Genomic DNA, 57,671 nt, shown 5'->3' with positions numbered 1-57,671 from the left:
TGAATTTTCCTCCAAGCGGGTAAGCCAGTGCATGTACAGCTGCTGTTCCAGCCGAGCTTAGAGCCATACCGCCGTACATCGATCCGAGCAGTACGCTCTCTCTTGCTTGAAGATCTGATCCGTGATGGTAGGCCTGCAGTAAATTTCCAGAAATTAAACGGATTGATTCAAGGGCAAACATATCGCTTATAGGATTAGCTTTCTTAGAGATATATGATTCCAATGCATGAGTAAACGCGTCCATACCCGTTGCAGCTGTGATTTTTGGTGGCAGGCTGATGGTCAGCACGGGATCGATAATAACCATCATAGGAAGCAAGTGCCTGCTGATAATGCCTACTTTTAACTCCTGTTCAGGAATCGTCACAATGGCATTCGGTGTTACTTCTGAACCCGTTCCTGAAGTCGTTGGAATTAGCACCGTAGGAATCCCTCGCTTCGATATACGGTCAATGCCAATTAGGCTCATCACATCCACGGGATCCGTCATAAGGACGGACAACACTTTCGCTGCGTCAAGCACGCTTCCACCGCCAATGCCAATGAACAAATCGACAGGTTCAGAGGCGATGCTGCTGAACGCTTGTTGAATGTTATCCACGGTTGGTTCCGGTTTCACATCAGTCAAGCATCTGCTGGTTATTCCCGCTTGCGACAGTTCGGTCACGATTCGATCAATGACCCCCATCGCCTTTATCGAAGGTTGCGTTACGATCACCACATGTTTAAAATCTCCGTACCGTTTTATCCTTGGAACTAGATCAGCTATCGCATGTTGTCCGGCAACAATACTGCCGGCTGTCTCTAACATAAACGGAGTGAAACCGTGATGGTCCTTCACTTGGGGGACCTCCTCTCGGGCTGTGTAGCCTAAATTTCCCCCTCATCCTACGCCCCTGCTATTCATGATGTCAATGCTGCCAGGCCTTGAAGATCGCTTTGACCTATATATCAGGTACAATACCCCACACAACAAGTAAGCGCTTAATTGTAATCTGAATAGGGAGTTGGTCATTGGACTTTTTATTATGAGGAGTGTGTCACGTTGCATATACAGCCTTATCTCACGCCATATAAATGGGGTAGTCCTGTCCTTGCTGGATCGGGGTTGCCTGGGAATTTCGACGAGCGGGCTGTCGATTGTCCGTTTGTCTTTCAACATGGCGGCATGTTCTACATGATGTATGTGGGGTTTGATGGGATCGGTTACCAGACGGCGCTAGCCGTTAGCCATGATCTTATCAACTGGGAGCACTTAAGTGTCATTCTCAAAAGAAATGAAAACTCAGCCTGGGATTCCATTAATGTTGCCGGTACTTGGATTTTGAAAGAAAATCGCCTCGATGCTCCTCCTGTGCTGAAAAAATGGAATAACAAATATTGGTTAGTCTATCACGCTTATCCAAACGAAGGTTATGAAGAAGGCTCCGCCAAAATTGGCATTGCCTGGACCGAAGATGAGCAGCTGCTCGAGTGGCATCGATGCCTAGATCCCATTCTAACCCCTGAGGAGGGCGCAGACTGGGAAAAAGGCGGTCTCTACAAGGAATGCTTGGTCGAACATGAAGGTAAGTTCTATCTGTACTACAATGCCAAAAATACAAATAAAGGGCGATGGATCGAACAAACAGGCGTTGCCTTCTCTACAGACTTAAAAGAGTGGCACCGCTACGAACAGAACCCTGTCCTCCAGGTTACTCCAGACGGATGGGACTCCGGGTTTGTCAGCGATCCTTGCGTACTGCATGATCCAGAACGCGATCAATGGATCATGTATTACTTTGGCTATAACTACAAGCAAGCACAAGAAGGCATTGCTCTTTCCACTGATCTTTTGCATTGGGAAAAATATCCGGAGCCGATCATTCGTGTCGGTGATGAAGGCAGCATTGACGCTATTTTTGCCCATAAGCCTTCTGTCATTCAGCATGACAATGTACTCTACCATTTCTACTGCTCCTGCAGGCGTTATCGAGAAGGCGACCCAACCAAAAATTACGGTAAAGAGTTCCGAACGATCAGCGTCGCAACCTCACAGCCGATTGATACCCATACACGTTGAGCAAGGGGACGAGATCAGATGCAAGTACATGAAATGTTTGTAGAAAGCACGCTTCGCCCACTTGGGATTGATGTTCTCCAGCCGGCATTCGGTTGGAGTTTTGCTGATTCACCAGTACGTATGCAGATGCAAACGGCCTATAGAATCCTTGTTTCTGCTAGCGAAGATAACTTCCGAAGTGAAGTTGTGTGGGACAGCGGTCAACGTCATAGCAAGAAGAACGTTCATATCTTGTACGAAGGGCCGCCGCTTGCGTCCAGGCTTCGCTATTATTGGAAAGTACAGGTTTGGGATGAAAATGGCCAAATGACGGAAAGCCCAGTCACCTGGTGGGAAATGGGCCTACTCCATGACAACGATTGGTCTGCGACTTGGATTGCTCAATTTGAGCAGGAGCCCGCTGAAAGACCCGCCCTTCCCCTCATGCGGCGAGAATTCCATCTGGGCAAACCAGTGGCACAAGCACGCGCCTACCTATGCGGGCTAGGTCAGTTTGAGCTGCGGTTAAACGGGAAGAAAGTCGGCGACCACGTCCTGGAGCCGGGCTGGACAAACTATGACAAAACTTGTCTTTACTGCGTCTACGATGTAACCGACTACCTTCATGAAGGCGACAATGCGATCGGAATGATGCTGGGGGGCGGCTTCTTCCATGTAACAGGCGGCCGTTACAGCAAGTTCAAGCATTCATTCGGCAGCCCGAGATGCCTCGTTCAACTGGAAATCACGTTCACGGATGGTACCCAAACGCAGATTCTTAGTGATCGGAATTGGGATTCCGCCCCGGGACCGATCCTCTTCTCGTGTATGTACGGAGGCGAAGATTACGATGCTAACCACCACCATGCGAATTGGGATCTGCCTGGTTTACTTCCGAGCGAGGTTTGGCAATCAGCGGTAGAAGTTCCGGCACCTGCAGGAAAACTAAAGTCACAAGCGATTTCCCCATTGAAGGTGATGGAAACCTTTCAGCCTGTACAGATGACTGAGCCGCTTCCCGGTGTGTTCGTGGCTGATTTCGGTACAAACTTTTCCGGCTGGATCAGCATCCGTGCCAAAGGCTCTCAAGGAGCCAAAATTACGATGGCCCCTGCCGAATTATTGAAGGAGAACGGCACGATTAATCAGAAATGGACCGGCTCTCCAAACAGGTTCAGTTATATCATGCGCGGAGATGCAGACGAGGAAACTTGGTCGCCGCGATTCAGCTACAGCGGTTTTCGTTATGTGCAGCTCGAAGGTATCGTTCCAGCGGAAGCGGCGGGTGCAGCGAAATTAGCGCTAGGCGATTCCGAAGTTCCCGTACTTCTTCAAATCGAAGGACAGATGATTTACCCAGACGTGAGGGTTTGTGGAAGCTTCGTCAGCTCGAATAAGCTGCTAAACCGCACGCATGAGATTATTAACCAAGCGATTCTGAGCAATATGAAAAGCATTTTCACAGATTGTCCGCATCGGGAAAAGCTGGGCTGGCTCGAGCAAATTCATTTGATGGGCCCTTCCGTAGCCTTTAATTATGATGTCGAGAGGTTGTTCATCAAGACGATGGAGGACATCCGGGACGCCCAGCTGCCAAGCGGGATGGTGCCGACAACTGCGCCTGAATATGTTGTTTTCTCTGAGCAATGGCGCTGCTTTCGTGATTCTGTTTCATGGGGCGCCGCTTATATACTCGCAGGCTGGAATTTGCTGAAACTGTATGGGAACCACCGTATTTTGACCGAGCATTATGAAGGAATGAAAGCCTATATTAACTATTTAAAAGCGGGCTCTGATCAGCTAATTATCCGCAGCGGCCTTGGCGATTGGTACGATGTTGGCGATAATCCACCTGGATTTGTTCAAAATACACCTGTTGCGCACACCGAGACCGCTATGTTTTACCATATCGTTGATGTGTTTGCACAAATTGCAAAGCATCTGGAGCGCAGCGATGACGCTCTCAACTATGCCCAACTGCGTGAGGACATTAAATCTGCGTTTAATCATGCTTTTTTCGATGAACATACGCAGCAATATGCCACTGGCAGTCAAAGCGCCAATGCGATGCCGCTTGTTCTAGGGCTTGTCCGCGAGCCATACAAAGAAATCGTTTTTTCCCATGTAATTGGTGATATCATCTCGCGCGGATATCATACGACAGCAGGTGATGTAGGCCATCGTTATGTGCTGCTTGCCCTTTCCCAGAACGGGCGATCCGATATGATCTATCGGATGAGTCAGAATACCGATCACCCCAGTTACGGCTATCAGATTGAGAACGGCGCGACATCGCTGACAGAAGCTTGGGACGGACCCACTGTCGGCAAATCACAGAACCATTTTATGCTCGGACATTTGGAAGAATGGCTCTATAGCGGTTTGGCGGGCATCCATTATCGGTATTGCCCCGAATTCGAAAGCTACAAGCTGTCTATTAAACCCGCTATACAGGAAGACCTGAACGAAATAAGGGCAGATTATCTGCTGCCGTCCGGTAAACTGCGAGTCGCATGGCAGCAGGATACCGATGACCGCCGACTCCTGCTTCAGATTACCATTCCGGCAAATTGTTTGGCCGATGTCTATCTTCCCTCTGCTTCCTTGCCTACTCTCCTAGAAGGCGGAGTTCCGCTTGCGGATGCAGCGTCTATACAAGAAGTGCTCATTGATAATGCTCATGCCGTCATACGCGTGGGCTCAGGCAACTATCTGTTTGAATGCAAGGTTTAAAAGGAAATCAAATTATCTACATATTCTCGGGTGAGGTGCTGCCATGATCGATCGAAAAGCTTTAGTTAGGCGTCATAATCCGCTTATTACTAGCTTTGATAAATTCTCTTCCCTCTCCGTCGGCAATGGGAACTATGCCTTTACGGTTGACGCAACCGGTTTGCAAACCTTCCCAAGCCTGTATGCTGACGGGGGTGTGCCGCTTGGCCATTTCTCCAACTGGGCGTGGCATACACACCCTAATCCAGAACAGTACCATGTGGATAAGTTCCCACGAACCCTTTTCTCTACCTTTGGCGGAAGAGATATCGGGTTTCCCTATATGGCGCCTGGTCAAATTACCGATGAGTACAAATGGCTGAAGTTTAATCCGCACAAATTGCATCTGGGAAAAGTGAGCTTCCGTCTCACGCTTCCTTCAGGTGAGGAAGCCTCCGCTGACGACTTGAAAGAAATTGAACAAGAGCTACATCTATGGGGCGGAGTCATTGAAAGCCAATTCTCGATCAGCGGAACGAAAACCAATGTGACCACCTGCTGTCATCCCACGCAGGATTTGATTGCCGTTCGCGTTCAATCTAAGTTGATCCGCCAAGGACATCTCCAGATTGCCTTTCATTTCCCTTATGGGACATGGAAGTTCGCAGGCGTGGATTGGGGAAAAGGCGGTCAACACAACACCGCAATCGTAAGCAGCAACAGTCATTCCGTGCAAATTGACCGAAAGTTGGATCAAGACGCGTATACATTTACTGCGGCTTGGTCAAGCGGAAGTCTAGCGCAAGACGAGCAAGACAGCCATTTGCTCCTTCTGACGCCATCACCTGATCAGGATGAGTTCGAGTTCCGTTTCAGATTTACTCCTGAAGCAGTGGATACCGAATTGCCAACGTTTGAAGCTGCACGACACAGCTCCGAGCAGCATTGGCGCAACTTTTGGACTTCCGGTGGCGCAATCGAGTTAGCTGGCAGCCAAGATTCACGCGCGCTCGAGCTTGAGCGCAGAATTGTGCTGTCCCAGTACTTAACTGCTATTCAATCCTCCGGAACCTTGCCACCAGCGGAATCTGGACTTACCCATAACAGCTGGGCCGGCAAATTCCATCTCGAAATGCACTGGTGGCATTCCGTCCACTTCGCACTCTGGCATCGGACGGATGGCCTGACCAACAGCCTGGCGTGGTACATCAGCATTCTGGATCAAGCCCGAAAGCTTGCGGCATCTCAAGGGTACGAAGGGGCAAGATGGCCGAAATGTGTGGCTCCAGATGGGATTAACGGTCCTTGTTACATCGAACCGTTCCTCATTTGGCAGCAGCCGCATCCGATTTATTACGCTGAGTTAATCTATAAAATCAAAGGCACAAGAGATACGTTGGAGAAGTATGCGGATCTCGTCTTCGAAAGTGCGGCATTCATGGCCTCATTCGCAGAATGGGATGCGCAGCAGCAGCGGTATGTCCTAGGTCCGCCAGTTGCCCCAGCGCAAGAAATCTATGATCATGCAACGACAATGAATCCGACTTTTGAATTGTCTTACTGGGCTTTCGGCTTATCAACAGCCCTTGCATGGCAGGATAGACTTGGACTCCCACGGATGGAGAAGTGGGAGCATGTCCTGAAGCATTTGTCCAAGCTCCCTGAGGTGGAAGGTCTGTATGTCGCTGCGGAGACAGCTCCCGATACATTTTCAGGTGGCAGCAGCACGAAGGATCACCCTACCATGTTAGCGCCGCTTGGGATCCTCCCCGGCAACATGGTGGATCATGAAACGATGCTTCGGACACTGCATGAAGTCATCCAGGTATGGGACTGGGATGCGACATGGGGGTGGGACTATCCCTTGGTGGCCATGACAGCAGCAAGACTTGGGGAAGGCCAACTGGCCGTAGACACTCTTATGATTGACAAGGTGACCAACACTTTCCTCCCTAACGGTCACAACTACCAGCGGAAGCCACTAACGGTGTATCTCCCTGGAAACGGCGGTCTGCTGAGTGCAGTTGCCATGATGGCGGCAGGTTGGGAAAACGGACCGGATACGCATGCACCAGGTTTTCCACAAGATGGATCTTGGGAAGTGAGATTCGAAGGTTTGGCTCGAATGTTGTAAATAAAGAAACGGAGCCCGCTTGCCGCGCGGCTCCGTCTTCGATTAATCCAATATCGCTAGTGAGGTATCAATGATACCTGCTAGCTTTTCTTTATCATCTGTCGTTTTCACCAACACGCATAAACCAATGAAAGCATTGTTTAGAAACTCCGAAGTCTTACGTACATCATGATGACTGCCAATCTCTCCCGTTTCCTTGCCGCGCAGAACCAATTCGTATAGCTTGTCCTCTGTTCGAATAAAACTTTCATTCACTTTCGCAGCAGCTTCAGCATCACAAATGGCCAACTCAACAGCTGTATTAACCATTAAGCACCCTTTAGGCCGTTCCTCTGCCGTGATGGCGAATTCGAACATTCGTCTGATTGCTTGTTTCATAGGAGTAGGTTCATCCACTTTCCTATGAACGGAACTTTCCAACAATTCACCATATTTCTCTACGGCCTGCATATATAAACGATGTTTGTCTCCGAAAGTATCGTAGATACTTCTTCGATGTATCCCCATATGAGTCACTAAGTCTTGCATGGAAGTTTTCTCGTAGCCCTGCTCCCAGAATAGGTGCATGGCTTTTCGCAGCACAGTATTCACTTCGAACTCTTTGTTTCTAGCCATATTCAACCTCCTTTGTACAAGTTCTAGTATAACATGATCTTACAGACTTACGCATAGACCTCCCACAATTTTCACATGTTCTGAAATCTAACAGGAATCCCTCTAAGGATTAACTCAGGGAACTGGAGTCCCTTATTTGAAGAAACACGGGCAATTTCCTCACTGTGCGGAACTACGGGGTCTTATTGTTCTTCCATGCAGCGTTACTCAGGCGAAATCGGTCAAATAGCGGAGCGCAGTTCCCTTACATTCGTGATTTGTGCCTTTTTCACAAAAATAGCGGACGCCAGTTCCCTGGATGCTCACATAAATAAAAAAATCCCCACAAAGTGAGGACTTTCGTCAAGAAATATCATGAAAAGATAACTATTCAATGATTACTTTAGTAATATTTAGCATAAATCCAACATTTTTGTTTGTTTTAAGACAGAATATTTCAAAGATTCTTGTTAAACTTGACTTATTATAACAAAAGGCGATGATCATATGGTTCAAGTCATCTGGTTGCTCATATTAATCTTGTTTCTAATCGTAGCCTCAACCCGCAAAAGTTGAACGGCGTAACTTCAATTGCTAGCCATAAATCTGCAGATCATGAATGGACCAGAAGTTCCCAGCCCTCATTGTCTGGACGATCTTGATAAATCTTGCATACGTTGGACTAAAATTAATGTCCAGTATGCTTGTTCCGCTGCCGGTTGCAACCGATTGCGACCAGTTGCTTCCATCTGTAGAAACATAGACTTCATATTTCCTTGGATAGTCCTTCGGCGAACCCTCGCTCAGAAGCCGTATTCGGTTGATCATCGTCGGAGTTTTCATATCCACTTGATAGAATTGCCCAGGAGCTTGAGCAATTCCTGTGTCCCAACGGGTATAGATGTTGCCATCAATTGCCCCTTGAGGTTTACCAGAGCTGCTAGTAACCTCCCAGTCCGATCGATCCAGAACTACGCTATCTGTGGCGATTGCGGCTGCTGGTTGTGAAACTTCGTTTGTACCAGATAGCCTAATCTGATACAAGTATTGGTTCCCTATCTCTGTACTTGTATCTACATACTCGGTACCTTCCACTTGCTCAGCAATCACTTCGTAATTGTCCTCACCTAAGCCTGATTTCCGCAAAACATCGTAAGCTTGTGCTACTTCAGACTCGTTCCAGCTGAGTTCAATCGCATGCTGCTGCGCTGGCTTAGCTTGTATCCACGATGGTGCAACTGGCTTCACCCCATCTGCTCGCGATAAGATATACTGCACAGCTTCACCTGGGCCTAACGTTTCCTTAAAAGCTAGCTCTGGAGCAGCTTCCAAGCCGCTCAGATAGGTTCGAGCGGACTCATAGGTATCACCCGCTCCGAATCTTTCACCTTCGTATATCGCAGACTCCGGCATCGTTACTTTGACCTCTATCGTCTGTGGGGACGATTCAAAATTCACAAAGTTGAGCAAAATCTTATTCGATTTCCCTCCTGATCCAGGAAGTGCAGGCAATGTTGAAGTATCTACACCACGGAAATAAACCAGCTTATCCGATAGCTCCGGCTTATTGGCTATTTCGTAAACCAGCGGCTTGCCATGGGTTGCATACGCTAAATTTAAGCGCCGCATCACTCCGACTCGCGTGTCATTTTCTAACGAATTCTTATGAATCTGCATCTGTGCGGGGTTCTGTGTATTCAAATCAATCCCCGGTTCGAACAGCGCATATTCCGGGTAAAATGCCGCATGCTGCATGAACATATCCGCATATCCGATATGGGCTCTCAGAATGCGATCAAAGACAGCCGCATGAGGTTCTGCCGCGCCATATTCGGTTGGATCTACATGGCTATCTGAAGTGCCATACTCCGTATTCAGCATCTGTTTCTGCAAACCATCCTCTGCTCCGCCGAAGGTACGCATGTTCTCCAGAAAGCTTCCATCTTTATTGTTCACATACGAGGTCCCATACGCATGTCCATTGGTTAAATCTGTCATCTCTTCAAGCTCCATACGCTGATTCGGATCGCCTTCCCATCCGTCAGGATCTCCGCATCTGAACACGCCTGATGTCGTTTGATTTCGGCAAGTCCTCAGGCTGTATTCCGGTGCATACGCCCATCCTGGAGCAACCGTCTTCACATGAGGAGCCATCACAGGCAGGTTGGTTTTGAGCCATTTGGCTATGGCGAGATTCACACTTTTGGATCGATTGAATAAACCAGGTTCATTATCAATCTCATAATATTGGAACATGGAGCCATACTGCTTCACATAGTCCGATAACTTATTTTCTGCATCTGCGGGCAAAGTTCCATCGTCTTTCAGCATAATGTTGCCTGTATGCAAATGAAGAGCTACCGCTTGCGTATTGTAGTCACGCAGCGTTTCATAATAAGACTTGATAGACGAACATCCCTCTTTTACATCGGTTGCACAATCGACTCTCATCACGTTGCCGCTATAAGCAATTCCCAGCCACTTTAAGACATAGGGTAGGTGCTTCACAGCTCCTTGGTCATAGTAAAATGACAAATTGCTAACTTTGGTGCCGGACTCCACGTATCGCCCGTGAATAGGTTCCTCGGCAGGTGCGGTTAGTGCATCGAGCGATAGATAGTCCCATTTCCACCAAAGAAATTTATTCTCATCCGCTCGGCAAGACAAGCACCCTTCGGCCGACAGCTTCAATACGTTATTTCCAAGCTGCAGCTGCTCCTTAGGAATATATAGCTCATATAATTTCTTATACTCATAAGTACTAGACGTTCCTCCGACACCGGCGATCTGAATAATACCCGAAAGCATGTTATTGGAAAATACCGCCATCTGAGGAACCGACTTATGCGCATCTAGAATTTTCACACGGAAATGAACGCCATATTCGGGTATTTCAGCTAAGGAATATTGGATCGTGAAGGTAGAATTCAACGATTTGTTGAGACCTTGCGGCACCGAGTTCCAAGCCTCTGGCTGCTGTTCGTCAGAAGATACGGTATAACTAATCGGTGCTGCGCTTTCTTTTCCAAATTCCAAATCAGAATCATCAGGTTTGCCTAACGTCCAGATCTGATTGCCGATCTGATTGGATTCTGTCATCACCTTTACCAACTCTGTTCTTGCAGATGCACCGTAATTCGTCGAAGCCGAGATCAGGATCAGTAAGATCAACAAGGCCGATGGCACAATCACATATCTCATCATGTTAGATACCTCTCAAACCTCTAAGGTAGTAATAGAACACTTGCTGGTATAATTTCTTTTGTTTGGGAAGGACTCTTCCACATGAGTTTAGCAGCAGCACCATTCTGGTTATCATAATATTCCACTTTCAAATCAACGGGTACGCCAGCTGTAAGGGCAATAGATCCCGTTCGTTCCACCCAACTTTGATTATACCAACTATCTATTACCAACTTATCGTTCACCCAAACCCGAATGCCATCATCGCTTAAGGTCGATATTTGGTATTTTTCCGTATAGGCGGGCAGCAGTTTACCTGTCCATCTCACAGAAAACGTATCGGCTTGCACAGAGGATACAGGAGCCGAAGTCGACCAATTGAAATCAATCTTGGCATCCACCTTTGTTTCTTTTAAATCGGTCAAATCCTTGTTATCATAATATTCCGCTCGCAATCCATTTTTCTTATCCGGCGGCGAAATCGGCTGTATCTGCGGTTGTTTAACTGGCAGAAAGGATTCTCTGCTCAGTATTTTCGAATGCGAGTAGAACGATTTAATCTCTTCTTTTTTATTATTTTCACTCAGCATCTTGCCCCATGTCATGAAATAAGCCCATCGAGGCTGGTCTTTCAAGACCGCAGCACTTGGCAGTTCGCCATTCTCCCCAATCGCCACAGGCTTGCCGCCTGCTAATTGGACAATATTCTTGTAATAATCTTCATTGTAATCATTATCATAGATATCTACGGCAAGAACATCCACCTTACTCGCACCTGGATATGTGGCTGTGTAAGGGTCTGCATGCGCATTCGGTGCATTAGGACTCCACACCCAAAGCAAATTGTCCAGCTTATGCACATGCACATAACGATCGTACATAATATTCCAGAGCGCTGCGAAGTTGTTCTTCTTGCCCCACCAGAACCAGTCCCCATTCATTTCATGATAGGGCCGCCACAAGACAGGAACTCCTGCATCCTTCAATTTTCCCAGATAAACCGCCGTTTTATCCAAATCCGCAATCAATTTCGCATACTGGGGAGTGCCAGGAGTCACGTATTTATCAAATTCCGCTTGGCTCATTTTCTTCTCCACATTCGACCAGCATAGGCAGGTTCCAGGAATGCTTTGATGATAGGAGATGGTGACTAAACCGCCAGCTTGATTCCAAGCGATCGCGCTATTGACTACCTTCTGCCTTTGCTGCGCCAATTGACCATCGTTTTGAGCCAAAATAGCACCGAATTCATAGCCATGAAGTCCAGGAAATTTACCTGTCCAGCCTTTTACTTGATTCGTCCATTCATCTGGGCTTTCTAGGTAATCATGCTGCCCGCTGATCGTGCTAACACCCGAAACGGCATTTAGTTTCTGCAGTACGACCTTTGCTTCAATCGTCGCTTGTGAGTTGACTGGAACTGTACTTGTAGATGCTGTAACTGGCGGTTGGAACAAGAAATTTGGGGCTACTAAAGAGAGTAAGAACAATAAGGAAACCACTTTCTTACGTACACCTGCCTCTCCTAAAATTGGAATCACCATCTTCTCTGTGAGTTAAATGCTTTTAGGGCACACAATGGATATATTTGTAATTTTTATGCCTTCAAACAAGGAATCGCCTTCCATTCCCAAAAATCGAATAGAAGGCGGTTCTTTGTTTCAAAACAAAACTTAAATAAATTGGTGAAGCGGAATGTCCTTCCAGTCCATGCAAATACGAACGATATCTTCTTCCACTAAGTCAGATCCGCTTTGTACCTCAATAAATTCAACATCCGTGATTGCTCGTATGCTATGTCTAGTCCCTTCCGGAATTCGCACAACATCACCTGGTTTCACTTGATAGAGCTTATCATTAATGATGATATCCGCTACGCCGCTCACGATTGTCCATACTTCAGAACGTTTATAATGCAGCTGATAGCTTATATTCTTACCAGAGTGAACGAGAATACGTTTCGTGAGCACCTCATTATCTTCGGCATATTTCACATAATCAATAACACGATAACGCCCCCATCTGCGCTCCTCGTACATCGGACGATGCTCGATTGCATTCATCACTTCTTTAATCCGAGGACTCTCCGACTTGTTCGTCACGAGAATGCCATCCGGGCTCACGGCAATAACGGCGTCATGAATGCCGATTACAGTCACAGGAATGTCGAGTTCGTTAATCAAATGTGTATTCTCGCAATCTGTCGTTACGATTCCCGTTCCGATTTGGGAACGTCCCATTTCCTCAGTCAAGGTATTCCAAGTTCCTAAATCTTTCCAGAAGCCATCATAAGGAACAACGACACAACTTGCTTCCTTCTCAACCACTTCATAGTCAAAGCTAATCTTCGTTAATTTATGGTAATTTCTGAGCATTTCCTCGTATTGAATCGGAATCCCTTTATCCATCATGACTTCAATCAGATAGCCAAGTCGGAAAGCAAAAACACCACAATTCCAAAGCGCCTTTTGATCAATCAAAACAGCTGCTTGTTCACGGCTAGGCTTTTCGAAGAAATACTGAACACTTAGTGCTTCTGTCCCTTCTCGGCGTTCCTCCGATGGAACAATGTAACCATATTTCTCAGACGGAACCGTCGGAACAACACCCATTAGCGCCAAATTAGCGTCTGTTTCGTGTAGAACATCCTCTAATTGTTTAATTTTCTGGAAAAACGCCTCATCAACATACGGGTCTACCGGCAGCACCGTAATTACGGTGTTAAGAGGTAAGCTTTCCACATCGTACATATACGCAGCAGCTAATGCGATGGCAGGAAAAGTGTCTCTACGCTCTGGCTCAATAATGAGAGGTGCCTCTCCACCAAGCTGGCTAACAATCATTTCGACCTGTGAACGGTTCGTCGCTAAGTACGCATCTCCGCCAAGGCCTGTATTCTGCAGCTGTCTCCATACACGTTGCACCATGGATTCATCTTTACCTTTATCATCCTCAAGTACCTTTAAGAATTGCTTGGATCTAGAATCATTGGACAATGGCCAAAGTCGTTTACCGGAACCGCCTGAAAGAAGAACCAATTTCATGAAAACCACGCTCCATTTGATTTATTTGTGATACAAGCAAATTATCTAACCAGCGTTTTCGGCCTGGATACACCAATCAAATCAGGTCGCCCAACCGAATAATACTTGAGCCCAGTTCCTTGAATTTGTTCTTGGCTGTACACATTGCGACCGTCTATGAGAATAGGTTGTTCCATGATGAAAATAAGCTGCGACAAGGAGACTGTTTTGAATTCTTCCCAGTCCGTTAGCAGGCAAACGGCATCAGCGCCTACTGCGGCTTCCATGGCATTCTCGCACCACTGAATGGACGGGTGATCGATACGCTCCCTGAATTTATCCATGGCAATAGGATCGTACAGCTTCAGTGTTGCTCCCGCTCGGATCAGTGTTTCAACAATTTCAATCGATGGCGCATAACGAATATCGTCCGTATTAGGTTTGAAAGATAGCCCCCAAATGCCCACAACCTTGCCACTTAGCTCTCCAAGCGAGGCTTCGAGCTTAGTAATCACCTTGTAGCGCTGTGATTTATTCACTTCAACTACGGATTTAAGCAGTTGAAACTCATAATCGACATTGCCAGCAATTTGAATCAAAGCGTCTGTATCCTTCGGAAAGCAAGAGCCTCCGTAGCCGATTCCGGCACTCAGGAAGGAAGAACCAATACGCTTATCTTTCCCCATCCCTTTGGCAACCTCTGTGACATCGGCGCCTACCTTCTCGCAGATATTAGAGATTTCATTGATAAATGAAATTTTCGTCGCTAGAAAGGCATTCGATGCGTACTTGATCATCTCCGCACTCCGGATACTTGTGATGAATATTTGATCTGTAAATGCACGGTGCAGCTCCGTGAGAGGTTCAGCCAAGCTCTGATTATCAAGCCCAAGTACAATGCGATCCGGATGAAGGGTATCATCGATAGCCGAACCTTCACGAAGAAACTCAGGAATGGATACGATATCGAAAGCCTGCTGCGTATTCATCGCAATAATCATTTGAATATGCTCATTCGTACCTACAGGTACTGTGCTTTTCGTGGCAATAATTTTATAACTGTTCATCGCCTTGCCAATTTCCATAGCCGCTTGTTCAATATAGGACAAGTTAGCCTCGCCATTCGGCAAGGAAGGTGTTCCTACCGCAATGATAATAAGTTCAGATTGGTTAATGGCATCAGCCAAATCCGTAGTAAAAGCTAAGCGTCCAGCATGAATGTTCTTCTCCATAAGTTGTTCAATGCCAGGCTCGTAGATGGGTGAAATCATATTTTGCAGTTTTTCGATTTTCTGTATATCCTGATCCACACAGATAACATTATTACCCACCTCAGCGAAGCACACCCCGGAAACTAATCCCACATAGCCTGTTCCAATTACTGCAATATCCATACGATTAATTCCCCTCTCTGAATTGTTGATAAGCTTTAGCCATGTAGATTTTTAATTTCTCCATAAATGTTTTTTCATCAAATTTCTGGGCGTGCCCAATAATTCGGCTTACATCCCAAGCATGGTTCTCCACTTCCTGAATAGCCATCAGCAGATCCTCTACCTCTTGCCGCTTGAAAAAGACACCATTCACTTGAGGCACGATTGTATCTAGCGCGCCACCGGCCTGATAGGCAACAACGGGTCTTCCAGCCGCATTGGCTTCCAGAGGTGTGATGCCGAAATCCTCCTCACCGGGAAAGATTAACGCTCGGCACTCCGCCATCATTTTAGTTACAGAAGCGTCATCCAATCTTCCCAGAAAACGGACATTTCCTTTGGCCATTCCCTTAAGTCTCATCAGATCGGGCCCTTCCCCAACGATATGCAAAGGCAGCCCATTTCGATTAAAAGCTTCTACAGCCAAATCAATACGTTTATAAGACACAAGTCTCGATACAATCAAATAATAGTTATCAATGTTTGTCGAGCTATGAAAGCGAGTCGTATTAATCGGTGGAAAAATCACATCGGAATCGCGGTGATAATAATTACGGATGCGATTCTTAACGACCGAGGAATTCGCAATAAACTGATTCACATTCGCTGACGTTTTTTGATCCCATTGCTTGAGCTGATCGATATATATTTTCAAAAGTCGTTTCATCACACTCGATTTGGTTTGCCGTTCCATGTAGGTGTCATAATCCCATGCGAAACGCATCGGGGTATGGCAATAACAGAGATGGAAGGTGTTCTTCGGCACCTGAATGCTCTTCATGAACGCGCTGCTTGAGCTGAGCACAATATCAAATTCTCGAAAGTCAAAATCCTTAATCGCAAACGGATAGAGAGGAAGCATTTCTTTAAAATGACTTTTTCCTCCAGGCATTTTTTGTAACCAAGAGGCTCGTATATCCGCATCTCTCAGTTCATCGAGCAGACGATTGTTGCTAAACATGGTCGTATAAATGGGAGCACTCGGGTACATTTGGTGAAAGACTTCAACAACTCTTTCGGCTCCGCCCATTTGAACCAAATAATCATGCGCAATTGCTATTTTCATTTGATCCATCCTTTACTCTCTAAGCGGTCATCACGAATTAGCGATGAAACCTGCATAGTAATGAGTGATTTGGGTAACGGTTCGTTCGATAACAAAGTGTTGCTCTACACGCTTAATGCCATTCTCACTCATTCGGCGTCTCTCCTCAGGATGCTCAAGCAGATAACGAATCGAGTCAGCAAGCACGGCTGGCTTCCCTGGTGTAATGAGAAGTCCTGTTTCACCATGTACGACAGTTTCAGTCGGACCGCCTTCGTTGGAAGCAATAACCGGCAAACCGGCTGCCATGCCCTCTACAATGACTTGACCAAATGGTTCAGGTGTGATGGAAGTATGCACCAGAAGGTCTGCTTTCTGCATTAAACCCTGAATATCTTCAACATGGCCTAGTAAAGTCACATTGTTCAGTTGATTATCGGCAATTTGCTGCAGCAACTGCTTCTTATAGGCATCTTCGCCAAACAGGGCATCCCCGGCTAACCAGAAATGTACCTGATCATCCGGCAGAAAAGATTTGGCCGCTTCGAGTAAAATATGCTGGCCCTTCCACTCAGCCAATCGGCCAACAAGTAAGACGACATAAGGCTTACGCCATGCTTTCTCGACGATCGCCAAGCCTTTGGTTTTGGAATTCGCGAATGCCGAGTACACGACTAATGTTTTCTTGGACTTCGGCAAGTTCAAAGCATTCAACGTAGAGTTCGAATTGGCAATAACGCCATTAGGCAGCAATCGGGACATCAAGCGAATCGCTTGGGCCACGATTGGCTTCAGATACGGAACGCCAATGTGATCCCGGATATGCCAGATAAGTGGAACTCCAGCCCATTTGGCAGCGACAGCTCCATAGAAAGCTGATTTCAATGAATTCGTATGTACACAGGCCACTTTCTCAGCCTTCAGTAGTTTGGCTACCCTTTTCCCGTAGCTTAGAAGTTCAAATGCAGCCGATACCGCTTGAAAGTTCACGGCATTCCGATTGCGATTACGAACCTTATCACTTAAAGGTAAAACGCGAACATCAATCCCTTTAGCTCTTAACCGATCAACAAGCGCTCCTTCTTCAGCCACAATGACTAACGGATCAATCTCATTGCCGAAATTCGTAATCAGATTATAAAGTGCGACTTCCCCCCCACTCCATCTAGCGGTATGATCCAGATAAGCTACCCTCATCTTGTTCACGTCCTCCTCTCTTCCTAGGCACAGCCGATTGCTTGTCGTCGTAAACGTGACTATCAAGATCGATTACGGAATTAAATACATCATTCACCTGCTCGGAGACTCGCTTCCATGTATAATGCTCTAGCACATGATTCCTACACTGCTCACTTGTTGGCCACAGCTCAGGATGCTTCAATATGCGAGTTAATCCTGAAGCTATATCACTACTGCTAGTTCCTGCGAACAGCATATCAGGCCGGTATTTCTCAAGAATCTCACGGTTCCCTCCAATCGGAGTTGCCATGACTGGAACCCCGGCTGCCATTGCTTCTACGGTTATTAATCCGAAACCCTCAAGAGCTTGTGAAGGTACAACGAACAGATCGGCTGCTTGGTAGTAATCAGCAAGGTCACTATCTGGGATGTAACCCAGCATTCTAACACTAGACTGGAGCCCGTATTCAACAATACGGCTCTCCAGTTCAGCTTGCAGCGGACCCCTGCCGCCTATTAAGAGCACAGCATCTGGCTTTGAACGTACAACATCCTTCCAAGCTTCCAGCAGTTGAAGCAAACCCATTCGATTGACCAGCCTTCTCAAAGTCAACACGACGGTTTTCTCTTCCGGCAGATCCAGCTTCTTTCTTATTAATGAGCGATTCGCTGCTGGCTTGAACCGAGCTACGTCCGCCCCGCCAGGTATGATGTGTATCTTGGCAAGCGGGACGCGATACTGGCGATGGAGAATATCACGGAAAGTTTCACTTAACACGATGAAGGCATCTGCCAGCTGGTAAGCTTTCATTTCCCAGTTTCTAGCGATCATTGTTTTAAAGCGATGCTTTAAACCCTTGCCTTCAAGTCTAATCTCTTCACTCCATGGACCGTGAAATGTCATAACAACCGGAATATTTCGAGCTTTTGCCTCCATGGCTACGCCTAGGCTGTAAGGAGCAAAGTGAGAATATACGATATCTACATGCCGTCCGTTCATCATCTCTGCGGCTTGGTCGCGAAATGCATCGCGCCGTTTGCTGAGTTTCAAATCCGTACCGGACACATTAATAACACGAAGACCACTTTTCACTTCTGGTTTATTTGCGCTGCAGACCAAGGCTTCAAGATCATGATGCGGAGCTAAGCTTTCGCATATATGCTTGAAGTAGGTGTTTAATCCACCTGGCTGAGCAGAGGGCCAGCCCATTCCCGTGCACAAGATCCGTAAATCATTGTATCGTTGCATAAGCTTTACCCTCCTTGATTGGCCCATCTTTGGACTGCTTCACACGTTTGTGAGCTAATCCAAGCTCATACTGTTTCATGCAGATCAGGAACTCATAGATGCTCCAGAAAAATGCCACGGCAAGTCCGGGAATTCCCTTTTTATACAAACCATGAACGATATATTTCTGTATGAACCGCAAGGGAGGTCTAACGAGCATCCGCAGTAGGCTAAATCTTTTTCCCATCGCTACTGCGCCTTCTGCCTCCAGATCGGTATATTTATTAAACCGCTGAATGTGGTCATGAATGCTGCGGAAACCATAATGCCATAAGACGCCTGGCACGAAGATGACATCCTCACTCGACACATCCGGTGTTTCATGCACGAGACTGTCCCTATACTGAATTTGTGAACGGTTATACAAGCGGACTAACCGCTCACCCTTCCCCATCCAGCGCCCTAGGAAGTCTCCAATCCGCAGAACGGAATAGGCTTTGCTTGGATCAGACAGCTCACTTTTCAGTTTCAGAATGGACGAAGCTAACTGCTCGTTCACAACCTCATCCGTGTCGATTACGAAAATCCAGTCATAGGCTGCGCGATCACTGCCATAGATACGCTGCTTCGCATAACCAGGCCATGCGTTCACATAGACTTTGCAGTCTAATTGCTCGGAGACTCGAACGGTTCCGTCCTTGCTCCCGCCATCGACTACAACAATTTCGTCTGCAAAAGGCTTGCAGGAGGCGATCGCATTAGCTATTCTCGATTCATCGTCTTGCGCAATGATGACAACAGAAATTCGATTCACTCCCACAGCGTCACGATAGCGACTCATTTCGTTCGCCCCTCCCCCAATGTCCAATTATTTGGCCTTATATGCTGTTATTGCTGAAAGCAACCAACGGATATCCTCTTTATTCAACAGTAATCTAGGAAGTTTCGTTTTCAAGGTGAATTTGACATTGATTAAAATAAAGATAAATCGCAGTATACCCGATGACAAAATGGCCATTCCCGCACCGGCGAGTCCGAATTTAGGAATAAGTACTGTCAGCAATGGGATAACAATTAGCAGCCCGATGCCTTGCAGAATTGTAACAATCTTGGGTTTACCTAGGGCCATGAACGCTTGCGCTAAAACCATTGTGCCGCCTGAAATGGACACCTCAAGAAGCAGCATTCGAAAGACACTAATAGCTTCCTTGAAATCAGGGCCATACAAGAGAGGCATGACGAAAGGAGCAACCAGCATGATCATCATGGAACAAAACAAGGCCACGCATGTGCTGATCCTGTACACACGGAACGTCATCTCAACCACTTTATCCTTGGGCAAACCGGATGCTTTGGGAAACAGCACCACGATAATGGATGTTGAGAAAATATTAACCACACGAGAAAGGCTTACTGCTACCGCATAGAGTCCAAGTTCAGAGGGATTCAGCAGCCCGATAATAACGATCTGATCAATGTAGTAGGAAACATTGCCCATTAAATCGTTTCCGTAGGATCCAATACCATATTTAATTAGTGTCACAAAGGAGCGGTAAATATCCTTGATCACCCATTGATACTGTCTAAGCAATCGAACAGTGGTCCATATGTAAAAGGGAACCGCCGGAGCGAGATAAGCTACTGCTGACGTGTAAGGAGTCATGGTTTTGGTCAGGATTAGCAGAGCAAGGCCGATGAGCGTACTCAGCGGAATAAGAAATCGCAGACGATTGAATAGTTTGTACTCGCCTCTTACCTGCATCATGGCATTATTAATCTGCGACAATACAATCAGAGGTACGATAGCCATGGACCATTGCGAGAATAGCACCACACTGTCGGAATACGAACGGAGCCAATAGGGTAAAACCAATATCCCTAAGCACATCGCAAGCATGCCTGCTGTCAAACCCATGATAACAGCGGTCGAATAAAGCTTGGCGGAATCCTTCATGTTCTTTTTCACGTTGTATATAATGGCGGAAGGCATACCAAAGGTGAAACTAAAGGCTAAGAATTGTGACCATAAAACCATAGCTGCCTGCTCTCCTCGGCCGGATGGCCCAAGAAATCGCGCTGTTAATATTCCTGTCAGCATATTGATCACCAGGATAAGTACACTGAAAAACATCGTTTTAACCGAAGATGACAAATGACTTTTGCTTGAAAAGAATGCTTTAATGAAGCCGAACAGAGGCTTTATGCGGACTAATTTCAAGTTGACTGGCTGCTGCATCCGAAGTTTGCCTCCTCTCTTGAACGATCGTTCGATGCGCCATAATTCCAATACCTACGACCATCCATAATAGAAAACCTTTCAAACCCGTGTACCCATTTTCAAAAACGAGACAAACGATACTTCCTTGCAAAGCGGAGAGTCCCAACTTGCCGTAAGCTGTTATACCGCCTGGTTGGCTTTTCTGAGATAACAGATAACGCGTCACAAGCCACAGAGCCCATAGGAACAACAAGCCGCCAAGTATGCCGAATGTTAGGAAAATAGCAACAAAGCCATTATCGAAAATGCCATATTCCCCTAATGCTCCGCCATTGCTGAGCTTCGTGCCGACACCAATACTCCCAAGCCCTAATCCTTGCGGTTTCGAAAACATCATCGGGAAAACCGTATGAAAGAAATCGAGTCTTTCGTTGTACGAATGATCATCTTGAATGGCCGTCATCGTATCTAAGCGAGCGATAAGACCTTGTGCACCAGGCAGCTTCGGGATGATGAGATACATGGCGCCAATAACAGCTGTTAGTTGAGCGATCAGTTTCCACTTTTGTCTGCCCGCTGATACAGCCGTATAGATGGCGATATCGATGAAAAGCATTACCCAGGCAGAGCGTACCAACGTGACCAGAAGTCCAACCGTTACTAGGATAATACCGATCCAGCCTAACGGTCCTCGCCATCTTTTTTCCAGAATCATCGGGGCAAGCGCAGTTCCCATATACATACCCGCAGGTCCAGGGGAATTCAGTGTTGAGAAGACTCTGATCTCCAAGGGAAAAGGGTGCCCAATCGACGTCATTTCCACATGATTCATCCAGAATGCGTCCCATGGAGGCACGATGATGTATTGAATAATGCCATATACAGCCACTAGGATGGCGGTGTTAGAGAAAGCAACAACTAATCGGTCTAACGCTTTATTGTCGAAATCACTTAATGCGGCATAGGGGATTAACAACAACGGAATCACATAATTCGCCAGATCGTAAAAAGTCCCGCTCCCATTCTTCGTTACACCGATTAGACAGCCGTAGAGCAGCACGATTGCCATATAAATAAGCAGCTTGTAGATTCTAGATTCCATCTGGTGAAACTTAGCCAAAATCGGAATGATAAGCACAGCACTCGTTAACAAAGGTGCAATACTTAAAAGCGAAACCGAATGGTAGGTTCCTTCCATCCAATCCTGTATTCTACGAATCTCCGGGCAGATAACCCAGACCAGCAGGATATATGGAATCAATCGGCGTGAATCGAATAAAGCCAATACAAAGGCAGGAAATAGCAGCATAGACAAGATTGCAATTTGCATACTAAGATCAGGATCCAGCGTTGCACTTGAATAACCAATGATGACAGAGACGGCCAGAGCCATTGCAGCGAATATGATGGTCATGCGACCTGTCTGTGTCATAATCAAAGGTGGTTTAGTCATTTTGCTGAAATCATCCACTATTGATTCCCGTCCCCTCCCGCTTCAGCTTGAATTGCTTAACAACCTCGCGCCATAGCAAAACCGCAAACATGGCATCGTGGACCAAGTAACGTTTCCACAACCGTCGTGGTTCTTGCACAAGCCGCCAAAACCACTCGAACCCTGTTCTCTGCATAATGTTCGGAGCTCGCTTGACGGTGCCCGAAAGGAAATCGAAGGTTGCGCCAACACCAATTGAAATCGGTACTTTATATTGCAGATAGTTTTGATAAATCCATTTCTCTTGCTTCGGTGCGCCGACGCCAACAAACACGATATCTGGCTGCGTATCAATCAGCATTTGAATAATTCGTTCATTCTCATCCTTTTTCTTCTCGAAACCATAAGAAGGTGAGTAGCAGCCCACGATGTTCAAATTTGGAAATACGAGTTTCAGATTCTTAACTGCTTGTTCTGGAATTCCGGCCGCTGACCCTAAGAAGAAAAGCTTATATTGGCGTTCCGCGAAAGCTTCACCTAATTTTGCGAACAAATCAGATCCGGACACCTTCTGCTTGAGCGGTTTACGAAGCATCTTCGATGCCCAGATAATTGGCATGCCATCCGCCACAATCGCACCCGCATCTGAATATACCTTTTGAAACTCAGCATCTTTTCTGAGCTTAATTAGATGATCGACATTGCAGGTTAAAATGTAAGAATGATTATTCTGGCGAATGACCTCATCCATATAAGCAAGCAAGTCCAGAAAGTCATAATTATCAAAATGAACATCGAACATAGTCACTCTACTCATCAGATCAACTCTTCTTTTTTCGAATTTGTCGTCGAGAGAATATACAAACCATTCAAATACCAGCAAAAAGGAATGATGAATTGAATTGTCGATAATGTATTGTCCGACAAGGAATATAGCAAGAATGCAAGTATGAAAGCTGCATAATAAATTTTAATTCGCTGTGGAATGACGCGATAAATCATTCGAAATAAGACAAGTAAGGATAGGAACAACAGGATGCAACCAATATAACCCGAGTCATAATAAAAGCGGATATATTCGTTGTGCGGAACCACAAAGCCGACATATAAACTGCCGTCATTCGCTACCGTTACGGCACCAAGGCCTCTACCTGTCAGCGGGGAATCTTGCACTCCCTTTAGGAAATAGTTCCATGCTTCTGTCCTGCCGGACAAATCGATGCCCGTGCCCGTCTGGCGCTCGAAGGAGCGCTTCGTCATATTGTCCCACTGTACATACACGGCTCCACCAATTAAGGCCAAGGAGCAAACCAACGGGATTAATAGAATGAGCTTCCCTTTGATATACTGCTTAACCATATCGAAGAAATAGTACGCAGCCATGGCCAGCATAGCGAGGATTGGCCCTCTAGTTCCCGTAGCGATCAGAATCGCAAAGTTAGCGGCCAATGTACAATATAAGAATTTGGCATGCAGCGGATTGCGTTTGGTTTCAATCAAAGCAACCGTAATTCCGATGAAAGCTAACATCGCCAAATGAGGCGCGATATTCGCCCCTTGTACTCGGATCGCCCCAGTGAACTCAACGTTGAGAAACGAATACAGATGAGCTACCTGAAGAATTCCCCCGGTCGCCACGCTTACCACTGGAAGCAGGCAGATGATCCGGATGTGCTTTTGCACTGTTTCCTTTTTCCATTTGATCATGAGAAAAAAGAAAGGGAGCGCGAGTCCGATAAAGGCTTTCACGGTGATCGAAAGCGTTAGTCTCGGATGCCATTCTGAGAAAAAGAAGGTAATGAACAACATGCCAGCAATAGCTATGATTGGGTAAATGAACTTCAACCGAAGTCCATTCTGCAGCATGCTGGGAACTAATAAAATGAGAATTCCAAGCTTATAGAGGGAAAGGATCTCCAGCCCTGGGAAATTCGCTTCAACAATGTAGTTAACAGATATAGCGGTTGAAAGCAGAACGATATAACTCATTTTTTCCGGTTGATAGATGGCATACACGCACATGAAAAGTACGGCCAAACCCAACATACTAATAATAGGCTGATAAGCAGCCGCTACACCCATAATTACTGCAAGCAGCACATAGAGCGGAGCATAGTACATCGGTTTCTTGAGCTGTATTGGAAACACCGGTGTCATCCGTATCCTCACCCTGTTAAACGCATTTTCACACGACTGCGCATCGTGAGTAATGTGCCTTTTATACTTTGTATCCGACAGGCAATGAGTAATTTCTCGCCTTCCGAATGTGCGAACAAGGCATTTACAGCTATGTAGAGCGCCCTGCAGGCAACATTAACGAGTAAAGCTGATTTACCCATAAATCCTTTGTGCATAGAACCATTCGTAATCCCTTGATAATAATAGCGCTGCTTAATCCAATCTTTCGTTAAGCGATTGTCGGGGATGAAGTGATCCACGACCATGGAAGGGTGATAAAGAATCGTCTTTTTTTCCTGCTGCATCTGCTCGAAAATCCAAGACTCTTCGCCAGACAGCAGGAGTGTTCCCTTCCTTCCAAGGTCTGTTGGAAACAAATATGTCTCATGAAAGGACTTGCGAATCGCCATATTCGCTCCGAAGGGATGCTTATTCATCGGATATTCATGTACATCTTCTCCCCGATCTACAATCGTATAAGGAAGTTCAAGCGATTTGATCAGCCAGGCTGGCCGCTCGCTTTCGAATTTCGGACGAATCATGCCACCTATCGCATAGACATCTTGCCGATGATCAAAGGTGTCCACAATCGTGCGAATCCACCCCAAACAAGGAACTGCATCATCATCGAGATAGGCGATAATCTCACCTTGTGCTTCTTGTATCCCCCTATTTCGCGCAGCCGACAGTCCTTGGGTCGGTTCAAATATATATCGAACACGCATGAACCCAGCTTGACGAAGGGCAAATGATTCGGAGATCTCACGCGTATGATCCGTGGAATTGTTATCCACAATAAGAATCTCCGCCATATCTATTGCAGCTAATGCAGGCAGTGCGTAGAGCGTAATCTGAAGCAAATCTGCGCGATTATAGGTACAGATGATAATTGAAACCCTTGGTTTTGGCTGATCATGCACCATTGCGGTACTCCTTTTCTATCTTTTATTAAAAGGCGTCTTTGGAACCGAGAAGGACCGAAACGGTTTTCACTATAATTTTCAAATCATAGAAAACGCTGCGTTCACGGATATAAGTCAAATCAAGCTCAACCATTTGCTCAAAGCTTAGATTGCTTCTTCCGCTAACTTGCCATAAACCCGTGCAACCAGGCGTTACAGCCAAACGTTTCTTGTCATAGATCGTGTACTCTTTAACTTCACTTGGCAGAGCCGGTCTAGGACCAACCAAGCTCATGTCACCGATGAGTACGTTCCACAGTTGCGGCAACTCATCGATGCTCGTTTTGCGCAATACTCTGCCGACACGAGTCACACGAGGATCATTTTTCATTTTGAACATTGCGCCTTCGACTTCGTTTTGGCTCATCAATTGCTGCTTCAATGCTTCGGCATTTGAAACCATCGAGCGAAATTTAAACATCGGAAACAAAGTTTCATCTTTGCCCACCCTATTTTGTTTGAAGAATACGGAACCGTCGGGATCTTCCAACTTGATCCAAACAGCAACTACGATAAACAAAGGCATCAAGAAAATAAGTCCAGCTAAGGAAAGAAGAATATCTAACGTACGCTTCATAAAGGAATAGGAAGTTACGCTCTTTCTACCCTGCGATCTTGTTGCAGCCGGATAGTAGTACTCATATTCCTCCTGCAGTTCTCGCAAGCTCATAATCTTCACCTCCCAAATGTTCTAAAATAGGTGCATATTTCTCCTTAATCAGGAGTGAAGCCATTGCATCAAGTACATCCAACCGAAGATCTTTGCTCTCTAGTGCGAAAGCCATCGTGGTAAGAATATACCCAAGTCGTTCGCCCACATCATAACGAATGCCGTCAAAATGATAAGCAAGAACACGTTCTATTTGATTAAGCTTCTGAATCGCGTCTGTCAACTGAATTTCGCCGCCAGCGCCTTTTTCCTGAAGCTCCAAAAATTCAAAGATTTTAGGAGAGAACACATATCTCCCCATAATGGCAAGATTGGAAGGGGCCGTACCTAATTTAGGTTTTTCAATAAAATCTTTTACTTGATATAGGCGATCATTTTGCTCACCAGGATCAATGATACCGTACCGGTTCGTAAGTTCTGGCGGGACTTTCTGGACGCCAATGACGGAATTTTCTGATAATTCATATTGCTCTATCAGCTGTTTCAAGCAGGGGACCTTCCCTGTGACAATATCATCGCCCAGCAGTACAGCGAATGGTTCATTGCCAATGAACCTTCTTGCACACCAGACGGCATGCCCAAGTCCCTTGGGTTCTTTTTGACGAATGTAATGAATTTCTACCTTGGATGAACGCTGAACTTCTTTCAAGAGCTCCAGCTTCCCCGTTTCCATCAGCTTGTTCTCAAGCTCGAAAGCATTATCGAAATGATCTTCGATCGCTCTCTTTCCTTTACCGGTTACAATAATGATATCTTCGATACCGGATTCAATGGCTTCTTCCACGATGTATTGAATAGTTGGTTTGTTGATGATTGGGAGCATCTCTTTGGGCATCGCTTTCGTGGCGGGTAGAAATCTCGTTCCTAACCCCGCAGCCGGAATTATTGCTTTCTTGACTGTCTTCATCCTTCTCATCCTCCTAAGAGAGTACATATTCAATTATTGGTTGAAAACCATACCTAACATGCGGGCACCTGATTGTTCGAGCTGAGTTCTTGCTTGTTTCGCCCATTCCCGCTTCGTTTTACCATTCCTAGCGACTAGCAGTACGCCATCACTGTATTCCGTGAGCAAGCTTGCATCTGTATAATCAAGCGTTGATGGTGAATCAATAAGGATAACCTCATATCGCTGCTTCAGTTGGTTCATCAGGTTCATCATCTGGGAAGAACCTACCAATTCTGAAGGATTGACGGGTTGACCGCCAGCTACGATGAGATCAAGTCCAATGATCCCTGTCGGTGTGATGACATCATCAACATCAAGCCCTTTTTGAAAAAAGTGGAGCAAACCTTTTGTATTATTCATACCAAATAAGTTATGCAGCGATGGCTGACGCAAGTTGCTATCAACGATCACGACTGATTTGCCTTCTTGTGCATACGTAACTGCAAGATTAGCAAGCGTCGTTGTCTTGCCTTCTTGCGACTTGGGTGATGCAACCATCAAGACCATGCCCAGCCTTTGATCAGCGGGCACTACTTTTTTGAAGCGTACCGCTGTTCGTAAAGAGCGATAAGATTCGGAAACCGGCGAAATAGGATCTAATTCCGTTACAAGCACATTACTTAGCTGCAACATACGTCTGTTCCCCTACCTCTCTGCTCAGCGCCTTGGACGTCTTTGTTACATTGCCTTTCTTAATCGTTCCAATGGAAGCAAGAACGGGAAGGCCCACGAAGTGCTCAGCTTCTTTCTCCGAGCGAATCGTATCGTTGATATTTTCGAAAAAGAAGAACACACCAATAGCTGCCATCGCCGATAAAATAAAGCTCAAAGCCAAATTAATAATGATACTGCCATTCGCTGGCAAAGGCTTTACAGCTACATCAGAGCTTGAAAGTATTTTGACATTGTTCATATTCATCAATGTCGGCACTTCACTCATGAACGTATCTGCAAGTGTTTTCGTCATCGCGACGGCTTTCTCATAACTTGGATCTTCCATCTCAATTTTGATGATTTGCGTTTTATCGGTGGAGCTAACCTTCAAGTTCTTCAGCAGTTCTTTCTGCGTCATTCCGAACTCCGGATGATTCTGCAGCAGCTTCTGTACGATCTGGTCTGATTTGATGATTTCCTTGTAGCTCTCAACTAAATTCATGTTCATCGAAACATCATTCAGGTCTATTGCCTCTTCACTCTTAAACGTACTGCTGACCAGTACTTGTGTGTTTGCCTTGTAAACAGGCACAACAAACGTTTTGCTGACATAGAAGGTTGTCAGGCACGAGAGAAGAACGAACAGCGCAATCATCCACAGCTTTTTGCGAATGAGTACAAAGTAATCCAAGATCGATTTCTCCATGATTCCTCCCGAAAAAATAGTTAATAAATCAATAAATACAGTATTGCTTTTCCGAAAATTTTCAGTTAAGATGTTTGTAATGAAAGCGTTTTATTCTCCTCATCCCCACCTATCGAAACGACATTCAATCACTCCTTTTATTCAGAGCATTCTACAATCACTATTCGACGGTGATAACTAGCTTGTAAGCTAGTTGAAGCACTCTACCAAATGGAATGAAGAATGCCGCTTTTTGTCATTTAATTGGTTATAGTCAAATACTAAATGAATTCCCAAAATTATGATATTACTCGAAATTATAATTTTTGGGTCTATTTCGTCTATCCACTCGTACCTATATTTAATAAAGCGATGGTATACTTTCGGACCATATGGCCGTAGTGACTCACTGAAATCCACTAACTAATCCTTTGGACTGTGCTAACAACGCTGCTTGTGTACGATCGTTGACACACAGCTTATTTAGAATCTGGCTAACATGCTTCTTGACAGTAAACTCCGTCACCATTAATTTCTTCGCCATACCTTGATTGGACAAACCTTCTCCTAGACCAATTAACACTTCCCGCTCTTTCGGCGTCAGCTTACTGAAGCTGTCCTCTTCCTCTTTCTTAAACAACATCTCCATGAGACCTGGGTCAAAATACTTTTTCCCTTTGAAAATCAATTTGATAGCCAAAAGCAACTCTTCTGGAAGCGCTTCTTTGAGTACATAACCATCCGCACCCACAGCTTCTGCCTTTCTTACATCTTGCTCCAACGTCGATGACGTCAAAATGATGCTGCGGCATGATGTATCTTTAATATTCTCTACCACTTCAAGACCAGAACGATTCCCTAACTTTAGATCCACAATAGCCAAATCCGGTTTTGTTTCCTTGATTAGCTCTAATGCTTGCTCCACCGTCTCCGATTCACCAGAAATTTCGATGTTTGCTTCAAGCTTTAGCACAGCTGACAATCCTCTACGCACCAACGGATGATCATCTACGATAACAACTTTCAAAGTTCCACCTGCTTTCGTTAGAATGGGAATAGCCTTCTTGACCTTGTTTAGCCCATCATCTGAAGTTCATTTAGTTCCTTGTTGTCTTGTGGTTGGAATGGGATGGTCAGTTGAATATGTGTACCTTTACCTTCTGCGCTCTGAATACTAATCGTTCCACCAAGTGACTGGACAAGTAGTTCCATATTGTTCACCCCTAGGCCAACAGCCTTAGGGTCTGACAATCGTTCTTTCACACTGAAGCCACTTCCGTTATCCAGAACGGAAAGGCTCACCTCATCGGACTTGATATGAAGCTCAACCTTGATGAGTGTACTGCGCCCATGACGAATGGCATTTCCAGTGGATTCCGAAATAATTCGAAACAAAGCCTTTTGATAATTAACATGCAGACGATGATCATCGCCAGTGACATGTAAATTCACTTTCACAGCATGCAGCTTGGACACGCTGTCCAGATGTGATTTGACGGTCGTAATCCAAAAGTCACCGCCATTTTTCCTGGAACTGAGACTGTAAATGGTGGAACGAAGTTCTTTAGAAGCGGCTACGGAAGACTCTTGAATGAGCTGCAGCTGCTCTTTGATCTGATCTCTAGAAATCTCTTTCCACTTGCGACTTAGTGAATGCACGGCATACACAATTCCGAATATGTACTGGGAAACACTGTCATGCATTTCATCGGCAATCCGATTCTGTTCCTCGATAATCATTAACTGATTCTCGATTCGTTCCAGCTGGTGCCGCTCCAGAATGACAGAGCATAGCTCCGATAGGAAACCAAGCTGTTTAATATACCCCTGCCTGCCTTCTTCGTAGCTGGCATGCTCAATCTTAACGCCCATGACTCCCCAGAATCGGGTCGACGACTTGATCGGCATCACCAGAAAGTCACCATATTCTGCTAGACTCATCAGCCTGCTGGAATCGAGCTGTCTAAGCTCAGCTTCTTGCATTTCAAAAGCCTCAGAAAGGGATGTTTCAATGCCAATCGGTAAGACACCTTGGGTAATCAATTGATCAGGTTTGGCTTGCCCATTGACATCCCAGAAAAAAGACATTCTTAGCTTGGTCAATTTTAAAGCAAACTCAGCAAATATAACTTTCAAATTCTCAGAATCACTATGGGTTGCCGCTTCCACGATTTGATACAGCGACTTCATATGCTCCATCGTTTCCGTGGTTCGAGCGTTCGCAATCTCAAGACGATTTTTGACACCGGCCAATAATTGAATCGTGAGTGTCATAAACAGCAGCATGAGGTAAAAGCGATTTTCGCTCAGTAAGATACTGCCCAGTGTCTCCATTTGCCCATTCGTAAAAAAGTATGAAAAAGCCGTAACAAACAAAAAGTAAAAGAGCATCATGAACCAGCAATAGGCAGAGGATAGGTAACTGGCAGCCATCCAAGCGGGATTGAAAACACACCACAGGAACGGACTGTCCATACCGCCGCTTAGAAGATGGAGGACCATCATCCCCGTCATTTCCAAGCCTACGGTTATTTTAATTGTGCGAGAGGCTTTACCGCTTTGGGTATACATGTCTGTAATCCATGTAGCAAAGATGAACAACACGAGGATGATGCCAATTTTCACACCAAGTGGAGGGCCACGATCCTCAATAGCGTACACCAGCGAAGTCCCAGCCAGAGAAATAAACCGGTACAAGTAAAAGACCCTACTCTCACCTGAGAACATCTTTCTCATCTGTGTAATCATCCTTTAACCGATATTTGTAAGTGGCTCCTTCAACAATACCCATGTTTAGCATAATCATAACAGTTAAATTCTTACAGTCAAAAGACCACTACATGACTATATTATTCGCTATTTTTGTAGTTTTCTGTCTCTATCAACAATAAAACTACCAATTTCAGGAGTTGCGATCTATACGTTTGATCATTTAGACCTAACCATTTGTCGGAAAAAAATGTAAACCAGATTGGAATGACCAAATTAAAATTCATCCTTTTGTACCATAAAATTCCTAAATTTTTTTTGAAAACACAAAAGAGTTAGGCCTTGTTAGCGCTTAACTCTTTGATTTATAGCTTATTGTCGAAGACTTACCGCAGAAAGGCCCTTTTCTTAATCCAAAAGTGCCCCTTTTTGTAGTAATATGCGGCGCTCATAAGCACCTTTGCCTATCCTTTTACTCCTGAACTAGCAATTCCCTCAACAAACCACCGTTGGAAGAATGCAACAAGGATAATGAGCGGAAGCAGGGATGAAACCGATGCCGCCATAACTGCTGTATAGTTAGTGGTGTTCTCATCGACGAAATTAGTTAGAGCAAGCGGCAATGTATACAGGGAATTAGTCCGCAGGAAAATGAGTGGTCCCTCATATTCATTCCAGTGCCACGTGAAGCTAAGAATAAGAAGCGATACTAAGGCAGGCTTCGTCAAAGGAAGACAAATCTGCAAATATGTCCGGAAGATACTCGCGCCGTCTACTTTCGAAGCTTCGAGCAATTCGTTCGGCAGCGTGCTGAAGAACTGCCTCATGATGAATGTCCCCAGCACCGAAAACAAACCTGGCAGAATGATTGCTGCATGGGTATTTACCAAGTGCAATTTATCAAACAGAATAAACCGAGGCACCAGCAAAATCTGTGTAGGAATAATCATGGTTGACAAGTAGATTAGAAACAGCGCTTCTTTCCCTTTAAAGCTTAGCTTTGCGAACGCGAAACCAGCCATAGAGCTTGTCACCAACGTACCAAGAACGGTCAAACAGGTGATTTCAATTGAATTCCAATAATAGGCATAAAAAGGATGTTTACCTGTCCAAACTTCTTTATAGCTGTCCCAATGAAACACGTGCGGAATCCATTCAATCGGCGCTTTAAACATGTCAGACTGCAGTTTGAACGAAGCAGAAAGCATCCATAAGAACGGAGCAATCATCACAATTCCAAGCCCTGTGAAAATGACCGTTAATACTGTCTTCGTGATGATTCTGCGAATGGATAATGTCCCCATGATTTCTCCTCCTCTAGAATTGATCCTGCCATTTTTTCTGTGCTTTCCATTGGATCATCGTAATGATGAAAATGATCATAAATAGGACCCAAGACATCGCCGCTGCATAACCTACCTTATAATACTGGAAGGCTTGAACGTAAATGTAATAAGACAGCACCATGGTAGAGTTGAGCGGTCCGCCTTTGGTCATAACGGAGACGGCAGCAAACACCTGGAAAGTAGCAATAACCAGTGTTACGGCAATCAGAAAGCTCGTTGGTTTTAACATCGGCATCGTGATATTGAAAAACTGCCTGAACTTTGTCGCGCCATCAATATCTGCTGCCTCATACAAGTCTTTGGATATTCCTTGAATCCCAGCCATGTACAAGACCATCGTATACCCCGTGTACGTCCAAACAACCATAATCATGATTGCCGGTAGTGCCCAATGCTGACTAGCCAGCCACCCTGGAACCTGCTCCACGCCCAGCGATTTCAGAAATTGGTTAATAGGTCCTTGCGTCGGGTTGTACAGCACACTCCATACAATCGAAATGGCAACGATGCTGCTTACATACGGCAAGAAAAAGAGCACTCTTAGAAAATTTTTCAGATACACAAATTGATTCAGAATGACCGCTATGATTAAGCCCAGCAGCATCGCTGCCGGCACTGTTATACCGGTGAAGATCACGTTATTTTCAAGTGATTTCCAGAAAAGTTCATCATGAACAAGTTGAAGAAAATTATCCAACCAAACCCATTGAATCCCTGCCATCCCCTGCAAATAGTCCCAATCCATAAATACCATCACTAGACTGATAATTAGCGGAACAAGGATAAACACAAGTACCCCTATAAAGTTGGGTAAAACAAACAAATAACCAGCTAAATTATCTCTATATCGATGTTTCTGATATCCCTTTTTCACGGTTTGACCTACTCCTTTCTTCGTTGTCTTCATTGTAGTGAAAAGGGGAATCAAGCTGAATGGTCGAAACTTGGCGTTTTCCGTCTTATTCTGGGATGTCCCTGATAAAACCGAATACAACAAAAGACCTGCAAGCTCTAATTAAGCTTGCAGGTCTTCTATTATAATGTGATTACTTCTTCTCGGCTTGTATCGCTTGGTCAGCCCGTTTTTGCATAGTTTCAAGTGTCTTATCAATAGGCTGTTGGTTCATGAAATACTTCTCTGCTTCTTCTTTACTAATAGAAGTAATTTGTGGGAATGCGACCGCTTTCTCACGAACAGCAAACGTATAGTTCGCTTTCAACACATTAGCCAGAGAGTCTTGATCGATAATGTCTTTATTATCTCCAACGATCAATTGTGTGACCTGTGTCATATCGGCTTTTTTATTCGTAGGAATACGTCCACCAGGAATCATATCCATGTTCCCCTGAGTCAAATACCAGGAAATAAACTTAAACGCTGCATCCTTATTGGCGCTATTCTTGTTAATCGACATGAAATCATTCATGCCGCCGTTATTTACGTTCGTTCCTTTTTCGTACTGAGGAGCTGGCGCAAAAGCAACGGAGAAATTGCGTGGCCACTTTGTTTTATCTTTCAAACTCCTCATCATCCATGCACCGCCATAAACCATGGAGGCTTTGCTGGTTAACAGCTCGTTAGCCGGGTCAAGCTTGTTAGCAAGCCCTTCGCCCCAACCAACCATGTATCCTTTGTCGTAAAGAGCTTTTTGAATCTCTAGGCCTTTTTTCATAGCCGGATGATTGAAATTAGACAAACCGTCTTGTTTATAGAAAGAATCCTTCGGCTGGGAGGAAACGAGCGTGAACTTCCCGATTAACAGATCAGCTCCCGGTGTAATGAAGCTGCCTTTTCGTTCGCCCTTGTTCAACTTCCCAGCAAGCGTCAAATAATCGTCCCAAGTCCAGTCTGTCGGCACCTTTTCGCCAGCTTCATCAAGTGCCTTCTTATTTAATACTACAAAATCTACATTCTTGTAGGCTGGAAGGTAATGATATTGATCTTTGAACTTCAGAACATTGTTGCTCCCGATCACACCGTCCACATCGAAGTTTTCCTTCTTCATCATATCGTCAAGCGGCACCGTCATCCCCGCATTTTCACGGCGGTACAAGTTGTTTTCACCGTAGCTGAAGAAGATGTCCGGAGCATCGCTTTGCGTCATCAGCGCAGTATCCAACTTGGTATTGCCTGAATCATCATTAATATAACGGACATATTCCACTTGAATGTCAGCGTGTTCCTTGTTCCACTTCTCAACAACGGTCTTTGGACCTGTTTCTTCAGGAACCGCTCCCCAAACGACGAGCTTTACCGCTTTTTTGTCTGTTTTTACTACGGCGGTATCGTTCTTTGCCGCACAACCTGTCAATACCATGGAAGCTGTTAGCATGACAGCAATTGACCCTTTATACCATTTATTCATGTAGAATCCCCTCCTAAAGTTGTACAAGATCACTTGAACAGCTTCAGCGTAACAAATACTGTTGTGCGATAACATGGTGAATTCCTGCTAAAAACCGTACATTTCTACGAAGCCGATTTCCCTAAGTAGAGCTTTCTGTACTCAAGCGGATAAACACCTTCCATTTTCTTGAACATCTTGCTGAAATAAGTGGAGTCCCCGTAGCCTACCATTTCGGAAATCTCATAAATCTTATAGGCTTGGTCCTTAAGCAGCTCCCGGGCACGGGCCATACGGATTCGGGTAAGATAATCCATGATCGTTTCACTGGTTTCCTTTTTAAACAATACACTTAAATAGTTCTCTGTGAAACCAGCCTTTCTCGCAAGCTCTGATACCTTTAGCGGCTGGTCAAACTGCTCTTTAATCGTGTTGATCACAGCTTGAATTTCGGGACGATACTGTTGATTGGAAAATAACTTGATTTGGTCGACATACACGGGAAGCCAGCCGTGAAACCACAGGAAAATATCCCCTATTCGCTCAAGACTTCGCACCGCGTGATAAGGGTACATGGACCCATGAAGCGGCACAGAATAGAGATCTCCGCCCAATTTACGGGCAAATGCTTCTAAAATATGCACGAGATGAACCCAAGCTTCCCGCATATGCTCCGGGTTGCTTTTGGGTCCGCTCCGAATAGCCTCATAGCCCACATGCAGCTTGTTCTGCAAACCAGCTACATCTCTCTTCTCTACGAGTCGTTCCCAATCGTCATCAGACCAAAGCTCTTGAACAACGCCAGGCTCAACCTCCTGAATATGCTCAAAATAGATAAATGCGCCTTCGCTTTCATAAAATCGGTAAGACAACGCCTCACTCGCCTGAATAAATCCTTGGTGCACATCCAAGATTTCTTGCACTGGCGCGGACACCCCGATACTGATCGTAATCTCCAGGAAAGCAGCTACAGCTTCTTGAACCTCATACAGCATGGATTCCTGTAGACGATCAACTATGATAGAGTACTTGCCGTTCTCGATTTCGATGAGTTCACCTTCGCCATACTTCTTGAAAATTTCCGTCAAAATATTGGCTACCGTAAAATGCAGCAATCTTTCGCTTTGGAATTTGTTCCGCTCCAATACCTCGTTGTAATGATCTAATTGAAAGTTCACAACATAGATCGGCGTTTGATAGGGCTGAAGATTAAACTCGCGCATCACTTCTTCTACGTCGCTGCGGGTGCTGTTCTGCTTCACAAGCAGTTCCCTGATACGCTTTTCCCTTGCTTCTTTCCCATATTTGGTCATCTTGTATTTGAGCTGTGAGTCCTCCCTGGTTTTAACCGTTTCAAGCTCAATGGATGCCTTAAGTTGATTCAGCTTCTCCAGCAACTCTTCAGGCTCCATCGTGAGCTTCAGAATATAATCAACCGCGCCAAGACGAAGTGCCTTCTGCACATATTCAAAATCGTTATGATTGGATAAAATCAAGCATTTCGCTTGTGGTGCAACAGTCTTCATCTCCTCTATCAGCTGTAGGCCGTCACAATTAGGCATTCGAATGTCCGTTAACACGATATGGCATTTCTGCTGTTTCAGAATATGTAAAGCCTCAGCGCCATTAGCAGCTTCACCTACTAGCTCGAAGCCGTTCTGCTCCCATGGGATTATCGTCTTCAGCCCTACTCGTACCAGAAATTCATCATCCACGATAAGTACTCTAATCATTTCTGCTCGTCTCCTTATCTACTCGTCCCTGCACCGAATTGGCTGCTTGAACAGACTGAAGTGGTAATTTAACCGTCACTACCGTTCCTTCACCATGCAGGCTTTTCATCTCGATGCCATATGCTCTGCTAAAGTGCATTTTAATGCGTTCGTTCACATTATAAATACCAATCCCGCTATATCTGGCATGATCCTGGCTCAGCTGCGTACGGAGTTCTTCAAGCCGCTCTTCTGAAATACCATGGCCATTATCCTTCACTTTAATCAGTAGGGAGTCTCCCTCAAGCGACGCACAGATCTCTATGTTTAACGGCATCTTCTGACCGTGAATAATGGAATTTTCTACAATTGGCTGCAGAATAAACTTTAAGACCGAGTAATGCTTAAGTTCCGTAGGAATATCAAATTGAATTAGTATGTTATCGTTAAAACGAATCTTCTGCAAATCAAGATAAGACTCCAGATGCGTAATCTCATCTTCCAGTGTGACAAACTCTTCGCCAACCTTCATTGTATATTGCAAAAGCTTGCCTAGCTTCGTAATCATCTGACTCACATGCTTAGCGCCGGATAACATCGCCATCCATTTAATTGAGTTGAGCGTATTAAACAAAAAGTGCGGGTTGATTTGTGCTTGAAGTGTTTGAAGTTTTGCCTCTTCCTTGCGCTTTTGCTCCTCAGATAAGTTCATAATCAACTGTTGCAAGCGGTCAAGCATGTGGTTGAAATGATTGCCGAGTATCGTAAACTCATCCTTCCCCTCAATCGTCACATACGAGTGGAAATCCCCGCTTCCTAACCGATTCATGGATGAGACTAGCTGCTTCAGCGGTTTTGTTAGCCGAATCATGAAATAAATGAACACCACGGTAAACAGCAGAAACCAGCCAAATAACCAGAGCACGGATTGATTGCGAATTCCCCCTAGCTGATTCCATAGCTCGGTTTGCGGGGTAAATTGGACAAGCTTCCAACCGAGCCGTGGGAACTGTTCCACGCTGATCGCATAATCGCGGATCGATATCTCACTTTCAGCCGCTCCAACCCGTTGCTTTAAGATCACTTGCTTGATGAGATCATCTGTTTCTTCAAGGGTTAGCGGGGTTTCCCCTCCGACCAATTGATTCTGTTCATTGAGCAGCATGAAGCTGCTATGTTCTGTATGCCAAGGCTGCTTTTTAATAGGAAGAAAGACGGATGAAGGAATGCCGATAAATAGAACATTAGCCGCCTCGTTCGGATTTCCCTGGATGCATCTGCTTAGGGTAAAGTAAGATTCATTGCCGCCTGCCAGCTTTTGAATGGCACCCTCGTAGGGATACTTCCAGACTGGCCATCCATGTTGGACTTTCGTTTCCTCCAGCCAACTTTCAGCTTCCAACTGTTTCAGCAGCTGAGCTTGTTTGCCTTGGTCGTTAGGCTCGGACAAGGTCGTATGGACAAATCCACGGCCGTCGATCACAGCAATCACCGCACCGCTGTCCAGCAGAATATCCCGCACGTTACTGAGCCTCTGTTGTACAATATTGTAACGTCTAAGATCCTGATAGTTGGTATTCCAGTCCGTACCGGCATCGAGAAATTGATTGAAATCAGGATCATTCATGATCAGATTCGATGCCTTCAACATGCGTTCTGCCAAATCATTCATATGGATGGCTATTTGATGCAGAGCTTCTTGATTGCTGCGTTGTATTTCTTCTTTTACCACTTCACCTGATGATTGATAAAAGCTATATAAGATCGTTGTTATGGGAATCATCGTGCAAATAAAAAAAGAGACTAGTATTTTTCCCCGAATAGATCGGAAAAGAAAAGTAAATCCTCTCATTCATGTACCTCCTACAAAAATAGTGCATCAAGAAGAACATACCATACTAGTTTCCGACATAGGAATGTATTATTATTGGCATTTTATGACGTATTCTCTGTTTTTTTCAAGAAAAATGTCGAAAAAACCTATGGTTCAGTCATATGAAAGAGGCGCTCCCCGCTCATTGGATGACTAGGGATGGCCTCTTATTAAGTAGATGAATCGCGCGGTGGGAAAAACTCCCTTTATTTTGTGCAAATCCTGGTCCAAAAGACATAATAACTGGAAAAAATCCCGATAATTTATTCATTTAACCTTGCTTCCAAGCTAAATCGTCCCTATTAACGGGAGAAATTCCATGTATACCTACTGCACCTGTGCTACTCTACTATTTTAGCGGTAGTATTTCCAGTTCATCTGAAATGCAGTTCTCAAAAGTAAAAAACTGCCCCTCCGTCATGTAATGACTTCCGGGACAGTCTCTTAAGCTATGTATGGGTATAGTCCTAATGTACCTTCCAATTTCGGTTAAGGCCGCGTAAGCTTTTACTATTCCAGCGGCAAACCTGCCGCCTGTCTTAACTGATTGGCTAACCAGTTCATGTAGTCCATTTCTTTGGTGTCATTGGATTCGTTAGCTTGTCCCCAAGCTGGTTTAATCCAGGTATTGATTATTGTATGTACGACATTCTCATCAAGTTTCAAGGTCTCGTCCTCCCATCGCTCAAGTGTAAAACCTTGATTTCTATTGCCTGCTAAGCAATTCATGAGGAGTTCGGCATACCTCTTATCCGCTGCCCATCCCGCTGCCGCAATAGCTCCTATCTGTCCTGCTTCGGTTGTCTGCAGCTTAACATCTTTATACCTTCCGTTAGTCTGTATAAAGTCAACGTAGCCAATGACTGGGTCCGCATATTTGATATAATAACCGCCTTCTACTTTGGGCCTGGCACTACCTCTAAGTGCTTCGCTCATGTAAGGCTGCCAGGTCTGACCGGCTATATTGTTATTATTCATCAGATTAGCGCTCGCAAAGTTTCCTGTCTCATGCTGCCACTGAGCTAATATGACCGTAGGCAACCAGCCTGTTTGCTTGCTGGCCTCCTTCGCCTTCTCCCACCATTCAACTTTATTTATCATTTGTGTCCTCCAATCTAGTAATGGACAGCGGACAGGACAGCATCTTTCCTATTCCTCTATAATTCCCATACTAGCACATTAAAAAGAACACAAATACTAGACTATACATTAGATTTTTACTATATATGTATAAATAATACTATACATGATTCTTCCTTCACACAAATAAGGAACATATCCTGATGATATGTTCCTTAATCGGTCCCCCCCATGAAGAGGGGAAACGTTAATTTTTGATATAAATGATCTATATAACGCACGTATAATACCTCCGTTCTCCAAGCTCATCAAATGGCACCTTATAATAGAAGCAATAGGTAACCACCGTGAGATTTCCATACTTTTTCATATCCAAAACATAGATGTTTTCCCTAATAAGTTTTCTTTCGTTCGGAGTCACGCAGCTCCACTCACTTTCATGCCTATCATTATAATGCCCACTGAATATTTTTCCTAATTTTTACAATACGAGTCATTTGTCCAAGCAAGCAGGTTATTGCCTGCATTAACTAGTTGAGAATATAAATATGGGAGGTATTTAGCTATGGCCTGTAATACCAATGCATCTGCAACTGCTTTAACTTGCTGTTCAGATAAAACCTTTGTACAGGATAAGGTATGTACACCCTGGAGTGGTACTGTCGTTACTTTAGCCACTGATGTGCTGCTTACAGTCTTCACAAATAACATTAATCAAAATATTGTCGGAACGGGCTATTTGCAATATGACGTTGGACCTGCTGATATTACGTTTGACTTACTGAATAGTGCAGGTGCTCCCATGATTACCCCAATCACAATTTCTCCTGGATCGAGTCTATCTTTTACTTATCGGCGTTTCGGTTCTATCCGCTTAACTTTGCCAGGCGCAACCCTTGGCACCTATCAAGGAGAGTTTTGCATAACAACTCGTTATCCAGTCCAATAAAAGGTAAGAAAGGAGGGACACCTGTATATGTGTGATACAGCTCTAAGTTGTTGCACGGATAAAATATTTGTGCAGGATAAAGTATGCACGAATTGGCTGTTTACTGCTGCAGATACACAAACCATTTATTCGGATAATATCTCCAGTATGATTAATGGAACAGGGTATGTGAAATTTGAAACGGGCACCGCTGCTACCGTACTTACCGTTAACTTTTTCAAAATAGGAATCGTTGCTCCCATTCAAACGCTTGTCATTCCTGTAGGAGGAAGTGCAACTTTCACTGTAGCGCGATTTGATAGCATTTCGTTCACCTCTGCTGGAGCTGCTCAAGGCGAATTCTGTATAACCGTACGTTACAGCCTATAAAAGCGAACTATTCCTCGTTATGGCAATCGGATTCGGAGGGAACCTGAAGCGTTGTTGAAATGACATACTTCCCTTCCACATACGTCATCTCCGTAGCTAGTACAGAGATAAATATGGATTTGGTTCCCTGCCCTATAAAATTGATTGTACTGCCTGGTGGTACAGACAGTATTTTACTTTCTGTACCATCTATCCTCACTTCTAAGGCATTAGTGCTGCTGGAACTCGAAAATATACTGATCTGGGCAATCGTGATATGGGAGTCAACATCCGTTTCCCATATATAGAAACCAGGCTGCTGTCCTTGCATCAGAATATTTCCGCAACACTCTTTATCAACGACCAAATTGGGGGCACATTTAATCGGTGATTCTATTAGCGTAGGTACTTTAATTGGATAGGCCCAAGGAATAGTTTTTTGGCTTTTGCAATGGCTTGGAGGGCAGCGAAAAATAAGCGAAGGTCTCCTTTTTGGCATTTTATTTTTACGACAACATCGTGTATACAGGTTGTAAGTTAGTTTTCGTTTGTTTTTCGAATGGCATGTGGTTTTAACCTTGAGCGCAATCTTCAAAGACACGATGTTCTTTTTATTGATGCCTTTTCCCCCTTTCAACATTCTCCCCCACCTTCCAAAGGTTAGTTTACAGATTCATACTTGATATTAGATGTCGTTCATCCGCACATGGTCCTTCATTAAAAAAGAAATTTTTCCAAAAATTAGGTTATCTCGTGTACAGACCAAACCACACCATTCGAACCACCATTTCCAATGTTTAAGTTGATGGTCAAACCGTTCGCATTATAGAAAAGCCCAATAACATCTCCAGCTGAAAGTAAAACCTCGCCCGCTAATGTGATATTTCCATTTCCCAACACAGCCCTCAAGGTTAAGACCAAGGCCACGTTCACATTCAATACGGGTAAAAGCCCGCTCACCAAATTCGTTACCGTTGGCGACGTTCGTTGAACGACAAAAAAAGGATTGATGCCTGCGCCGAGGCTAACAGCAACAGCTGCAGTCGTGATGTAATTGATTGTCGCCAGTATGGTATATCTCCCCGTAACCGGAATTGTAAAATTCCCAGTGACTGCATTAAAATTAGCGTGCCCATAGTAAGGATTCGCTGTCGACCAGTTCGTAAGCTGTGAGCTCGCAGACACCGAAACTGTGGACAAGAACGCCGAGAACCCCACAGCCGCGAAGTTCGGCCCTGTTTCCCCGGTCGCTCCTGTGACTCCAGTTGCACCTGTTGCTCCCGTCGCTCCCGTTGCTCCTGTCGCTCCCGTGACTCCCGTTGCCCCCGTTGCTCCCGTTGCTCCCGTGACTCCCGCCGCTCCCGTAGCTCCCGTTGCCTCTGTCGCTCCCGCGGCTCCCGTTGCACCAGTCGCTCCCGCCGCTCCCGTAGCTCCTGTTGCGCCCGTCGCTCCCGTGACTCCCGTCGCTCCGGTTGCCCCCGTTGCTCCTGTTGCTCCCGTTGCTCCCGCCGCCCCTGTCGCTCCCGTCGCTCCCGTTGCCCCCGTTGCTCCCGCTACTCCTGTTGCTCCCATTGCTCCCGCCGCGCCCGTCGCTCCCACGGCTCCCGTTGCTCCCGTCGCTCCTGTTACTCCCGTTGCCCCTGTCGCTCCCGCGGCTCCCGTTGCCCCCGTGACTCCCGTGACTCCCGTTGCCCCTGTCGCTCCTGTTGCTCCCGTCGCTCCTGTTACTCCCGTTGCCCCTGTCGCTCCCGCTGCTCCCGTTGCTCCCGCGGCTCCCGTGGCTCCCGTTGCACCTGTCTCTCCAGTCGCTCCAGTCGGACCCGTCACTCCTTTCTTCTTCGAAATTCCATCGCAGCTCAACGAGTCAGAACTTGAGCAACTTGAACAAGTAGAATAGGAAGATTCTACGAACGCCTTCTTACATTTTGAGCAGCTATATGACATCTCTAGCAGCCCCTCTCTTTATTCAACTTGCCTATTACATAAACAAATAACAACTCTATTACTAGTAAATGCATTTATCCTAGCTAATGCTTGTACGTTAGCCTTACTCCATAACAAAAAGGGACCAAGTTCTGCCCGCAGACAAAACTTTGATCCCTATATATTAATGAAGAAACTATGAATATATTACATCAGTAAATCGAAACCAGTAATCGTTTTGGTTTCCAGACAATCTTCCAAACCATAAATACCGTATTCACGACCGATACCGGAATGCTTGAATCCACCGAAAGGAGCTTTCATTTCAAAACCAGCACCGTTGATAAGCACCACGCCTGCTTGAATCCGGGACGCCAACTCGTTAGCTTTCTCCAGATTGGCAGTGCTGATATAAGCCCCCAAACCATAGTCCGTGTTATTGGCCATTTCAACAGCTTCTTCCTCAGTTCTGTACGTTAGAATTGAAAGTACAGGTCCGAAAATCTCTTCCTTCGCGATCGTCATTTCTTCCGTTACGTTAGCAAACACAGTCGGCTTGACAAAGTTTCCCTGTTCCAATCCTTGTGGCTGACCTACGCCACCAATCACCAACTCAGCGCCTTCCTGAATGCCCGTAGAAATGTAATGCTGAACTTGATTGTATTGTTTCTCAGTGACAAGCGGCCCAAGTATTGTATCTGCTTCGGATGGAAGACCGACTTTCATCGATTCTACGGCTGCACGTGCAAGCTTCTTAACTTCTTCCAAGCGGTGCTCTGGAACGAATAATCTTGTACCCGCAACGCAAGCTTGCCCATTATTCGTGTAGCACGATCTGACAGCGGCAGGAATCGCCTTGGTGAAGTCTGCATCGTCAAGTACGATATTAGGAGATTTGCCGCCAAGTTCTAAAGTGACACGCTTCATGGAATCTACTGTGGCCCTGCGAATTTCTTTTCCCACCCGCGTTGAACCTGTAAAATTAATCATTGCCACGTGCCGATTGCGCGTCAGCTCTGCCCCCACCGTTGCTCCAAGACCATTCACAACGTTGATCACACCAGCTGGAATATCCGCTGCATGGAAGCATTCCGTTAGCAGTTGGGTTTGCAGCGCGCTTAATTCACTAGGCTTTATCACAACTGTGCACCCAGCCGCTATCGCTGCACCTAGTTTGGCCGTAATTTGCGAATAACTTGCATTCCAAGGTGTGATAATACCGATAACACCTACGGGCTCGGCAATAACTTTGGCTTTGCCGATCATGTGGACAAATTCGAACTGTTCCAGCGCCTCTTTGCTGTCCATCAAGTTTGCCGCGGCAAGTTTTACCCGACCCGTTGCGGCCATTCGAGGGGCACCGTATTCGAGGATATTGGCTTCTGCCAACTCGTCAATCCGATCCAGGATTGCGTCGTTCAAACGCTGCAGCATCGCGGATCTTTCCTGTACAGAAGTTCTAGAGAAGGAAGTGAATGCTGCTTTCGCTGCCGTAATGGCAAGTTTAGCATCCTCTTCATTTCCTAGCGTTACACGGCCAAAAACTTCTCTAGTAGTTGGGTTAACTAGATCCAGAAGATCCGTGCCACTCGGAGCTATGAACTTTCCGTTTATATAAATGCTGTCAATATTTCTCATAACAGACACCTGCCTAGTTGTAGTTTGGTTCGTTTAATGTTGTAGGTTTCATTGCTTAAGACATGGATTGCACAGCTGCATTCTTCCTGTTTCGAACAAGTGGCAAGTAGATAACAACTGTCACCGCTAATGCTGTAGCTACCGCCATAAACACACCTCGAGTTGAATCTGTATGAAGCAGCAGTTCTACTCCTTTTACGAATAAAGGGCTCAGAAATTGGCAGGCATAAACACAAGCTAGCATCAGTGAAATTGCAGTTGTTAAGCTAAGTTTAGGTACAACTTCCGCCGTTTTAATGAAAGATAGTGGGAATAACATGCCTTCTGCCAAGCCAATCATGAACACAGAAAGTGCTACTGTCCAAATCGTGTGAGCAAAACCAAGGAGCACGAAGCCTCCAGCCATCACAGCTAGATCCAGTGGGACAAGCATTTTTTTGAATAGGGTGCTTAATCGAGTCACCGCAAGTCCTCCAACGAATACGCCAACCAGAGCGAAAGCAGTCAAATAGCCAACAGAAGCTACACTGCCAATGCCGTTATTAGATAGAAATAACGAAAGGTTCGTCGGAATGAGCGTAAACAGCATCGCATGCAGCCCAGCTGCAACGGCAACCGCCAAGAAAAACTTCGGCAGCTTAACGCTTCCTTTCTCCATTTGTTCCACCTGCATCGGCGGAAACTTGGGAAGAAATGCGATCACCAAGATAAATAACAAACCAGCATACAGATAGGTTAGAAATACTTCTCTCCATCCAAACGATGCTATAATTCCACCAAAAGTCAGGAAAACCGCCCCGCCAATGCCATTGATTGAAGTCTGTATGCCGTTCATTCGCGATCGTTCTTTGCCTTGGAAATTCTCCGCAATCAAAGCATTGAATGTTGGCGAGATGAGCCCGATACTAAGACCCAAGATCGCCCTGCACACTAATATCATTTCGAATGAGTTCATGAAAGCTGGACCAACGCCGCCTATTATATACAAGAGCAAACCTGCAATTAAGATGTTTTTTCGCGAAAAACGTCTACCGAGATTCCCTGCCATGAATAAAGTAGGCAAAATAAATAGAGATGAAATGGTGACGACCCATTGCACGAAAAGTGCGTTGGTGCCGGGGAAAGCCACCGCCAACGGTTTCACCGCTGGAGCGGCCATCATCGTCCCGAAAGTCGTCGTAACTGCAAGCGATAATAAAGAAATTCTTGCGCTTAGTTTCATAGATGCACCCTCTTTCTGACTTTGTGTCACCACGCAGTCTGCTGTGCAAGCTTATTACTCTTCAAACTCGTCGTACATGCGCGATACTTCAGGATCCAGCTCTTTGGATACAAAATCTGTCGACTGGCTAAGCTTCTGCCAACGTTTCGTTTCGGCTAACTTGCCTTGGTCCACCGCGTTTGCGATTGCTACTGCATCGCTTCCCAGTAATAAGCGAAGCGGCGGGTTTTCCTCATTGACGATTGAAATGATGGCTTGTGCAGCTTTGTCCGGGTCGCCGTTCTCGTTACCGGTTGTATCACGAAGATGTTTAAGCAGGCCGCCAACTGTGGCTTGGTATTCATCACGAGGCGCGATATGCTGCATGGAAGAGCCTGCCCAATCGGTACGGAAGCCACCCGGTTCGATCAAAGTAACCTTCAGTCCAAGTGGGCCTACCTCTTTGGACAACACTTCGGAGAAACCTTCCACTGCCCACTTTGCCGTTTGATAGGGTGCAAGACCAGGTGCACCTGTACGTCCGCCAATCGAAGAAAATTGGACGATATGGCCATGACCTTGTACTCTCAAAAGCGGTAGCGCGGCTTTCGTTACGTTGATGACACCCCAGAGGTTCGTTTCTACTTGAGCGCGGAAATCTTCCATCGACGTTTCTTCAATCGAAGAGACGTTTCCATAACCTGCATTATTAACAAGCACGTCCAATCGCCCGAACGCTTCAAAAGCGACCTGTATAGCTGCTTCAGCCTCCTCGAATTTGTTTACATCTAACTGTACGATGCGAACTTGATGGCCATAACGTGCTGCAAGATCGGCAATCTGCTCTGTGTTGCGAGCTGTAGCGACTAGTTGATCTCCTTTAGCCAACACCGCCTCTGCAAGACTGCGACCGAATCCACGTGAACTTCCTGTAATCAACCATACTTTTGACATATAATGTTGCCTCCCTAATATTGTTTGGAATATTTGTTCCATAGTCAATATACTCCTTCGGCAACTACAGGTCAATACATTTCGGAATTTTTATTCCAAAACAAATATGAAACCTATAAATTAGTCTATAAAATCACGATTAATTTACATAATAAGATAAAATTTTAGATAATGAACAAGAAACGAATTATATTAATGGAATTATAATTCCAAATATAAACACCGTAAAAACAAACCTCGTCACATAACAGAATTTTAATTCCAATATATAAATAAAATAAAAAACAGCCCGCGAGACCCTAAAGTCCCCAAAACTGTTTTTCAAACGAGTATGGCCTTCCAACAGCTCTCCATAATTTGTTGAATCTGGAGCTCGTTCATCGGATATTTCCGTACATAATACCCTTTCAGAATAGAAGCTATCATCCCATGCATGAGCTGGTGACACAAATGAGAATCCATTTCTTTGATGATCCCCATCTTTTGACCCTCGACAATCAATGAAATAATGACATCTCGGGAGTTCAGAGGATCGTCCATCGCACGCAACTCAGGTGAGATATACGGCGAGTAGGAATAACTATCAATAAACATGAATTCCTTCGGATATTGAATACCGAACTGTAGTCTATTTAACTGAAGACACCTAAAGCGCTCATACAAACTCGCTTCAGGATTATAGTCCTTTAACAGGTGCTCCCCCATCAGCATCCGTGCTTCTTTATACACGGCATTAACCAGTTCTTCTTTATTAGCAAAATAGTTATACATCGTGCCAGACCCTACGTTTGCTCGCTTAAATATCTTGGAAAAGGTCACTGATTGAAGTCCCTCTTCATCAATTAAGTCTAGCGTGGCAGCCATTATGTCTTTTTTCTTGCTCATGTCATCCACCTCTTGGCACTAACATTAGTACGATCCCGAGGCAGATGTCAAGTATGCACGACCTTATTCCTTTGAGGGTTCAAAAGTTTTCACAACTTCATAGCTGCCCGGCTCAAACGTAGCTATCTTCATTGCTTCCTGCAAATAGGGAAGAGGTTTCGGGTCATTCCTCATGGCTTGGTAATGCTCCGCACTTTCCCACTGTGCATACATCGTAACTTTCGTGCCTTCTGTCCCTCGGTGGAGGCTGCAAGAAATAAATCCTGGTGCATAGCGAACGGAGACATCTGTAGCACTAGTGAGTAAGTCAATTAGTCGTTCTTGATTTTCGGGTTCCACTGTGAAGACATTAATAAAAGTAAGAACATTAGTGTTCGCTGAAATGAGTGTCATAAAGGTAACTCCTCCTATAATTATTCTCGCGTATCTTTCGCTTCACGACACCAACTTATGCATGTAACAAAATGGTTGAACTTTTGGGAGTGCCTCTTCAGATGAACAGGAAATACTACCGCTAAATCGCCCAATAACACTGCTACTGCATGAATACATGGAATTTCTCCAGTTAATTCGGTCGATTGCGCTTGGAAACAGGAGTAAGGAGATAATTAACAGGAATTTTTCCAGTTATTAGGATTTACAGGTATATATTCGCTTGAAATAAAGGGAGTTTTTCCAGCTATTCGATTCGGCTCTAGGGACAGCCGGAGCCAACCATGCCAGCACCGACAATAGCAACTTTTCTAGTTCCAATTCCCATCCGATAACCTCCACTTGAGCGATTTCTCCTCTTTTTCTCACGCTGTGACGATAAAAAAGTTCAAGGCGCCTACCCAATCAGGGAGGCGCCTTGGCAAACATATGGCTATCCAATTCAAAAATTATCCTTCATTCTCCGCTATTTAGCTTCTTGTCGTTGACCATTACCTCAACTGACGGAGGAATTCGATAACACGCCCCATCAGCAACGCCGCCGCGTCAGCGTCATAAGAAGGCAAACTGCTGTCCGCGAAGCAGTGCCCATCGCCTGGGTACATGAAGAGTTCGACATGATTGGCCGAAGCCACGAGCTCACGAGCGGCTTCCATGTCGCCGTCGTCAACGAAATACGGATCAGCATCCATGCTGTGAATCTGTGCCGGTAGATCCGCTGGCCAGGGTGATCCGAACATGGAGGTTGGAACACAGGAGTAAAAGAGCAGCGCTCCAATAGCACCCTTCCGAGTCTGTGCAAGCTTCTGGGCAGAGAGCACACCTAGTGAAAATCCGGCATAGACGATGTCGCTTGGAAGCTCATTTGCCACTCGTTCGCCGCGCTCTATAATCTCTTCAAAACCAATCTCCTTGACATAGGCCATGCCGTCATTGATTGTGGGGAACAAGCGACCTTCGAAAAGGTCAGGAGTATGTACCGTGTGCCCCTCTTTTCTAAGCTCCTCAGCAAAGACATGAATACCTTGGGTCAGACCCTGCGCATGATGAAATATCAGAACCTCGGCCACCTTTCTACTCCTCCTTCGCAGCATCCGTTACTTTTTGGTCGGAATCTGGGTTTTCAAAACATCCTGCAAATAATCTCTTCCGATTCTTGGCGTTGTTAAATTCCCGCTGTGAGGCTTAATATGCGCCCCAGAGCCATAGGGATGCTCCACACTTTGTACAGCACCTGGGTGATAATGAACCACAAATCGCCCTCGTTCATTACCTCCATTATCATAGATTATGCATTCACGTTCGAAGGTGTTGTTGCCTGAGAGCTTATAGGACCCGCCAACAGTTACCGTATAGCCCTGATCCGTCATCAGTACACAAAGCGTATTCACCCAATTATCGAATTTCGTATTGCGATTGAAGATAGAGAGCCTTTTCCCATAAATAAAATTCGTTAACTGTATGGCCGTTCTGCCATTTGCCAGGGAGCCTATTTCTTGAAGCAATATGTCCTGATTCCAGCGCATGCGATCCGTCAATGTTAAACAGGTAATCAGGTCAGCTGCCGCAGCAGCTTTAGGACGCAGCATGCGAAGTACGTGAACTTTCGTGTTCGCACCACCAGGTGTCAAATCAATTAATTGACTAATCTGAACGGGTGTATAGTGAACCATCAGGAGCGAGTAATCCGCAGCAAATTGCGGATCACAATAGACAAGCCGATCTGGCCTGGTGGCAAGCTGCTTCATATGAAGCACAGGTACATTATCGGTGTGCAGCGTCTCCAGCAGATGCAAGCAAAGATCGCTTGCTGCGAAACTAATCAACTCATCACATGTTATTTGCGTTAGCAGGATGTTCAGTGTGGCAAGAGGAAGCTCACTCGTACAGAGATTAAATTGCTGCAATTTCACGCCATCATGAGCAATAAAATTCAGCAAATTCGGAGCTTGCTGTACCATTAGAATAATCTTCTCTGCCGTCTTGAAGTTATGATCGCATAAATCTAAGGCAGCAAGGGTCGCAGGATCATAATTCATCAGTTGGAAAAAAGTTAAGTATTCATCTCGCCGCTTCGCATAGGCTTCAGGGCCGATCACCTTAATAACGTGCTCTTCCGCTTCTTGAGTCCTAAGATCAATCACATCAAATATCCTTTGGGTAAATTGCTTCTCATCTTTTTCTAGAAGAGCTTCAATCTCGGATTTTTTGGTCGGTTTCTCTAAATCCTTCTTCTGGTTTCTGGTTAAATTGCTCATCGCCTTCTCGCGACCGATTTTTGAAGCATTTTCCTTTTGACGTTTAGAACTATCCTGAACCTTTTGAAACTCTTTCTCTCTAACGCTCTCCGCATAGGTCTCGGAACCTACAACTGCTTCCAATGCAAATTCAATTTGATAATCAAAATCCCTCGCTAATTCGATAATCCCTTGCGCTTCACTTAACGTAGGTGATTCATCTACTACTTTGATTACCCATCTTAATGCTTCGTCATTTCCTTCCAAATCCTTTTGATAACGCGTAATGAGATCGAATTGAGAGAGGGTCAAAGGAGGAATCGGCAGCGCAAGCAGTAGCGTCAACCAAGCCAGTTCTTTTTCCGTCTCGCCGGCACGAAGCATCAGTCTTTTCAAAATATCCATAGGGATTGGAGATTTATTCGACCAATGTTTGAGGAAATCGCGCTGTATTTGCAGCAAACCATCCGACGGTGTGAGGGGCTCATCGCGCTCATCCTCCACTTTACGCACGTAGTCGATGACCAGATCCTCTAGCTGTTCCCAGCCTTTATCCTGCGCCTTCTCCAGCAGCTTCTTAGCAGCGCCGAATAATGAGCTATTCGATAAGTCCCAGGATTTAAATTGTTCAATGGCAGCCATTTCACTTTCGCTTTGCGCATATTCGATTCGGTCCTGCAAATCCTCCCAGCCATTCTGGATAGCTAACTGCAATAATTGCTTCACTTCCCGAGCATGTTCACTAAAAACAGTGCCTTCTTCCCAATCCTCGAAATAAATGATTGCTTCTTCCTCGCTTTTGAACTTAGGCATCAGCTGAACATGCATAGTTCCTGCGTTCATCTGAACATTCTGCGAAGGCTGGGGACGTACTTGATTTCGAACAAGCTGGGCAACCCCACGATTGCCAATCGTAGATTGCAAGCCCATTATGCCCCGTATACCTCCCATCATCGGAGCAAAAGATTCAGATTGCTGCTGTTGTGCCTGAGTCTCTGTTGGTCTCGTTGATTCCTTGCGCGATCCACGAGTTTCATTAGCGTGCACCGATGGACGAGTCATACGGTCCCCCTTCTTGAAGCTGCTGAGATTACTTATATGATTTTGAAATTTTCCAAAAATAGGATGCCTTTATACTTCTATTCTGGTTGTTGGAAATCCTCTTAGTGAACCCCGACGCCTTTCGCCAAAATAATTTATTGATAAATCAATTACTATTGTGCCTGAGAAAACTTGCTCTCCTGCAAGGCAGCTATCGTCGAAGCTATCCCTTCCTTGAATGGTGTCGCAACGATAGGTCCAATGTTCCGTTTGTATTTTTCACCGCTTAACACTAATGGCTCCTCGGTTAAATAAAGCATTTCTACGATTTCTTTCATCACAGGGACTCCCAAGCCAATCAACGATAAACCTAATTTTTTCAACGGAATTACCGGTTTAGCGAAGCCGCTTGCCGATTGGGCAATCCTTACGATCTCTCGCCCTGAGATAAGACCAGAGCCAGGTATATGCCAATTCTGTCCATAAGCGAAATCTTTGCCAGCCAGTTCAGCAACCATCGCAGCCGCATCTGGCAAATAGACATATTCGCGGGGAACTTTCATGTTGCCGATGAAAAAAGCCATTTTACCAGCAGCAATCGCTTCCAGTGTTGAGCCTAAATACGACGCTTCATTAGCCGTAGGTCCATAATAATCTGGCAAGCGAACAATCATGACTTGTGCGTGGCTCCACCGTTTGCTAAACAGCATCCGTTCATAGTCTAGTCGAACATTTCCTTTTATGGTATAGGGCTGTTTGGGATGCTCCTCTGTAACAAGCTCCGTCTGTCTTCTCCCATAAGGATAGATCCCGTCGATCGCTACGACTTTTATCGCAAGCCGCTCCGCGGCCTCCATCACAGATTCCCCTAGCGGAATTAGCCTGCTTACCATCTCGTGATAGGGTACATTCGCGCAGTGGAACATTACGTCAGCGTCGCCTGCCCCAGCCACTATATCCTCAGGGCGCATAGCGTCTCCTACGGAAAGAGTTAAATGCCTTGGATTGCCAAGCTTACTGGCAAAGTGCTCTAACTTCTGGCGAGAACGTCCAAACGCAATAGTTTCTACTCCTCTTTTAACAAGTTCCGCTGTAATTGCTGCTCCTGTGCCGCCCGTTGCTCCGATGACAATCGCTTTTTTCATTGGATTAGCTCCTTTTCATTGTTTGTGATTGATCAATCACTAATTGAATTCATCTTATCATTCAGTTATTGATTAGTCAATTACAAATTTGATAAAAAAGAAACCCACAGCAACGGGCTGGGTTCTAAAGTAATAGTTCACTCAATGACAAGCCGTCTTTAGGTATAAACTGCCTCCAGTAATCAATTGAGTCCTGCAATTTCTTCTTAATATCGCTGTTCATCTCACTAGTGCCAGAGAAAATCTCTAGCGTTAAATAGATTTCCTTGCATTTGGGAGGGAACCCCTCTTCGTCAGGAGCTTGATAGGCTTTCTCAAGCGCCCTTAACACAGGTTCTCCAAAAATGATGCCGTTCCGGTTACAAGCCTCCGTAAAAGGCTGATGGGACGAAGAGGTTCCCGTGGTTTGTTGCAAGTGTACGATTGGAGAATAACAGCCCAACTCTTCAAGCCAGCGGTACGTGTCACCATCCGATTCAGCAGCGAAGAGATAGGGATAACGATCTATTTCTTGTAAGATTTGCTCCATCATAGCGACTTCTTGATCTTCTGTCGTATGTATCATTTGTTGAAATAGATCATAAGCGGATTTCGGGCCCATCCACAACGAATCCTGATACCCTTTTGTTCGAAAACGGGTCAGCATTTCCTTGATGATTGGAGCATCCGGGCGAAGAAACTTGCGCTGACCACTTTGGTGGCCTGTGTCCAATGTAAGATAAAACGGCGCTCGGGATAGGCGGAATACTTCCTTAATCAGACGTTTTGAGCCGTCGATCGTCCACGGTATTTGATGCGGCGTATACATTTGCTCGACACCTGGGGTGCGAATCCCTTTGTCTTGACAATAGGCTGCTATATCTGCAAGCCTGGTATATAAATCCTCTTCCGCTTCTCGATAAAACGCCGGATTCTGTAAAACATGATCAGAGAAGGCATGGCAATAAAAGCCGATTCCAGCCCCTACATTTGCCGCGATATCGGCGAGTGGTTGAATCCACTCATTTTGAATGCGCTCGCGGACAGCAATATCGTGGTGAGCCAATCCCAACGTTGCATATGTGCCATGCCCGGAATAGATATTTGCTACTTTTACACCCGTATACTCACTCGCGGTCTTCACTTCCTGCGCCCATCTTTGCATGTAATCCATGCCCATATAAAGAGGATCGCATTCATTATCAGCGCTAGCCTCAACGTAATAAACACCCATAGAACTGAGTAACTCCATCCACTCTGCCGGGCGCGTCCATCTCTTGGAAAAGACACAATTATCCACAGTCAAAAAAATCTTAGGATCTATCATGCTGTATCTCCTTTCTGTTTTTTATTTCATCAAGTAATTGATTCACAATTCGTGTGGCTGGCAACAACCCGTCAATGACAATGTCAGAATTCGGTTTAACTGTTCTTTGCATTTCCAAATAAGCATCCCTGCCCCGCAAAAGATAGTTCCTTAAGTCAGTCCTCACATCATCAATGGGTCTCTCCATATCATCTCGCAAGATCCTTCTTGCCATCGCAATATCAAGTGGCGTATCAATGAAAACGCTTAAATTAATAGATCCACTAATGCCTTTATTCAAATAGGAGAATGGATAATCGAGCAATATATAGGATGTATTTTTATTACAAAGATGCCGTTTGACGTCCTCGATCAAAGGGGTTAAATGCCATTCGTTATAGTCTGCTCCTCTATGAACCCACTCACAGATGTCTTCTGGGCAGTCTGTAAATTCATAATCATCAAAATACAGAGCTTCTGAGTTATTCAAAGCAGCATGCAACTGATTGGTTATGGTGGTCTTTCCGCCTCCTGAGACAGCGGATATGGATATGACGTAAGGTTTTGCGTTCATCATTACCTCCTATGATACCAATCCAGCACTCGTAATGCGCGAAGCGTGTTCCAACGACTAGGCTCGCCATCCCTACCTTCCATATCGAAGTGAACGCGATCGGAGTGTGAGTTCTCGAGCGGCCACTTCCCGCTCTGGTCTTGTTTCCTCGCTACTAGGCTAACGGGTTCGGCGACCCTTTCGTCCGGTTCAACCCCTGCGCTGCGCAAGTAATCCAGACCACGCAGTACGTCATAATGCCATGTCGTCGGAAATGAAAATCGCGCCCAATTATTATCGATCACCTCACCTGAGGTTAGCGACCTTAGCATGCGACGCTCCAAAAGGTACTCATGCGCCCGGGCGCGAGCTTCTGTCACAGCTGCAGTTTCACCCTCAGCCTTCTCATACTCTAGCAATCCTTCCAGGACACAGATGGTGCTGTGGAAGGAGGATCGCCGACTTGTAGGAGCGTTGCAATTCCAGCCTCCGTCCTTAAGCTGCTCACTGAGAAGACGATCAACTAGCCGCGCGCTGCCTTCTCCGAAGTAGGAACCAGCGCCAAGAATCCACCCATTGACACATGGTTCGGTCTCGCCGTCAAAGTAAGGCTGGCCTCCCATTTGTTGCGGCCAAGTGATGTTGTCACGCACGAGACCAATCGATTTGCGGGCTTCCTCGCCCGACGGATCCAGGCCCAGATCCTTCAAAAGCAGCAACGTGTAGCTCGTACATAGCCAGTTCCGTGCGTCGGCTTCTCCGCCCCAGTTGCCCTTGGAAGATTGCAGACTGAGGACGCGGGCGCCCCAGCCTTCCGATGCGATCCGCGATCGCTCTACGGCAACATTGTCATCGGTCTCTTGCGTTAGGTCACGCATCACTTGCCAACGGATCGCAGGGTCCCCGCCAAGCAGCCAATCTATCACTGCTTGCTTGGGCTTCGATAGTTGCAATTCGGAATTTTCAGTAGACATCTAATGAACCTCCTTATTTGGGTCAAATTTCTACAGTGCACCATCCTTGATTGTTATTGACCATCACTAAATTATTTGTATTCTACATTCGTGAAATAGATAGATTTACCTGCTCGTAAACGCAACTGACCCCCGCGGAGATCCATTTTTAGCTGAGTTTTTTAATAAGGATAATCTCCATTGGTTGATCGTCCAGTAATAAGCATCCTGCATCTCTGTAACCTAGTTTCCTATAGAAATGCTGAGCTTCTTCATCTGCTTGGGTAGACGTCATGACCCGTTTAAAGCCTTGTTCTTGCATTTGATTCTCCCAATAATCAACTGCTTTCTTTCCTATCCCTTTACTGCGGTAAGGCTTCTCGATCCAGATCAAATTCATAAAAGGCGTGTTATCCCAAAAATAGCTATAACGCATCCAACCGATGGTTCCTTCCGTATCATCTTGCAGTAAGAAAATTTCTCTATCTCTGATTTTTGATACTATTAATTTCTCCTTGAGATGGTGATCCCTGCTTTTGATAAAATCAATATCCTTTTCGGTGGCAGCTATAATCTTCACTTTGATTTTCCTTTCCTAATTCTTTATTGGTCATTCCTGAATAACAAGGTTTTATTCTCTCTCAACCACTGTATAATTATGGTAAGGAGAGTGATTATTTTTGATAGTAAAGATGACCCAGCAAGAACTAGGCTTAGTGACAAAAGACACACTATGTCATGTTTGTTTCAAACCGCTCATTCAAGCGTATAAAGAAAGAGTCGCAGACCAATCCGTCGAGAATAGCTCCATAATCATGGAACAATTTTATAACGAGTTAACTAATGGTCAAAAAGCTTTATTCTCCTTCCAAGTTTATTATAATCATGCAATTAAATCTCTTCTTGAGTTTTATTGGTGGAGTGCGTACTTTATGGCTCAGCCAAAAATATGGTTAGCAATCAAAGCTGGATTAAAGTATTTTGAGGGTGATAGAATGCTCAATATACTGGAAAATGTTGAAGTAACGCTCAAAAAATCTAATCATCCAATTAGTCTTAATGGGTTTCATGTCATTCGTGAAGACATGATGCATGACGAGAATTTACTTGCCTCAATAAGCTTATTGCGTACTGCATTTGATGAAGCCGCCGCAGAGACATTGCAGATTATTAATGATAGAATTCAAAACAATTTACATGAGTTTATTGAGGTGTAATTATTTTCGGCAAGTGCAAATGATACATGAAAATTCTATGCATTTGGCAGCACCTACTCATTTAACATATGCATAATGATTAATTGGCCGAATGCAGAAACCATAATCATTGGAATAATTACAACAAATATAATTCTTCTTAAGTCATCTACATACTTTTCAAATAATCTATTTAGTAATGGACTTAAGAGCACCAGATTAACAGTTAACATCACGGCAGCTGCCAATAGAGCGCCTAAGTTTGGAAAGAATCCATGACTGTAATAGTCCGGGAACCATTTTTCATAAAGGTTAAAAAGCAATATTGGAAGGCCTACCGAAACAATGACTTCAATAGATACTATAACTACTTTATTTTGTCTTCTTGCTGCTGTTACAGTTATTCCAGCAACTGCTAAAGCAAATAAACTCAAAACGACAACAATACTTACAAACATAACCCATCACCTATCCCGAATAATCAATTATCACTAGGTTTAGTTTAGGTTATATTTGGAAGTACCCACAGTCATATCTTTTCATAGTACCTGTTTGCAGTTATCCTGCCCTCTATTACTAAGATCATCTGCAATCCACCGTGGACAAGAAAAGGTTCTTGTCACCCGACACTTATTAACATTATAATGGGTCGGAATAGCTTTCTTTTTCATGGGTGTTATTGAATGGGACTACTTTAATAGAATTTACCGATATTGATTATAGTGCGATTAATTAGTATCGCTTAACGGCGAAAGGATGGTTGATTGATTTAATGAATATGCGTATTGAACAGTTAGTTGCCTATATGGATCGGCAGGCAATCGATGCAGTACTGATTACGATGCCGAAGCATGTGTATTATTTGACCGGGTTTGCGAGTGACCCGCATGAGCGTTTTCTTGGGCTGCTTATTCCACGTGGATCCGAACCCTTGCTAATTGTACCAGCTCTCGACTTTGAAGCGGCACAAGCCGCATCGTCCGTGAAGGAGATCCATACTCACACAGACACGGATAACCCTTATCAAGTTCTCAGCAAGCTTATGCCGGAGGGCATCCGGACGCTCGGACTGGAGAAGGACTATATGACTGTCAGCCGGTTCGAGGCTATTAGCCAAGCGGTCGGTGCTGCTCACTATGCAGATATCGACGAGCCGCTGCGCGAGATGCGTGTCATTAAGACTCCAGACGAAGTGCTGCGTATGAAGCATGCGGTGCGGATTATCGAGGATGTGCTGCGTGCCGGCATCGCGCAAGTGAAGCCTGGCGTTACAGAGATTGAGCTAGTGGCCGAGCTGGAGTACCAGATGAAGAAGCTCGGTGCGAGCGGACCTTCTTTCTCGACAATGGTGCTGGCAGGAGAGAAATCTGCTATGCCGCATGGCGTTCCTGGCTCACGGGCCATCCGTGAAGGGGAGCTGCTCTTGTTCGACCTCGGCGTCTATGCGGACGGATATGCATCGGATATTACACGAACGTTCGCGGTAGGCGATATTTCGGAAGAACAAACAAAAATTTATCAGACGGTGCTGCAAGCGAACCTGCAA

Annotated in this window: 49 protein-coding genes (2 of these 49 cut by a window edge); 7 read left to right on the top strand and 42 right to left on the bottom strand. The window is 45.2% G+C overall.

The features are described from left to right. A protein-coding gene (locus GQF01_RS13430; RefSeq protein ID WP_161407434.1) for an iron-containing alcohol dehydrogenase crosses the window boundary here: on the bottom strand, positions 1–811 show its 5' portion. Its footprint begins 338 nt before the window's first position; the window shows 811 of its 1,149 coding nt (coding positions 1–811); its start codon is at positions 809–811; its stop codon lies beyond the left edge, outside the window. A gap of 234 nt (positions 812–1,045) precedes the next feature. Here GQF01_RS13430 and GQF01_RS13425 point away from each other — a divergent pair, with 234 nt between their 5' ends. Genes GQF01_RS13425 through GQF01_RS13415 form a run of 3 tightly spaced genes read left to right on the top strand, consistent with a single transcriptional unit; the run spans position 1,046 to position 6,887 of the window. Then, positions 1,046–2,062 (top strand): glycoside hydrolase family protein, encoded by a 1,017-nt coding sequence (locus GQF01_RS13425; protein ID WP_161407274.1) that lies wholly within the window; start codon positions 1,046–1,048, stop codon positions 2,060–2,062. A gap of 18 nt (positions 2,063–2,080) precedes the next feature. Then, positions 2,081–4,774, top strand: a complete 2,694-nt coding sequence (locus GQF01_RS13420) for a family 78 glycoside hydrolase catalytic domain (RefSeq protein WP_161407273.1) — start codon at positions 2,081–2,083, stop codon at positions 4,772–4,774. A gap of 43 nt (positions 4,775–4,817) precedes the next feature. Beyond that, positions 4,818–6,887, top strand: coding sequence for a glycoside hydrolase family 65 (locus GQF01_RS13415; RefSeq protein ID WP_161407272.1), 2,070 nt, complete (start codon positions 4,818–4,820; stop codon positions 6,885–6,887). A gap of 42 nt (positions 6,888–6,929) precedes the next feature. On the opposite strand, the gene GQF01_RS13410 is transcribed toward GQF01_RS13415, so the two are convergent. From GQF01_RS13410 to GQF01_RS13285, 26 genes are all read right to left on the bottom strand, one after another. Continuing rightward, entirely contained in the window at positions 6,930–7,502 is a 573-nt protein-coding gene (locus GQF01_RS13410) for a TetR/AcrR family transcriptional regulator (protein ID WP_161407271.1), read from the bottom strand. A gap of 573 nt (positions 7,503–8,075) precedes the next feature. After that, positions 8,076–10,685: a discoidin domain-containing protein gene (locus GQF01_RS13405; RefSeq protein WP_161407270.1), complete on the bottom strand. Its 2,610-nt coding sequence runs from the start codon at positions 10,683–10,685 to the stop codon at positions 8,076–8,078. Positions 10,686–10,705: 20 nt separating this feature from the next. After that, positions 10,706–12,208: a glycosyl hydrolase gene (locus GQF01_RS13400; protein WP_161407269.1), complete on the bottom strand. Its 1,503-nt coding sequence runs from the start codon at positions 12,206–12,208 to the stop codon at positions 10,706–10,708. A 129-nt stretch (positions 12,209–12,337) separates the two neighbouring features. After that, a complete protein-coding gene (locus GQF01_RS13395) occupies positions 12,338–13,708 on the bottom strand; it encodes a sugar phosphate nucleotidyltransferase (protein ID WP_161407268.1) in 1,371 nt (456 codons plus the stop codon). Positions 13,709–13,749: 41 nt separating this feature from the next. Then, on the bottom strand, positions 13,750–15,081 hold the full coding sequence (locus GQF01_RS13390) for a UDP-glucose dehydrogenase family protein (protein ID WP_161407267.1): 1,332 nt from the start codon (positions 15,079–15,081) through the stop codon (positions 13,750–13,752). Positions 15,082–15,085: 4 nt separating this feature from the next. Beyond that, entirely contained in the window at positions 15,086–16,186 is a 1,101-nt protein-coding gene (locus GQF01_RS13385; protein ID WP_161407266.1) for a glycosyltransferase, read from the bottom strand. Positions 16,187–16,216: 30 nt separating this feature from the next. Next, positions 16,217–17,362, bottom strand: a complete 1,146-nt coding sequence (locus GQF01_RS13380) for a glycosyltransferase family 4 protein (RefSeq protein ID WP_161407265.1) — start codon at positions 17,360–17,362, stop codon at positions 16,217–16,219. Continuing rightward, entirely contained in the window at positions 17,331–18,593 is a 1,263-nt protein-coding gene (locus tag GQF01_RS13375; RefSeq protein ID WP_235959610.1) for a glycosyltransferase family 4 protein, read from the bottom strand. The genes GQF01_RS13380 and GQF01_RS13375 overlap by 32 nt, the downstream gene beginning before the upstream one ends. Continuing rightward, on the bottom strand, positions 18,577–19,413 hold the full coding sequence (locus tag GQF01_RS13370) for a glycosyltransferase family 2 protein (RefSeq protein ID WP_161407264.1): 837 nt from the start codon (positions 19,411–19,413) through the stop codon (positions 18,577–18,579). The genes GQF01_RS13375 and GQF01_RS13370 overlap by 17 nt, the downstream gene beginning before the upstream one ends. A gap of 27 nt (positions 19,414–19,440) precedes the next feature. Beyond that, positions 19,441–20,808 carry a lipopolysaccharide biosynthesis protein gene (locus GQF01_RS13365; RefSeq protein ID WP_161407263.1) on the bottom strand — a complete coding sequence of 456 codons (1,368 nt, stop codon included), beginning with the start codon at positions 20,806–20,808 and terminating at the stop codon, positions 19,441–19,443. Beyond that, positions 20,750–22,243 carry an O-antigen ligase family protein gene (locus tag GQF01_RS13360; protein ID WP_235959608.1) on the bottom strand — a complete coding sequence of 498 codons (1,494 nt, stop codon included), beginning with the start codon at positions 22,241–22,243 and terminating at the stop codon, positions 20,750–20,752. The genes GQF01_RS13365 and GQF01_RS13360 overlap by 59 nt, the downstream gene beginning before the upstream one ends. Positions 22,244–22,253: 10 nt before the next feature. After that, the gene (locus tag GQF01_RS13355; protein ID WP_161407262.1) at positions 22,254–23,039 is read right to left on the bottom strand and encodes a WecB/TagA/CpsF family glycosyltransferase; all 786 of its coding nucleotides are present in this window, start codon (positions 23,037–23,039) and stop codon (positions 22,254–22,256) included. Then, positions 23,039–24,379, bottom strand: coding sequence for an O-antigen ligase family protein (locus GQF01_RS13350; protein ID WP_161407261.1), 1,341 nt, complete (start codon positions 24,377–24,379; stop codon positions 23,039–23,041). Before GQF01_RS13350 ends, GQF01_RS13355 begins: the two co-directional genes overlap by 1 nt. Positions 24,380–24,387: 8 nt before the next feature. Then, entirely contained in the window at positions 24,388–25,323 is a 936-nt protein-coding gene (locus tag GQF01_RS13345; protein WP_161407260.1) for a glycosyltransferase, read from the bottom strand. Between the two features lie 25 nt (positions 25,324–25,348). After that, on the bottom strand, positions 25,349–26,032 hold the full coding sequence (locus GQF01_RS13340; protein ID WP_161407259.1) for a sugar transferase: 684 nt from the start codon (positions 26,030–26,032) through the stop codon (positions 25,349–25,351). Further along, positions 26,001–26,939, bottom strand: coding sequence for a UTP--glucose-1-phosphate uridylyltransferase GalU (galU, locus tag GQF01_RS13335; RefSeq protein ID WP_161407258.1), 939 nt, complete (start codon positions 26,937–26,939; stop codon positions 26,001–26,003). The genes GQF01_RS13340 and galU overlap by 32 nt, the downstream gene beginning before the upstream one ends. Positions 26,940–26,972: 33 nt before the next feature. Then, positions 26,973–27,614 carry a CpsD/CapB family tyrosine-protein kinase gene (locus GQF01_RS13330; protein ID WP_161407257.1) on the bottom strand — a complete coding sequence of 214 codons (642 nt, stop codon included), beginning with the start codon at positions 27,612–27,614 and terminating at the stop codon, positions 26,973–26,975. Beyond that, positions 27,598–28,341 (bottom strand): YveK family protein, encoded by a 744-nt coding sequence (locus GQF01_RS13325; protein WP_161407256.1) that lies wholly within the window; start codon positions 28,339–28,341, stop codon positions 27,598–27,600. Before GQF01_RS13325 ends, GQF01_RS13330 begins: the two co-directional genes overlap by 17 nt. Positions 28,342–28,726: 385 nt before the next feature. Next, on the bottom strand, positions 28,727–29,347 hold the full coding sequence (locus GQF01_RS13320) for a response regulator (RefSeq protein ID WP_145655808.1): 621 nt from the start codon (positions 29,345–29,347) through the stop codon (positions 28,727–28,729). 47 nt (positions 29,348–29,394) lie between these two features. Further along, on the bottom strand, positions 29,395–31,056 hold the full coding sequence (locus GQF01_RS13315; RefSeq protein ID WP_161407255.1) for a sensor histidine kinase: 1,662 nt from the start codon (positions 31,054–31,056) through the stop codon (positions 29,395–29,397). A gap of 437 nt (positions 31,057–31,493) precedes the next feature. After that, entirely contained in the window at positions 31,494–32,333 is an 840-nt protein-coding gene (locus GQF01_RS13310) for a carbohydrate ABC transporter permease (RefSeq protein ID WP_161407254.1), read from the bottom strand. 13 nt (positions 32,334–32,346) lie between these two features. Continuing rightward, positions 32,347–33,249, bottom strand: a complete 903-nt coding sequence (locus tag GQF01_RS13305) for a carbohydrate ABC transporter permease (protein ID WP_161407253.1) — start codon at positions 33,247–33,249, stop codon at positions 32,347–32,349. Between the two features lie 172 nt (positions 33,250–33,421). Then, positions 33,422–34,741, bottom strand: coding sequence for an ABC transporter substrate-binding protein (locus GQF01_RS13300; RefSeq protein ID WP_161407252.1), 1,320 nt, complete (start codon positions 34,739–34,741; stop codon positions 33,422–33,424). Positions 34,742–34,845: 104 nt separating this feature from the next. After that, the gene (locus tag GQF01_RS13295; RefSeq protein ID WP_161407251.1) at positions 34,846–36,453 is read right to left on the bottom strand and encodes a response regulator; all 1,608 of its coding nucleotides are present in this window, start codon (positions 36,451–36,453) and stop codon (positions 34,846–34,848) included. Beyond that, the gene (locus tag GQF01_RS13290; RefSeq protein WP_202556328.1) at positions 36,446–38,215 is read right to left on the bottom strand and encodes a sensor histidine kinase; all 1,770 of its coding nucleotides are present in this window, start codon (positions 38,213–38,215) and stop codon (positions 36,446–36,448) included. The genes GQF01_RS13295 and GQF01_RS13290 overlap by 8 nt, the downstream gene beginning before the upstream one ends. A gap of 600 nt (positions 38,216–38,815) precedes the next feature. Further along, entirely contained in the window at positions 38,816–39,406 is a 591-nt protein-coding gene (locus tag GQF01_RS13285) for a glucosaminidase domain-containing protein (protein WP_161407249.1), read from the bottom strand. A gap of 544 nt (positions 39,407–39,950) precedes the next feature. On the opposite strand from GQF01_RS13285, the gene GQF01_RS13280 reads away from it, so the two are divergent. Beyond that, positions 39,951–40,334, top strand: a complete 384-nt coding sequence (locus GQF01_RS13280) for a DUF3992 domain-containing protein (RefSeq protein ID WP_161407248.1) — start codon at positions 39,951–39,953, stop codon at positions 40,332–40,334. A 27-nt stretch (positions 40,335–40,361) separates the two neighbouring features. Continuing rightward, positions 40,362–40,703 (top strand): DUF3992 domain-containing protein, encoded by a 342-nt coding sequence (locus GQF01_RS13275; RefSeq protein ID WP_161407247.1) that lies wholly within the window; start codon positions 40,362–40,364, stop codon positions 40,701–40,703. A 7-nt stretch (positions 40,704–40,710) separates the two neighbouring features. On the opposite strand, the gene GQF01_RS13270 is transcribed toward GQF01_RS13275, so the two are convergent. The 14 genes from GQF01_RS13270 to GQF01_RS13205 form a co-directional block, all read right to left on the bottom strand. After that, entirely contained in the window at positions 40,711–41,322 is a 612-nt protein-coding gene (locus GQF01_RS13270; protein WP_161407246.1) for an S-Ena type endospore appendage, read from the bottom strand. 101 nt (positions 41,323–41,423) lie between these two features. Then, on the bottom strand, positions 41,424–42,509 hold the full coding sequence (locus GQF01_RS13265; RefSeq protein ID WP_328803453.1) for a collagen-like protein: 1,086 nt from the start codon (positions 42,507–42,509) through the stop codon (positions 41,424–41,426). Between the two features lie 303 nt (positions 42,510–42,812). Then, on the bottom strand, positions 42,813–44,243 hold the full coding sequence (locus GQF01_RS13260; protein WP_161407244.1) for an aldehyde dehydrogenase family protein: 1,431 nt from the start codon (positions 44,241–44,243) through the stop codon (positions 42,813–42,815). Positions 44,244–44,298: 55 nt separating this feature from the next. Next, on the bottom strand, positions 44,299–45,465 hold the full coding sequence (locus GQF01_RS13255) for an MFS transporter (protein ID WP_161407243.1): 1,167 nt from the start codon (positions 45,463–45,465) through the stop codon (positions 44,299–44,301). Positions 45,466–45,519: 54 nt separating this feature from the next. After that, a complete protein-coding gene (locus GQF01_RS13250; RefSeq protein WP_161407242.1) occupies positions 45,520–46,398 on the bottom strand; it encodes an oxidoreductase in 879 nt (292 codons plus the stop codon). 321 nt (positions 46,399–46,719) lie between these two features. Continuing rightward, complete coding sequence (locus GQF01_RS13245) at positions 46,720–47,283, bottom strand: TetR/AcrR family transcriptional regulator (protein WP_161407241.1); 564 nt, start codon at positions 47,281–47,283, stop codon at positions 46,720–46,722. Positions 47,284–47,346: 63 nt separating this feature from the next. Next, positions 47,347–47,676 (bottom strand): antibiotic biosynthesis monooxygenase family protein, encoded by a 330-nt coding sequence (locus GQF01_RS13240; RefSeq protein WP_161407240.1) that lies wholly within the window; start codon positions 47,674–47,676, stop codon positions 47,347–47,349. A gap of 530 nt (positions 47,677–48,206) precedes the next feature. Further along, positions 48,207–48,785: a dienelactone hydrolase family protein gene (locus GQF01_RS13235; protein ID WP_161407239.1), complete on the bottom strand. Its 579-nt coding sequence runs from the start codon at positions 48,783–48,785 to the stop codon at positions 48,207–48,209. 27 nt (positions 48,786–48,812) lie between these two features. After that, a complete protein-coding gene (locus GQF01_RS13230; RefSeq protein WP_161407238.1) occupies positions 48,813–51,014 on the bottom strand; it encodes a hypothetical protein in 2,202 nt (733 codons plus the stop codon). 152 nt (positions 51,015–51,166) lie between these two features. Next, positions 51,167–52,138, bottom strand: a complete 972-nt coding sequence (locus GQF01_RS13225; protein WP_161407237.1) for an SDR family NAD(P)-dependent oxidoreductase — start codon at positions 52,136–52,138, stop codon at positions 51,167–51,169. Between the two features lie 124 nt (positions 52,139–52,262). Beyond that, complete coding sequence (locus tag GQF01_RS13220; protein ID WP_161407236.1) at positions 52,263–53,444, bottom strand: TIM barrel protein; 1,182 nt, start codon at positions 53,442–53,444, stop codon at positions 52,263–52,265. Further along, positions 53,431–53,997: a nucleoside/nucleotide kinase family protein gene (locus GQF01_RS13215; RefSeq protein ID WP_161407235.1), complete on the bottom strand. Its 567-nt coding sequence runs from the start codon at positions 53,995–53,997 to the stop codon at positions 53,431–53,433. Before GQF01_RS13215 ends, GQF01_RS13220 begins: the two co-directional genes overlap by 14 nt. A 2-nt stretch (positions 53,998–53,999) precedes the next feature. Next, the gene (locus GQF01_RS13210; protein WP_161407234.1) at positions 54,000–54,950 is read right to left on the bottom strand and encodes a hypothetical protein; all 951 of its coding nucleotides are present in this window, start codon (positions 54,948–54,950) and stop codon (positions 54,000–54,002) included. A 148-nt stretch (positions 54,951–55,098) separates the two neighbouring features. Further along, positions 55,099–55,509, bottom strand: a complete 411-nt coding sequence (locus tag GQF01_RS13205) for a GNAT family N-acetyltransferase (protein WP_161407233.1) — start codon at positions 55,507–55,509, stop codon at positions 55,099–55,101. 112 nt (positions 55,510–55,621) lie between these two features. Here GQF01_RS13205 and GQF01_RS13200 point away from each other — a divergent pair, with 112 nt between their 5' ends. Further along, positions 55,622–56,146, top strand: coding sequence for a hypothetical protein (locus tag GQF01_RS13200; protein ID WP_161407232.1), 525 nt, complete (start codon positions 55,622–55,624; stop codon positions 56,144–56,146). A gap of 53 nt (positions 56,147–56,199) precedes the next feature. Here GQF01_RS13200 and GQF01_RS13195 read toward each other — a convergent pair whose 3' ends face one another. Continuing rightward, on the bottom strand, positions 56,200–56,583 hold the full coding sequence (locus GQF01_RS13195; protein ID WP_161407231.1) for a hypothetical protein: 384 nt from the start codon (positions 56,581–56,583) through the stop codon (positions 56,200–56,202). A 314-nt stretch (positions 56,584–56,897) separates the two neighbouring features. Here GQF01_RS13195 and GQF01_RS13190 point away from each other — a divergent pair, with 314 nt between their 5' ends. Beyond that, a protein-coding gene (locus tag GQF01_RS13190; RefSeq protein ID WP_161407230.1) for a M24 family metallopeptidase crosses the window boundary here: on the top strand, positions 56,898–57,671 show its 5' portion. It continues 315 nt past the right edge of the window; 774 of the gene's 1,089 nt are visible here — the first part of the coding sequence; the start codon lies at positions 56,898–56,900; its stop codon lies off the right edge, out of view.

Source organism: Paenibacillus silvestris, assembly GCF_009882985.1.
GTDB classification, from domain to species: domain Bacteria; phylum Bacillota; class Bacilli; order Paenibacillales; family NBRC-103111; genus Paenibacillus_E; species Paenibacillus_E silvestris.
The sequence above is the reverse complement of the archived record's forward strand: the minus strand, read 5'-3'. Positions and strand labels throughout refer to the sequence as shown.

Bases quoted from the DNA above. Each gene is read 5' to 3' on its own strand.
- GQF01_RS13420 (WP_161407273.1), top strand. From the start codon at position 2,081: ATGCAAGTACATGAAATGTTTGTAGAAAGCACGCTTCGCCCACTTGGG.
- GQF01_RS13220 (WP_161407236.1), bottom strand. From the start codon at position 53,444: ATGATAGATCCTAAGATTTTTTTGACTGTGGATAATTGTGTCTTTTCC.
- GQF01_RS13210 (WP_161407234.1), bottom strand. From the start codon at position 54,950: ATGTCTACTGAAAATTCCGAATTGCAACTATCGAAGCCCAAGCAAGCA.
- GQF01_RS13395 (WP_161407268.1), bottom strand. From the start codon at position 13,708: ATGAAATTGGTTCTTCTTTCAGGCGGTTCCGGTAAACGACTTTGGCCA.
- GQF01_RS13340 (WP_161407259.1), bottom strand. From the start codon at position 26,032: ATGAGCTTGCGAGAACTGCAGGAGGAATATGAGTACTACTATCCGGCT.
- GQF01_RS13300 (WP_161407252.1), bottom strand. From the start codon at position 34,741: ATGAATAAATGGTATAAAGGGTCAATTGCTGTCATGCTAACAGCTTCC.
- GQF01_RS13410 (WP_161407271.1), bottom strand. From the start codon at position 7,502: ATGGCTAGAAACAAAGAGTTCGAAGTGAATACTGTGCTGCGAAAAGCC.
- GQF01_RS13355 (WP_161407262.1), bottom strand. From the start codon at position 23,039: ATGAGTAGAGTGACTATGTTCGATGTTCATTTTGATAATTATGACTTT.
- GQF01_RS13295 (WP_161407251.1), bottom strand. From the start codon at position 36,453: ATGATTAGAGTACTTATCGTGGATGATGAATTTCTGGTACGAGTAGGG.
- GQF01_RS13390 (WP_161407267.1), bottom strand. From the start codon at position 15,081: ATGGATATTGCAGTAATTGGAACAGGCTATGTGGGATTAGTTTCCGGG.
- GQF01_RS13255 (WP_161407243.1), bottom strand. From the start codon at position 45,465: ATGAAACTAAGCGCAAGAATTTCTTTATTATCGCTTGCAGTTACGACG.
- GQF01_RS13370 (WP_161407264.1), bottom strand. From the start codon at position 19,413: ATGAGTCGCTATCGTGACGCTGTGGGAGTGAATCGAATTTCTGTTGTC.
- GQF01_RS13385 (WP_161407266.1), bottom strand. From the start codon at position 16,186: ATGAAAATAGCAATTGCGCATGATTATTTGGTTCAAATGGGCGGAGCC.
- GQF01_RS13200 (WP_161407232.1), top strand. From the start codon at position 55,622: ATGACCCAGCAAGAACTAGGCTTAGTGACAAAAGACACACTATGTCAT.
- GQF01_RS13330 (WP_161407257.1), bottom strand. From the start codon at position 27,614: ATGTTGCAGCTAAGTAATGTGCTTGTAACGGAATTAGATCCTATTTCG.
- GQF01_RS13230 (WP_161407238.1), bottom strand. From the start codon at position 51,014: ATGACTCGTCCATCGGTGCACGCTAATGAAACTCGTGGATCGCGCAAG.
- GQF01_RS13260 (WP_161407244.1), bottom strand. From the start codon at position 44,243: ATGAGAAATATTGACAGCATTTATATAAACGGAAAGTTCATAGCTCCG.
- galU (WP_161407258.1), bottom strand. From the start codon at position 26,939: ATGAAGACAGTCAAGAAAGCAATAATTCCGGCTGCGGGGTTAGGAACG.
- GQF01_RS13250 (WP_161407242.1), bottom strand. From the start codon at position 46,398: ATGTCAAAAGTATGGTTGATTACAGGAAGTTCACGTGGATTCGGTCGC.
- GQF01_RS13365 (WP_161407263.1), bottom strand. From the start codon at position 20,808: ATGCAGCAGCCAGTCAACTTGAAATTAGTCCGCATAAAGCCTCTGTTC.
- GQF01_RS13405 (WP_161407270.1), bottom strand. From the start codon at position 10,685: ATGATGAGATATGTGATTGTGCCATCGGCCTTGTTGATCTTACTGATC.
- GQF01_RS13280 (WP_161407248.1), top strand. From the start codon at position 39,951: ATGGCCTGTAATACCAATGCATCTGCAACTGCTTTAACTTGCTGTTCA.
- GQF01_RS13380 (WP_161407265.1), bottom strand. From the start codon at position 17,362: ATGAGGGTAGCTTATCTGGATCATACCGCTAGATGGAGTGGGGGGGAA.
- GQF01_RS13285 (WP_161407249.1), bottom strand. From the start codon at position 39,406: ATGATAAATAAAGTTGAATGGTGGGAGAAGGCGAAGGAGGCCAGCAAG.
- GQF01_RS13350 (WP_161407261.1), bottom strand. From the start codon at position 24,379: ATGACACCGGTGTTTCCAATACAGCTCAAGAAACCGATGTACTATGCT.
- GQF01_RS13345 (WP_161407260.1), bottom strand. From the start codon at position 25,323: ATGGTGCATGATCAGCCAAAACCAAGGGTTTCAATTATCATCTGTACC.
- GQF01_RS13245 (WP_161407241.1), bottom strand. From the start codon at position 47,283: ATGAGCAAGAAAAAAGACATAATGGCTGCCACGCTAGACTTAATTGAT.
- GQF01_RS13360 (WP_235959608.1), bottom strand. From the start codon at position 22,243: ATGACTAAACCACCTTTGATTATGACACAGACAGGTCGCATGACCATC.
- GQF01_RS13290 (WP_202556328.1), bottom strand. From the start codon at position 38,215: ATGATTCCCATAACAACGATCTTATATAGCTTTTATCAATCATCAGGT.
- GQF01_RS13275 (WP_161407247.1), top strand. From the start codon at position 40,362: ATGTGTGATACAGCTCTAAGTTGTTGCACGGATAAAATATTTGTGCAG.
- GQF01_RS13270 (WP_161407246.1), bottom strand. From the start codon at position 41,322: ATGTTGAAAGGGGGAAAAGGCATCAATAAAAAGAACATCGTGTCTTTG.
- GQF01_RS13225 (WP_161407237.1), bottom strand. From the start codon at position 52,138: ATGAAAAAAGCGATTGTCATCGGAGCAACGGGCGGCACAGGAGCAGCA.
- GQF01_RS13415 (WP_161407272.1), top strand. From the start codon at position 4,818: ATGATCGATCGAAAAGCTTTAGTTAGGCGTCATAATCCGCTTATTACT.
- GQF01_RS13240 (WP_161407240.1), bottom strand. From the start codon at position 47,676: ATGACACTCATTTCAGCGAACACTAATGTTCTTACTTTTATTAATGTC.
- GQF01_RS13400 (WP_161407269.1), bottom strand. From the start codon at position 12,208: ATGGTGATTCCAATTTTAGGAGAGGCAGGTGTACGTAAGAAAGTGGTT.
- GQF01_RS13215 (WP_161407235.1), bottom strand. From the start codon at position 53,997: ATGAACGCAAAACCTTACGTCATATCCATATCCGCTGTCTCAGGAGGC.
- GQF01_RS13375 (WP_235959610.1), bottom strand. From the start codon at position 18,593: ATGCAACGATACAATGATTTACGGATCTTGTGCACGGGAATGGGCTGG.
- GQF01_RS13325 (WP_161407256.1), bottom strand. From the start codon at position 28,341: ATGGAGAAATCGATCTTGGATTACTTTGTACTCATTCGCAAAAAGCTG.
- GQF01_RS13195 (WP_161407231.1), bottom strand. From the start codon at position 56,583: ATGTTTGTAAGTATTGTTGTCGTTTTGAGTTTATTTGCTTTAGCAGTT.
- GQF01_RS13310 (WP_161407254.1), bottom strand. From the start codon at position 32,333: ATGGGGACATTATCCATTCGCAGAATCATCACGAAGACAGTATTAACG.
- GQF01_RS13315 (WP_161407255.1), bottom strand. From the start codon at position 31,056: ATGAGAAAGATGTTCTCAGGTGAGAGTAGGGTCTTTTACTTGTACCGG.